Source organism: Deinococcus misasensis DSM 22328 (assembly GCF_000745915.1).
Classification (GTDB): domain Bacteria; phylum Deinococcota; class Deinococci; order Deinococcales; family Deinococcaceae; genus Deinococcus_C; species Deinococcus_C misasensis.
In genome coordinates this window covers 288,279-340,968 of sequence record NZ_JQKG01000001.1, presented here as the reverse complement: position 1 = coordinate 340,968, position 52,690 = coordinate 288,279, and the positions used below count along the sequence as shown (strand labels likewise).

Annotated in this window: 72 protein-coding genes, 1 tRNA gene and 1 pseudogene (1 of these 74 running past the window's edge); 8 read left to right on the top strand and 66 right to left on the bottom strand. The window is 55.4% G+C overall.

Annotated features, from left to right (window positions below):
* From Q371_RS01705 to Q371_RS01520, 39 genes are all read right to left on the bottom strand, one after another.
* Window positions 1-120, bottom strand: partial view of a hypothetical protein gene (locus Q371_RS01705; protein ID WP_157442446.1) — the start only. It extends 153 nt beyond the left edge of the window; the window shows 120 of its 273 coding nt (coding positions 1-120); its start codon is at window positions 118-120; its stop codon lies beyond the left edge, outside the window.
* A 111-nt stretch (window positions 121-231) separates the two neighbouring features.
* Window positions 232-354, bottom strand: a complete 123-nt coding sequence (locus Q371_RS28030) for a hypothetical protein (protein ID WP_281174266.1) — start codon at window positions 352-354, stop codon at window positions 232-234.
* A 64-nt stretch (window positions 355-418) separates the two neighbouring features.
* Window positions 419-715 (bottom strand): hypothetical protein, encoded by a 297-nt coding sequence (locus tag Q371_RS01700; protein ID WP_034335162.1) that lies wholly within the window; start codon window positions 713-715, stop codon window positions 419-421.
* Between the two features lie 8 nt (window positions 716-723).
* Window positions 724-1,446: a hypothetical protein gene (locus tag Q371_RS01695; RefSeq protein ID WP_034335160.1), complete on the bottom strand. Its 723-nt coding sequence runs from the start codon at window positions 1,444-1,446 to the stop codon at window positions 724-726.
* A 9-nt stretch (window positions 1,447-1,455) separates the two neighbouring features.
* The gene (locus Q371_RS01690) at window positions 1,456-2,100 is read right to left on the bottom strand and encodes a hypothetical protein (RefSeq protein WP_034335157.1); all 645 of its coding nucleotides are present in this window, start codon (window positions 2,098-2,100) and stop codon (window positions 1,456-1,458) included.
* Window positions 2,090-2,392, bottom strand: a complete 303-nt coding sequence (locus Q371_RS01685; RefSeq protein ID WP_157442445.1) for a hypothetical protein — start codon at window positions 2,390-2,392, stop codon at window positions 2,090-2,092. Before Q371_RS01685 ends, Q371_RS01690 begins: the two co-directional genes overlap by 11 nt.
* A 56-nt stretch (window positions 2,393-2,448) precedes the next feature.
* The gene (locus tag Q371_RS01680) at window positions 2,449-2,802 is read right to left on the bottom strand and encodes a hypothetical protein (protein WP_034335153.1); all 354 of its coding nucleotides are present in this window, start codon (window positions 2,800-2,802) and stop codon (window positions 2,449-2,451) included.
* 72 nt (window positions 2,803-2,874) lie between these two features.
* The gene (locus Q371_RS01675; protein ID WP_034335151.1) at window positions 2,875-3,495 is read right to left on the bottom strand and encodes a glycoside hydrolase family 19 protein; all 621 of its coding nucleotides are present in this window, start codon (window positions 3,493-3,495) and stop codon (window positions 2,875-2,877) included.
* Window positions 3,473-3,841 (bottom strand): hypothetical protein, encoded by a 369-nt coding sequence (locus tag Q371_RS01670; RefSeq protein WP_034335149.1) that lies wholly within the window; start codon window positions 3,839-3,841, stop codon window positions 3,473-3,475. Before Q371_RS01670 ends, Q371_RS01675 begins: the two co-directional genes overlap by 23 nt.
* Window positions 3,838-4,233 (bottom strand): hypothetical protein, encoded by a 396-nt coding sequence (locus Q371_RS01665; protein WP_034335147.1) that lies wholly within the window; start codon window positions 4,231-4,233, stop codon window positions 3,838-3,840. Before Q371_RS01665 ends, Q371_RS01670 begins: the two co-directional genes overlap by 4 nt.
* Window positions 4,234-4,343: 110 nt before the next feature.
* Entirely contained in the window at window positions 4,344-5,075 is a 732-nt protein-coding gene (locus Q371_RS01660; RefSeq protein ID WP_034335145.1) for a hypothetical protein, read from the bottom strand.
* A gap of 12 nt (window positions 5,076-5,087) precedes the next feature.
* On the bottom strand, window positions 5,088-5,621 hold the full coding sequence (locus Q371_RS01655; protein ID WP_034335143.1) for a hypothetical protein: 534 nt from the start codon (window positions 5,619-5,621) through the stop codon (window positions 5,088-5,090).
* 11 nt (window positions 5,622-5,632) lie between these two features.
* Window positions 5,633-6,307: a hypothetical protein gene (locus Q371_RS01650; RefSeq protein WP_034335140.1), complete on the bottom strand. Its 675-nt coding sequence runs from the start codon at window positions 6,305-6,307 to the stop codon at window positions 5,633-5,635.
* On the bottom strand, window positions 6,307-7,386 hold the full coding sequence (locus tag Q371_RS25075) for a baseplate J/gp47 family protein (RefSeq protein ID WP_051963069.1): 1,080 nt from the start codon (window positions 7,384-7,386) through the stop codon (window positions 6,307-6,309). The genes Q371_RS01650 and Q371_RS25075 overlap by 1 nt, the downstream gene beginning before the upstream one ends.
* Window positions 7,383-7,760 (bottom strand): hypothetical protein, encoded by a 378-nt coding sequence (locus tag Q371_RS01640; RefSeq protein ID WP_034335137.1) that lies wholly within the window; start codon window positions 7,758-7,760, stop codon window positions 7,383-7,385. The genes Q371_RS25075 and Q371_RS01640 overlap by 4 nt, the downstream gene beginning before the upstream one ends.
* On the bottom strand, window positions 7,757-8,191 hold the full coding sequence (locus Q371_RS01635) for a phage baseplate assembly protein V (protein ID WP_157442444.1): 435 nt from the start codon (window positions 8,189-8,191) through the stop codon (window positions 7,757-7,759). Before Q371_RS01635 ends, Q371_RS01640 begins: the two co-directional genes overlap by 4 nt.
* Before the next feature lie 202 nt (window positions 8,192-8,393).
* On the bottom strand, window positions 8,394-9,113 hold the full coding sequence (locus Q371_RS01630) for a hypothetical protein (RefSeq protein ID WP_034335132.1): 720 nt from the start codon (window positions 9,111-9,113) through the stop codon (window positions 8,394-8,396).
* Window positions 9,114-9,169: 56 nt separating this feature from the next.
* On the bottom strand, window positions 9,170-9,697 hold the full coding sequence (locus Q371_RS01625) for a PH domain-containing protein (RefSeq protein WP_034335130.1): 528 nt from the start codon (window positions 9,695-9,697) through the stop codon (window positions 9,170-9,172).
* 118 nt (window positions 9,698-9,815) lie between these two features.
* Entirely contained in the window at window positions 9,816-10,181 is a 366-nt protein-coding gene (locus Q371_RS01620; protein ID WP_157442443.1) for a hypothetical protein, read from the bottom strand.
* Window positions 10,182-10,205: 24 nt separating this feature from the next.
* Window positions 10,206-10,910 carry a hypothetical protein gene (locus Q371_RS01615; protein WP_034335125.1) on the bottom strand — a complete coding sequence of 235 codons (705 nt, stop codon included), beginning with the start codon at window positions 10,908-10,910 and terminating at the stop codon, window positions 10,206-10,208.
* 4 nt (window positions 10,911-10,914) lie between these two features.
* The gene (locus tag Q371_RS01610; RefSeq protein ID WP_157442442.1) at window positions 10,915-13,476 is read right to left on the bottom strand and encodes a phage tail tape measure protein; all 2,562 of its coding nucleotides are present in this window, start codon (window positions 13,474-13,476) and stop codon (window positions 10,915-10,917) included.
* 199 nt (window positions 13,477-13,675) lie between these two features.
* Window positions 13,676-13,966, bottom strand: coding sequence for a DUF6848 family protein (locus tag Q371_RS01605; protein ID WP_034335120.1), 291 nt, complete (start codon window positions 13,964-13,966; stop codon window positions 13,676-13,678).
* A 68-nt stretch (window positions 13,967-14,034) separates the two neighbouring features.
* Entirely contained in the window at window positions 14,035-14,469 is a 435-nt protein-coding gene (locus Q371_RS01600; protein ID WP_034335118.1) for a hypothetical protein, read from the bottom strand.
* The gene (locus tag Q371_RS01595) at window positions 14,469-15,899 is read right to left on the bottom strand and encodes a DUF2586 family protein (RefSeq protein ID WP_157442441.1); all 1,431 of its coding nucleotides are present in this window, start codon (window positions 15,897-15,899) and stop codon (window positions 14,469-14,471) included. Before Q371_RS01595 ends, Q371_RS01600 begins: the two co-directional genes overlap by 1 nt.
* Window positions 15,896-16,207: a hypothetical protein gene (locus Q371_RS01590; RefSeq protein ID WP_034335113.1), complete on the bottom strand. Its 312-nt coding sequence runs from the start codon at window positions 16,205-16,207 to the stop codon at window positions 15,896-15,898. Before Q371_RS01590 ends, Q371_RS01595 begins: the two co-directional genes overlap by 4 nt.
* A gap of 3 nt (window positions 16,208-16,210) precedes the next feature.
* Window positions 16,211-16,783, bottom strand: a complete 573-nt coding sequence (locus Q371_RS01585) for a hypothetical protein (RefSeq protein WP_034335111.1) — start codon at window positions 16,781-16,783, stop codon at window positions 16,211-16,213.
* A gap of 2 nt (window positions 16,784-16,785) precedes the next feature.
* Window positions 16,786-17,256 carry a hypothetical protein gene (locus tag Q371_RS01580; RefSeq protein WP_034335108.1) on the bottom strand — a complete coding sequence of 157 codons (471 nt, stop codon included), beginning with the start codon at window positions 17,254-17,256 and terminating at the stop codon, window positions 16,786-16,788.
* A gap of 2 nt (window positions 17,257-17,258) precedes the next feature.
* Window positions 17,259-17,699: a hypothetical protein gene (locus Q371_RS01575; RefSeq protein WP_034335106.1), complete on the bottom strand. Its 441-nt coding sequence runs from the start codon at window positions 17,697-17,699 to the stop codon at window positions 17,259-17,261.
* A gap of 2 nt (window positions 17,700-17,701) precedes the next feature.
* Window positions 17,702-18,112: a hypothetical protein gene (locus Q371_RS01570; protein WP_034335103.1), complete on the bottom strand. Its 411-nt coding sequence runs from the start codon at window positions 18,110-18,112 to the stop codon at window positions 17,702-17,704.
* A 35-nt stretch (window positions 18,113-18,147) separates the two neighbouring features.
* On the bottom strand, window positions 18,148-19,266 hold the full coding sequence (locus Q371_RS01565; protein ID WP_034335101.1) for a major capsid protein: 1,119 nt from the start codon (window positions 19,264-19,266) through the stop codon (window positions 18,148-18,150).
* Window positions 19,267-19,650: a hypothetical protein gene (locus tag Q371_RS01560; RefSeq protein ID WP_034335098.1), complete on the bottom strand. Its 384-nt coding sequence runs from the start codon at window positions 19,648-19,650 to the stop codon at window positions 19,267-19,269.
* A 12-nt stretch (window positions 19,651-19,662) separates the two neighbouring features.
* Window positions 19,663-20,469, bottom strand: coding sequence for a hypothetical protein (locus tag Q371_RS27660; protein WP_034335097.1), 807 nt, complete (start codon window positions 20,467-20,469; stop codon window positions 19,663-19,665).
* Window positions 20,470-20,658: 189 nt separating this feature from the next.
* Window positions 20,659-21,087, bottom strand: coding sequence for a hypothetical protein (locus tag Q371_RS01550; RefSeq protein ID WP_034335095.1), 429 nt, complete (start codon window positions 21,085-21,087; stop codon window positions 20,659-20,661).
* A gap of 9 nt (window positions 21,088-21,096) precedes the next feature.
* On the bottom strand, window positions 21,097-21,225 hold the full coding sequence (locus tag Q371_RS28025) for a hypothetical protein (protein WP_281174265.1): 129 nt from the start codon (window positions 21,223-21,225) through the stop codon (window positions 21,097-21,099).
* Window positions 21,222-21,482: a hypothetical protein gene (locus tag Q371_RS01545; protein ID WP_034335093.1), complete on the bottom strand. Its 261-nt coding sequence runs from the start codon at window positions 21,480-21,482 to the stop codon at window positions 21,222-21,224. The genes Q371_RS28025 and Q371_RS01545 overlap by 4 nt, the downstream gene beginning before the upstream one ends.
* A gap of 260 nt (window positions 21,483-21,742) precedes the next feature.
* Window positions 21,743-22,978 carry a minor capsid protein gene (locus Q371_RS25070; protein ID WP_051963068.1) on the bottom strand — a complete coding sequence of 412 codons (1,236 nt, stop codon included), beginning with the start codon at window positions 22,976-22,978 and terminating at the stop codon, window positions 21,743-21,745.
* Between the two features lie 2 nt (window positions 22,979-22,980).
* Window positions 22,981-24,540, bottom strand: a complete 1,560-nt coding sequence (locus Q371_RS01530) for a hypothetical protein (RefSeq protein ID WP_034335089.1) — start codon at window positions 24,538-24,540, stop codon at window positions 22,981-22,983.
* Window positions 24,541-24,556: 16 nt separating this feature from the next.
* Entirely contained in the window at window positions 24,557-26,176 is a 1,620-nt protein-coding gene (gene terL / locus Q371_RS01525; RefSeq protein ID WP_034335087.1) for a phage terminase large subunit, read from the bottom strand.
* A 43-nt stretch (window positions 26,177-26,219) separates the two neighbouring features.
* Entirely contained in the window at window positions 26,220-26,567 is a 348-nt protein-coding gene (locus Q371_RS01520) for a hypothetical protein (protein WP_034335084.1), read from the bottom strand.
* A 282-nt stretch (window positions 26,568-26,849) separates the two neighbouring features.
* Between Q371_RS01520 and Q371_RS25065 the strand changes: the two genes are divergently transcribed.
* Window positions 26,850-27,377: a DUF2441 domain-containing protein gene (locus Q371_RS25065; protein ID WP_051963067.1), complete on the top strand. Its 528-nt coding sequence runs from the start codon at window positions 26,850-26,852 to the stop codon at window positions 27,375-27,377.
* 6 nt (window positions 27,378-27,383) lie between these two features.
* Here Q371_RS25065 and Q371_RS26745 read toward each other — a convergent pair whose 3' ends face one another.
* The 23 genes from Q371_RS26745 to Q371_RS01390 all read right to left on the bottom strand — a co-directional run bounded on the left by Q371_RS26745 (window position 27,384) and on the right by Q371_RS01390 (window position 44,196).
* Window positions 27,384-28,037 carry a methyltransferase domain-containing protein gene (locus Q371_RS26745; protein ID WP_034335082.1) on the bottom strand — a complete coding sequence of 218 codons (654 nt, stop codon included), beginning with the start codon at window positions 28,035-28,037 and terminating at the stop codon, window positions 27,384-27,386.
* A complete protein-coding gene (locus Q371_RS26365) occupies window positions 28,025-29,104 on the bottom strand; it encodes a DNA cytosine methyltransferase (protein ID WP_084571157.1) in 1,080 nt (359 codons plus the stop codon). The genes Q371_RS26745 and Q371_RS26365 overlap by 13 nt, the downstream gene beginning before the upstream one ends.
* Window positions 29,101-29,673 carry a ParB N-terminal domain-containing protein gene (locus Q371_RS01500; RefSeq protein ID WP_051963066.1) on the bottom strand — a complete coding sequence of 191 codons (573 nt, stop codon included), beginning with the start codon at window positions 29,671-29,673 and terminating at the stop codon, window positions 29,101-29,103. The genes Q371_RS26365 and Q371_RS01500 overlap by 4 nt, the downstream gene beginning before the upstream one ends.
* A gap of 112 nt (window positions 29,674-29,785) precedes the next feature.
* Entirely contained in the window at window positions 29,786-30,568 is a 783-nt protein-coding gene (locus tag Q371_RS01495) for a hypothetical protein (protein WP_157442439.1), read from the bottom strand.
* Between the two features lie 125 nt (window positions 30,569-30,693).
* A complete protein-coding gene (locus Q371_RS01490) occupies window positions 30,694-30,951 on the bottom strand; it encodes a hypothetical protein (protein WP_034335079.1) in 258 nt (85 codons plus the stop codon).
* Complete coding sequence (locus Q371_RS01485; protein WP_034335077.1) at window positions 30,948-31,211, bottom strand: hypothetical protein; 264 nt, start codon at window positions 31,209-31,211, stop codon at window positions 30,948-30,950. The genes Q371_RS01490 and Q371_RS01485 overlap by 4 nt, the downstream gene beginning before the upstream one ends.
* On the bottom strand, window positions 31,208-31,969 hold the full coding sequence (locus Q371_RS01480) for a hypothetical protein (protein ID WP_034335074.1): 762 nt from the start codon (window positions 31,967-31,969) through the stop codon (window positions 31,208-31,210). Before Q371_RS01480 ends, Q371_RS01485 begins: the two co-directional genes overlap by 4 nt.
* A gap of 9 nt (window positions 31,970-31,978) precedes the next feature.
* Window positions 31,979-32,611 carry a hypothetical protein gene (locus tag Q371_RS01475; RefSeq protein ID WP_034335071.1) on the bottom strand — a complete coding sequence of 211 codons (633 nt, stop codon included), beginning with the start codon at window positions 32,609-32,611 and terminating at the stop codon, window positions 31,979-31,981.
* A gap of 139 nt (window positions 32,612-32,750) precedes the next feature.
* Window positions 32,751-33,647, bottom strand: coding sequence for a hypothetical protein (locus tag Q371_RS01470; RefSeq protein WP_034335070.1), 897 nt, complete (start codon window positions 33,645-33,647; stop codon window positions 32,751-32,753).
* A 16-nt stretch (window positions 33,648-33,663) separates the two neighbouring features.
* Window positions 33,664-34,254: a hypothetical protein gene (locus tag Q371_RS01465; protein ID WP_034335066.1), complete on the bottom strand. Its 591-nt coding sequence runs from the start codon at window positions 34,252-34,254 to the stop codon at window positions 33,664-33,666.
* Window positions 34,254-34,826 (bottom strand): 3'-5' exonuclease, encoded by a 573-nt coding sequence (locus Q371_RS01460; RefSeq protein WP_034335065.1) that lies wholly within the window; start codon window positions 34,824-34,826, stop codon window positions 34,254-34,256. The genes Q371_RS01465 and Q371_RS01460 overlap by 1 nt, the downstream gene beginning before the upstream one ends.
* A 159-nt stretch (window positions 34,827-34,985) precedes the next feature.
* On the bottom strand, window positions 34,986-36,839 hold the full coding sequence (locus Q371_RS25060; protein ID WP_051963065.1) for a ParB/RepB/Spo0J family partition protein: 1,854 nt from the start codon (window positions 36,837-36,839) through the stop codon (window positions 34,986-34,988).
* Window positions 36,836-37,099: a hypothetical protein gene (locus tag Q371_RS26740; RefSeq protein ID WP_034335064.1), complete on the bottom strand. Its 264-nt coding sequence runs from the start codon at window positions 37,097-37,099 to the stop codon at window positions 36,836-36,838. The genes Q371_RS25060 and Q371_RS26740 overlap by 4 nt, the downstream gene beginning before the upstream one ends.
* A 1-nt stretch (window position 37,100) precedes the next feature.
* Window positions 37,101-37,748, bottom strand: a complete 648-nt coding sequence (locus tag Q371_RS01445) for an AAA family ATPase (RefSeq protein ID WP_169743765.1) — start codon at window positions 37,746-37,748, stop codon at window positions 37,101-37,103.
* A 260-nt stretch (window positions 37,749-38,008) separates the two neighbouring features.
* Window positions 38,009-38,959 (bottom strand): hypothetical protein, encoded by a 951-nt coding sequence (locus Q371_RS26735; RefSeq protein WP_157442438.1) that lies wholly within the window; start codon window positions 38,957-38,959, stop codon window positions 38,009-38,011.
* Window positions 38,956-39,540, bottom strand: coding sequence for a hypothetical protein (locus Q371_RS01430; protein ID WP_034335056.1), 585 nt, complete (start codon window positions 39,538-39,540; stop codon window positions 38,956-38,958). Before Q371_RS01430 ends, Q371_RS26735 begins: the two co-directional genes overlap by 4 nt.
* The gene (locus tag Q371_RS25055) at window positions 39,540-40,073 is read right to left on the bottom strand and encodes an HNH endonuclease (protein WP_051963064.1); all 534 of its coding nucleotides are present in this window, start codon (window positions 40,071-40,073) and stop codon (window positions 39,540-39,542) included. The genes Q371_RS01430 and Q371_RS25055 overlap by 1 nt, the downstream gene beginning before the upstream one ends.
* A gap of 11 nt (window positions 40,074-40,084) precedes the next feature.
* Window positions 40,085-41,680, bottom strand: coding sequence for a UvrD-helicase domain-containing protein (locus Q371_RS01420; protein ID WP_034335054.1), 1,596 nt, complete (start codon window positions 41,678-41,680; stop codon window positions 40,085-40,087).
* Between the two features lie 8 nt (window positions 41,681-41,688).
* Entirely contained in the window at window positions 41,689-42,723 is a 1,035-nt protein-coding gene (locus Q371_RS01415; protein ID WP_034335053.1) for a recombinase family protein, read from the bottom strand.
* A 163-nt stretch (window positions 42,724-42,886) separates the two neighbouring features.
* Entirely contained in the window at window positions 42,887-43,102 is a 216-nt protein-coding gene (locus Q371_RS01410) for a hypothetical protein (RefSeq protein ID WP_034335051.1), read from the bottom strand.
* 256 nt (window positions 43,103-43,358) lie between these two features.
* The gene (locus tag Q371_RS01400; RefSeq protein WP_157442437.1) at window positions 43,359-43,559 is read right to left on the bottom strand and encodes a hypothetical protein; all 201 of its coding nucleotides are present in this window, start codon (window positions 43,557-43,559) and stop codon (window positions 43,359-43,361) included.
* Between the two features lie 53 nt (window positions 43,560-43,612).
* Window positions 43,613-43,954, bottom strand: coding sequence for a helix-turn-helix domain-containing protein (locus tag Q371_RS01395; RefSeq protein ID WP_034335043.1), 342 nt, complete (start codon window positions 43,952-43,954; stop codon window positions 43,613-43,615).
* Window positions 43,942-44,196: a helix-turn-helix domain-containing protein gene (locus Q371_RS01390; protein WP_034335042.1), complete on the bottom strand. Its 255-nt coding sequence runs from the start codon at window positions 44,194-44,196 to the stop codon at window positions 43,942-43,944. The genes Q371_RS01395 and Q371_RS01390 overlap by 13 nt, the downstream gene beginning before the upstream one ends.
* 267 nt (window positions 44,197-44,463) lie before the next feature.
* Here Q371_RS01390 and Q371_RS28190 point away from each other — a divergent pair.
* The 4 genes and pseudogenes from Q371_RS28190 to Q371_RS28185 all read left to right on the top strand — a co-directional run.
* A pseudogene (locus Q371_RS28190) lies at window positions 44,464-44,730 on the top strand (helix-turn-helix domain-containing protein); the annotation flags it as partial.
* A 12-nt stretch (window positions 44,731-44,742) separates the two neighbouring features.
* Window positions 44,743-45,243, top strand: coding sequence for a S24 family peptidase (locus Q371_RS27830; protein ID WP_245618179.1), 501 nt, complete (start codon window positions 44,743-44,745; stop codon window positions 45,241-45,243).
* A gap of 12 nt (window positions 45,244-45,255) precedes the next feature.
* The gene (locus Q371_RS25050; RefSeq protein WP_051963063.1) at window positions 45,256-45,732 is read left to right on the top strand and encodes a S24 family peptidase; all 477 of its coding nucleotides are present in this window, start codon (window positions 45,256-45,258) and stop codon (window positions 45,730-45,732) included.
* Between the two features lie 12 nt (window positions 45,733-45,744).
* The gene (locus Q371_RS28185) at window positions 45,745-46,923 is read left to right on the top strand and encodes a tyrosine-type recombinase/integrase (protein ID WP_034335039.1); all 1,179 of its coding nucleotides are present in this window, start codon (window positions 45,745-45,747) and stop codon (window positions 46,921-46,923) included.
* 93 nt (window positions 46,924-47,016) lie between these two features.
* Here the strand turns inward: Q371_RS28185 and Q371_RS01370 are convergent.
* Window positions 47,017-47,106, bottom strand: a tRNA-Ser gene (locus tag Q371_RS01370).
* 137 nt (window positions 47,107-47,243) lie between these two features.
* On the opposite strand from Q371_RS01370, the gene hmpA reads away from it, so the two are divergent.
* From hmpA to Q371_RS01355, 3 genes are all read left to right on the top strand, one after another.
* A complete protein-coding gene (gene hmpA / locus Q371_RS01365; protein WP_034335037.1) occupies window positions 47,244-48,464 on the top strand; it encodes an NO-inducible flavohemoprotein in 1,221 nt (406 codons plus the stop codon).
* A gap of 59 nt (window positions 48,465-48,523) precedes the next feature.
* The gene (locus Q371_RS01360) at window positions 48,524-48,943 is read left to right on the top strand and encodes an RrF2 family transcriptional regulator (protein ID WP_034335035.1); all 420 of its coding nucleotides are present in this window, start codon (window positions 48,524-48,526) and stop codon (window positions 48,941-48,943) included.
* Window positions 48,944-49,144: 201 nt separating this feature from the next.
* Entirely contained in the window at window positions 49,145-50,173 is a 1,029-nt protein-coding gene (locus tag Q371_RS01355; RefSeq protein ID WP_034335033.1) for an aldo/keto reductase, read from the top strand.
* A 7-nt stretch (window positions 50,174-50,180) separates the two neighbouring features.
* Here Q371_RS01355 and Q371_RS01350 read toward each other — a convergent pair whose 3' ends face one another.
* From Q371_RS01350 to Q371_RS01340, 3 genes are all read right to left on the bottom strand, one after another.
* Window positions 50,181-50,693, bottom strand: coding sequence for an HD domain-containing protein (locus tag Q371_RS01350; RefSeq protein ID WP_157442435.1), 513 nt, complete (start codon window positions 50,691-50,693; stop codon window positions 50,181-50,183).
* 74 nt (window positions 50,694-50,767) lie between these two features.
* A complete protein-coding gene (locus Q371_RS01345) occupies window positions 50,768-52,006 on the bottom strand; it encodes a DUF418 domain-containing protein (protein ID WP_034335030.1) in 1,239 nt (412 codons plus the stop codon).
* A gap of 1 nt (window position 52,007) precedes the next feature.
* Window positions 52,008-52,586, bottom strand: coding sequence for a TetR/AcrR family transcriptional regulator (locus Q371_RS01340; RefSeq protein ID WP_034335027.1), 579 nt, complete (start codon window positions 52,584-52,586; stop codon window positions 52,008-52,010).
* Between the last annotated feature and the right edge of the window lie 104 nt (window positions 52,587-52,690).

Here is a 52,690-nt window from a genome sequence, read left to right as displayed (position 1 = left end):
CCTCTGGCTGGTCGCACTTACTGCCCTGCTGACCCTCTTGCTCGGCCCACCCAAAGGCTGCACCAGTTGCACCACCATCACCCTGCCCGCCATCACCTCCGGCCCTTGCTCCAACTGCATGAGCCTCCCAGCAATCGCAGCCCGCCCATGCGCTGGGTGCAGCACCCTACCTGCCAGTACCTCTGGTCCCTGCGGCAACTGCACCCCAATCATGTCTGCATTTGACCCAGGTCACTGCTCGGTTTGCATGATCCGACCAGAGCACACCAGTGATCCTTGCAACTGGTGCATGGTGCTCCCAGCCACAAGCCCCACTCTGGGCAGGGCAGCAGGGCCGAGCAGGCCGTGCGCCATGTGCTGAATCAAACAAAAAAATCCCCTCCCGAGCCGAAGCCCGAGAGGGGATTTCAATTTCAAATCAATCGTCTTCAGGAAAGTAAAAGCCCTCCGGAGGCCCAGCACACACAAACATGCTCTCTGGTTCCGCAAACCCTAGACCTGCAGCCAAATCAAACACAGCCGCCAACGCTTCCCGCGTCAACTCTGGAGCCTCCAAGTACACCCATTCCTTGCCGGTCTGATCCAGACTTTTGGTGGCCTGCAAGTCACTCATCAAACCCAACTGGATGGGGTTCCCATCCCGCCCCAACGGCATCACGGCTTGAAACCCGGCGACACCAGCAGGGTAAACCTGCTGGAGTTCCTGCCACCCCATATACCACCTCACAGCACCACCCCATGCTTCCGGAGGCAATCCAGTTTCAGGAAATCCCTTTCGTCCTGCTCCCCGGCAACCGAAAGCCCGACCGTCCCGAGTCGGAGCGCGGCGCTCGTCATGCCCACCATGCTGCTCGGGGAACTGCCATGCCTGCGCAGGCCAGCAGCTGGCAACTCGCGGTGACTGCTGCCCACGCTGGCCAGAGGCAGCAATACCCCATCCAGCCGGATCCGCCATGCAACGCCATCGAAATTGCACTGGAGCACATGCCATCCTGCGGCAATCTGGATGCCTGCTCCAGTCCATGCCACGCGGCCAGTGCCAGCCCCATCCACCCACGCGAGGGTGATGACCTCGTTGGTCAGGGCTCCGGTGCTGGCTCCCAGACTCAGGTTGGTGGTGCTGGCGTCATTGAGAATTTTGATCTCCGGGGTTGCCGGGGTGATGTTGGTGGGGGTATAAAACACCCACCCAATCGATCTGACGGCCTGCAACGGCAGACCGTGGTAATCGGTCGAATCAAACGTCAGCCCCTGAGGGGTCCAAGCGGGGTCGTTGGTATCGCTGGCCAGAGTGCTGCCGAGTTGCCACGCTCCCAGACTGAGCCCGGAGGCGTCATAAACCAGCTGACTGTTCTGCCCAGGGAGGTAGTCCAAATAACAGGACAGCCCGTCCAGTGGCATGATCAGCTTGCGTTCCGTTCTGCGTCTGCCATGTCGAAATGTCATTTGCGGACCTCAATTCAGCGAAGCGGTGACTTCAAAAAAGAACTGCTGGTTCGCAGCAGGAGCAAACCCGTCAAGGGTTTCCAGCAAGACAAACAACTTCCGGGTGAGTTCTCCAGTGACAAACGTGAATGGAAGGTTCGCCGAGTTCCCCGGACTGGCCAGAGCGGAAGCACTGTCCGATGCTGCATCTTCAGTGGCCATGGGGGGCAGGTCGATGTAGCCGAGACGGTTCTCCCGGTTGGCCCAGAGCAGGGTCATTTTGGCGTTGTCGACGGCCACCGCAGGGTTGCTGATTTTGTAGAACCACACCCGGAAACGTGCAGTGGTGTTTTTGTTGTTGGTGATCAGCCGGACTTTCTCCAGCCACCCACTGCCCCCATTCACCCGAGCGATCTCCAACTCCATGAGGCTGGACGCCACAGTGGAATTGGAGACCACATCACCAGCAACATATGCAGTGGTGTCGCCGGGCCTCTGGAATGTTGCAGAGGCCACAGCCAAACGCCCACCCACTTCACCGATGTGAGACTCCCCGGCCCCGAGGGCACCATCCCATGCTTTCGTTCCGCTGCCATCGGCCTTTTTCACGAAAACAGCAGTGGCCCCAATGGGTTGTTTGTTGACGGCATCAACGCTTCTGTCATCAATGGGCATGGCTGACTTCCTTTGCGGCCCAGTGGTGGGCTCCATCGGGCCGCTCGATGAGGGCCTGCGCGACAATGTTGTGCCCAGCGACAGGCAGGACGTAATTCTTCCGCTCAGGGATTTTCGGCAGGCTGCACTCCAGATGGGTGGCCACCACCCGACAACTGGGTTCGTTCACCCGGAGGTCTGTACCCCACAAGAAGAGGGTGCCTCCCAGCACATCTCTGCTCCCAGAGGACAGCAGCACTTCAGTTTCCCGCACTTGCAGGGTGGCCCCGTAAGGATCTTCACCCCACGACATGAGGGTGCACCCAGAGACAGAAGCGCAAACCAGCAACCCTGCAAAGAAGGCCCGCTTCACTGGGCATCCTCCACTCTGGCAGGCTGCAACTCCGGAGCCCCCACCACCGGGGTGCGGCCCAACTTGTTGATCACGTCGCACAGTTGCTCACAGGCCCAGTCCACAGCTTCTTCTGCCCAACGGCGCACCAGGTGGTCATCGATCTGGGTGGCATTCAGCACTGGGATGTTGACGGTGAGGGCAGCGTAGCCCTGCATGACAGCGCTCACAGCCAGTTGGCGTTTCTCCGCCCCGAGGAGCTTCTGGCCTTCGGTGGCCAGCAGCACTCTGGCTTGGTGTTCGATTTCAGACATGGCTTTGATGGCCAGCAGCCTGAGGTCGGCTTTGATTTGATTCAGGGTCCATTCCATGGTGGTTCCTCCAGAAAGAAAAATCCCGAGCCGGGAGACTCGGGAAACCTGTGGTTGACACGTGTAAGGTACTTACTTCAGGAAGGCTTTCGCTCTGCGCAGCAGCACCCCCCTGTCTTCCAGCCCAGTCAGGCCACCGTTCACCGCTCGGGTCACCGCCTGCAAGTCATCCTGATCGGCCAGCCGGTTGATGTTCCGCTGGGTCCAGTAAGCGACTGCCACCAGAGATCCAATGCCGAACTGCAAAGCCAACTCGGGCTGGGCTTCAAGGTCGAAGCCGATCAGTTTGCCGTAAGTGCGGTAATTGGATCTGCCTGTGATTTGCAGCAGGCCCCTCCCTCTATAGCGGTAGCCGTCGCCGGACGCTTCATTCCCGTTGCCTAACCTTCCGGCGTAAACGCGGTTGGCCAGACCGGCTGGGTTCATGGCATAAGGTTTCGCGCTCTCCAAAGTTGGGAATCTGGAGGGCCACACCTGACAGATCCGAGGGGCGGAATACCAGAGGTTTTCTTCCCTCGGCTGGAAGCCGCTTTCATGCCCGAGCTGGGCCAGCAGGTGTGCGACCCGCAGTCTGGTGGTGATTCCAGCACCTTCGGCAGCATCCTGCAACTTAGGGGCCAGCACTCTGGCGATGGTCAGCGGCAAATCAGGCCGGACGGCTCTCAACAGTTCAGGCGTGATCAGGACGGTCATTGGCGCGCCTCCGGTAGGGGTTGAGTTCCACAGTCAGCCGTCTGGTCTTCAAGTACCAGATCACCGAAAAGACGATGAACAACTGGCTGGCGTAAGCAATGAAATCCATCACCCGCAAGGGTGGGATGCGGTCCGTGAAGATCACGGTGCACTGCAAGTACAGGGCGATGGCGGACCCCAGCAAACCGAGGGTCAGCAGCCACCAGATGGGTGAGCGGCCCAGCACCCGAGCGTAAGCCACGGTTTGCGTGAATGCCCAACCATGGGCTGCGGCGCTGCAACCCAGAATGAACAGCAGCACCCAGACAGAACCGAGGGGGAAGACGGCCAACTCGTAAACGGTCATGATGATCCACCTGCTTTCTTCTCATCGAACAGGGACAAGACCCACGTTCGAAATTTGCTCTGGAAGTCCTTTTTGAACATCCCGACGGCGACTGCCGTGATGATCAAGTAAGGCATGTTGAGTTTGCCCCACAATTGCAAGATGGCCGCGAAAGCCCAGAACAACACCATCGCGACCCCAATGTCACCGACCAGTTTGGTGGGGTGGCCACGCCGGGATCTGGGCTCAGAAAGCCACTTGAGCCAGTGCACGAACCCCACTGCGAGGGTCAGGGTCAGCAGGACCCGTAAGTCCCCAGCGTTCATTTCGAAAACCGTGTGCGGGGTGGGAACACCTCCTTCCACTGCGGTGGCCACAGTCAGAGCTGCCAGAGTAACGATAGGGATTTTCATGCATCTCCTTTGAGCCTCGCCGCACGAGCAAGACAACCTGCGAGCAACCCCCCGTGCGAGATAATGGTTTCATCCCGCACGAGAGGCCCCGAGTCTGATCACTCGGGGTTTTATGTTTCTGAAGCGATTTCCCTGTACCACCCTGGGAGGTTGAGGGCCAGAGGGCCACTGGTGACGGTGACTTTCATGGCCAGTCCCGCAGGGACGGCACTGGGGGCGGTGCTTCCCAAGGAATTCCAGTCATTCAAATCGGCATCCCAGAGGGCATACTCGACGACACCCGCTCCGAAGGTGGCCTCTGGGAGGTTGTTGGTGTCGAATTCCACGTCCCTTGATGGCACGTAAATTTGTTCTCCGGGCGCAGGGAAGTACATGGCCACTTCCATGTACTGGTCGCTGACCTCCCACACGCCTGCGTGCATGCGCAGGATCCTTCCGTTCGCTGCAGAGTTGGGCAGGAGGGTGTTTGGAAGGGATTGCATCAGGGCTGCAATTTGGATGCCTGCTTGCTCTGGGGCGAACAGGCGCAAGTGGTGAACGAATCCCAGCTCTGGCCCACCGTATTCCCGGACCACCAGAGGGACATTGCCACTCTGGATGGCCGGGAAGGGGTCTTCGAGGGCTGGATCCACGCTGGAGCTGGGGTCGATGAGTTCCATGCCAATGGGGTAAGCGAGCTCCCCGCCACCTCCGCCATTTTCGAGCTGGTCGAGGCGGGCTTGCAGGTCCGCGATTTGCTGGCGGATCAGGCTGATTTCGTTGGGGTTGTAGGCAGGGGACATGTTCCCTCCAAGGCCGGAGCCTGAATCGCTGATTCTGACGGTGACGTTCGGGGTTTTCATGACTGCCCCTCCTCAGAACCGCACGATTTGGAAGGTGAAGGCATCCGGGGTGCCAGCTCCATCTCGAACACCCACAGTGAACACGTTGGGTCCGAAGCCAGCCAGGGAGTATGTGCGTGCACTGTCCAGCTCTTGAATGACCACGGCATACGCCATGGAAGCGAAATTGTGGGTGATTTCCACATCCCCACCGACGATCTCAGCGGTCCAACCGGCAGGCAATGAGTGAATGAGGGGTTCAGCCGGGTAATAGAAGCCTGCGAAAGTGGCTCCTGCCCGGCTGTCCACGTAACTTTTTGAGGCTGCATGCTCGGGTTGGGTGGGCTCTGGGATGATGGGGCTGTCTTCGAAGGTTTTGATTCCGTCCACAGTCTGGTTGCCGGAGAGCAGGAGGGTGTTGGCTTTGAGCCAGTTGGTGCGTTTCACCAGAGCGGTCGCGGCCATGTTCAGGTTGATTTCGTCGGCTCCCTGTCCGTTGCCGATGCCTTGAACGGTGTTGACCCATTGGGTGTCGTTGGGGATGTTGATGGGTGTGGGTTCTGCCATGGTGTTCCTCCTTAGAAGATGATGGTGGTGGCACTGGTGGTGCTGGTGACGATGGCGGTGGGGCCAGCGGTGAACGCCCCGCAGATCAGGCCGGTGGTGTAGATGATGTTGCGGATTTTGGCGTGTGCGGGTTTCACGTCGCGGAACAGGGCTCGGACGCGCCTTTTCTCGGGTTCACTGAGGCCCACGCCGACGGTGAGGGTGGGGCCTGCTGCAGATCCATCCCCACACTTCCAAGCGGTGTAGGCGGTGTTGCCGGGCTGCAGGATGATGCTGAATTCTGCCCAGGCGGTCGGCTCTTGGTGGAAGTGCTCGATGATCTGGGGGTTGGAGTAACCCATCTGGAGGGCAGCGAGCTTGATGCCGGGCAGGGTCCCTGCCTTCTGCCAGAATGCTCTGGCCCCGACGACCCGAGCCCTGAAGACCTCCAGATCCTCGAATGGGAACCGCTCAATGCCCCTTAGGGTTCCGATCAAAGGCAAGTGCTCTGCATCAGCTTGCGAAGCCAGCCAGTTGCAGCAGATGTCCAAAGCTCGGGCGGACAGCAATGTCTGCTGGTGGGCCAGCGTCCGCACCATTTCCCAAGCAATGCCCCCCGATCTGGGTTGTCTTTCGGGGGGCAGGTCGTCGATCAAAACTTGGGTGATTTGATCTTTCAGTTGTTCTTGAGATGCGTTGAGGGGCATCAGACCACCGTGACCGCAATGCTGCCTGCAGTGATCAGTGTGTCTGGATCTACCGTGATGTAATCCGTGCTGGTCGGTACAACCCCAAAGAGTTCCCCTGTGGCCATGAGGGCATCGACCACACTACTGCTGTAGAACGCATCCCCAATGCCTTGCTGATCAATCACAGCCTGAATGCGCGCCTGCCACTGGGTGTTTGTTGTGTTGGAAGTGGGCTTCTTGTACAAGGTGAAAGCGAAATTCTGTGGGGCCAAATCTGGGCCTCTCACCAGCACATCAGCGGTCACCGGACGGTTGTCTTGCACGATGCTGTTCACGGCAGCAATTTGCTCAGGTGTGGGCAGGCCTGCAGGAGGTGCAACCACAACATCCACTGTGCCCTGACCTCTGGGGTGATCATCGAGCACTTTGACTTTGATGATCCCTGGGACTTCTCTGGCCCATCGGACATAGGACCGCCATGAACCCCCGGTGCTGATTCCTGTCCAAGCGAGCAGGTACCGCTCTCTCAAGAGGTCATCAGATTCTTCATCTACACCTGCACTGGTCAGCCAATCAGCAGTGTTTGTCACGCCTGTCACCACTGGGTTGACGGTGACCAGACTGGTAATGCGGCCAGCTCCAACATTGTATTTTGCTCCTGCCTGAGATGCCCGGACAGAAACAGTGTTCACACCTACCACCAGAGGGGTGTCCTGTGTCACCACAAACAACAGCCGTTCACCAAAAACATCTGGCTCGGTTTGCAGCAAGTCCCCTGCGGGCAAAGTTGAATTTGCAGCAGAAGTGACTTTCACATTGCCTGCGGCAAATGAAGCTTTGATTCGCTCCTCTGCCACGGACGCCATGTGTTCATCCAGCCAAAAGCCGGTGGCCAGCAGTGGGAACCCTTGAGGGACCAAACTGGCCATGAAGGCCTGAGCGTCCAGCCCCGATTGGGCAGCCAGCAGTGTGAATGTCCTCAGCACCCCGAAGGGCTTCGAGTTGTTCACAGGGAAGTTTGGTGGGAAATAGGTCAGCAGTTCTTGTTCCGCTTCGCTGAGGGTCGGTAAAGTCAGCTCTGGAAGCGCAGGGCTCATGTGTCTCCTTTCACCAGAAAATCCAAATTGAGGTCTTCGAGTGTCGCGTCGGTCAGTTCTGCGCGCAGTGCCACCCGGCATGAACGCAGATCTTCCAGCGTCACAGTGGCCACCAGATCCAGAACCCGGTCGTCTTTCATGGCTTCGATTTCCACCTCCTGACGCATTTCCAGCACGGTGGTTTCATCAAGGCCAGCCAGCAGGTATTCCCCGAGGTCAACCCCCAAGTCTGGGAAAGCCCAGTGTGCCCCTGGAGGGCATTGCAACTGGGCCGAGAGGTCCTGAGCGATCACACGGATGCCCGTGATCACCTGCAAATCTCCAGCTGCATCCAAGACGAAATCGCCATTTTCGAACAGCAGATCAGTGATCATTCCCCCACCCGGACCTTGCTGCTGCCCGAGGCAATCGTTCCAGTGGCGCTGATCGGACCGCCTCTCGAGTCAGTCCCGATGATGGTCACGTCACTGCCCACCATGGCGACAGCGCGGGTGTTCCCAGCAATGGTGGCGGTGAGCACCTCAAATTTTGCGTTTGGGGCCGATATGATCAAGTCGGCGTTCGTGTCAAGCAGCAGGTTTCCACCCGTCTTGTAAATGGATAGGGTTTTACCGCCGATCTGCAAGACCAGCATGTTGGGTGGCACCTCTGGGACGCTGTGGCCGTCCGGCAGGATTCCGTCAACGTAAGGGTGGGCTGCTGAACCCCCATAAAAGCCGACCCGCACCAGAGAGCCAACTGTGGGCAGGCAGAAGACGCCTTGTTGCGCTCCAGAAAACGGAACATCCAGAGGAACATCAACCATGATGGCTTTCCTGTCATCCAACTGGCCATCAGGGGTTAAGGGCTCCAAGTCCACACTGTAAAACCGGGGCCCTCCAGAAACCGCAGGGCTTCCTGCCTCACCATGAACAGCGATCACTCTTGCCTTCATGGGCAAATGGGTTTCATCCCGCATATACGGGAACAACGAAAACAGGAGCTTCTTGAATTGCCGTAAGGCACGATCAACTGACACGAACCACCTCCATTTCTGTGCAGGTGTTTTGACTTGCAGACTGCACCAGTCCTACTACCTTTACAGTGCCGGTGATCAAGGGATGCATGATTTTCAGACGATTCAGCAAACGCAGATCGGGCACCAGATGCGTGATGATCTTCCAGCGATCAGAAGCAACCTGCTCCAAGCGGCGAATGTTCTCCCCATACTCCAACTGCAATGCATGTGTGACTGCCAAGGGACAGGCTGATTCTGGCCCCACATACAGCACCCCACCATCCAGTTCCGTCAGCAGAGAATCATTCCGCCAGTCCTTCAGGGCTTTCATTACCAACTGGTAAGCAGTCCCTTTGGACATGGAATACGTGCGCATCATCTGACCACGGGTGGCCACATGAATTCGTGCGCCTGCTTGATCAGCAATCCATTGCAGCACGGTTTCCAGTCGAACGTCCGTGAAGCCTCTGGGCTTCACCACCTTTCTCCAGCCCGGTAACCCTTTTGCTTGTCCATTGCCTTTGTTCCAGGCATAAGCACCGGGATCTTGCACGTTCCCCATGAACACCTTGGAAGGTGTGCCGGAGGTATCCATTTCGATGGTCACATCGGTAAACTGGCTGTCTCCAGAGAAGCGGGCCAACCGCCATGGATGGGCGAGGGAAGCTGAAACAACAACATCCCGAGCGGATTCACTGTTGACCAGTGCACTCGGGCGGTAAATTTGCATGTGAACCCCCAAAAGAAAATGTCACCCGAAGGTGACAGTCAGTTTACTGAGGAGGTTTACTGAAGCAATTTCATTTTTGCCTGACTAAACTCTTCTTCAGTTAAAAGGCCTTGGGCTTTGAGTTTTCCTAGACGTTCCAACTTATCAAGCAGATCATCTGGTTGAGGGGGTGGCGCTGCGGGCTTGCTTTCTTTCATGGTGCTTTTGGCCGATGCTTCTCTCAAGGTATTGGCGAACCTTCTGGCTTCCTCTTTTGTAATACTTTTGAGCTCAAGTTTATTGCCGGATGTGTGTACAGTAACTGTCGCTAAAACCATGGCACTTTTTTCTTCAACAGAAGAAATCTTAGAGAGGTCAATTTCTTCGACTCTTGTACCATAGAAAATACCTTTGGCAATGAGAATGACTCGTCTATTGGTTAGGGTCAGCAAACCATAGTCAGCACCATCGCCAAAAAAGCCAGATATACCACAAACAGGATTCTCGTCTGGCAAAAGAATTGAGTAAAGATGTTTTACTTGTTGAGGACGCTCTTTGGCACCAATGTTGTTGGCTACAAATTTTTCTAAGGGGACTATGGGCATGTTTCCAGTTTGCCACACTGCCCAGAATATGTGAATTGAAAATAGGGGGCCTGATCCTAAATGCCAGTGATAAGGTCTTCTCAGAAGGTTTTTACACAGATCGCGTTAGTTTTACGCTTTATTGTGCCTGCATGTTGGATTTGGTCTCATCAACAAAATCCAAATTGTGCAGCAAAGCCAACCGTGAAGCTTCATTCTTGGCTTCCTTGTGGGAAAGGTAACGCCCCATTTCTTCCCCTGTGTTGTTCATGCCAAACGTGGAAACCACAAATCGGCCATTCAATTCGGAAACCACGACTTTACCACCCTGCCTTACGTTGACCCCAACAGACTTTTGAGCATTGGTCTTGCTGAGCATCTGCATGCCCCACACCACCAGCATGAACCCACCTGCTGCACCTAGCAGCAATGGCCAGAAGAAGAACCCCCCAACCAAACATGCCATACCACCAATGATTCCAATGACGATCAAGAGTAAACCCATGCCTCAATACTACGACGGGTGAGGTCAGTTGCCCCTCAATTTCGTCACTTCACCCATCGGGTTATACGTTCCACCAGAAAGTCCTGCACTGGCACCATCCACGTATGCTTGCAGGGGATTGGAGATCTGGCCTGAGCCTTGAGCTTTGGGCTTGTTTTTATCACCTCCGTTTCCGTTCGGGTCATTTGGATTCCCATTTGGACCAGCGCCGTTGCCTCCAGCATTTTTTTGTTGTGCTTTGATCTTGGCTTCCAACTTGGCCACATCTGCATCAAATTCATGAAACGACAGGGTGCAGCGCACTGAATCGTCGGTGTCATCCTCATCGGTGGTGAAACCATCGAACAGGACCACTTTGATTCGACGTGCATCCAAGTGGGGATTGACGATGCGAAACGGCACCAGTTTTGCAGCAGCGAAACCAGAGCCCACCACGGTTGGAGTTTTGTTGCTGGTGGTCGGCTTTGCAGCTTTCACCCTGTCCACCTGGAAGACCTTCTGAATCACACCAATGTCCCGATTGATTTCTTCAGGGGTCCCGGTCAACGTGAGGAAAAGCTGCACGGTCTGGGTGGTGTAACCCTTCACCACCACCTGTTTCTTGCTGGTGTCTTCAAGGTTGTCCTCTTGGGTTTCCAGAGAACCATTGACCTTGATGCCCTGTAGGATACCGGGGAGTGTCAAATCTCCGCATTTAACGGTTTCATCCACGCCCGGAGCTCGAATCATGCGGCTAGTCTTCGTCATCGTCAAAGCCCTCCAGCAGTGAATCAAAGTTTCCCAACGCGGCCACAAAACCATTCGCATCGGTAACACCGGGCAGGTGCAGGTTCTCAATGTGAATGGTTGGCCTTCCAGAAGACCGACCCTTCTTGCTCTCACTTCCTTTCTGTGCGTTCGGCACCTCTTTCATCTCTGGAATCAATTGCCCGGTCATGGGGGTCATGAAACTCGGGTTCATTTCCGGAGACTCAAAGCCGATGCTGGGTTGAGCAAATTGAAACTCTGGCAGGTTCAAGCTCTGCACGTCAAAGCCCATCACGTTGAGTGGAGGTGCATCCACCTGAGGGGTGCTGGTGAAAGCCACGTTTTGCATGACGGAGGCAGGGGTTGGAACAGTTGGCAAATCTGGCATTGCTGGAGCAGCAATGGCTGGCAATGAAATTGCTCCAGCAGCGACCACACTGCTCGACAATTGCCGTGCACTGGCCACCGCTCTGGCTGCCTGATCAGAGATCCCCAGAGCCAAACCCTGACTGAGGAACTGGCCGATGCCTTGAAACACACGGCTGGGTGAGCGAACTTCGAAAGTTTCCCGTGAAGCCTCCTTCACCAGTTCCCCTTGCTGCCTGATGGCCAATTCAGGGTGAGGATCACTGAGAATTCCATCTCCTAAACCAGTACTGATGAGCACCCCAGTTTCATTTGCAGCTTCTCGTGGGTTCGGATTTTGAATCAACCCAAAACTGAGGGTTTCAGCGATGCCCCAACCCAGATCCGCAACATCTTTTTTTAGGCTGCTCCATCGGCCAGAGATTCCATCCCACAGGTTTGAAATCCACGTCTGACCGATCTCCAGCCAGTCAGAAGCAGTTCCAGCAAGACTGTCCAGAATGCCTTGCACTCCAGAAGTCATCCATTGCAGTGCAGCGGAACCCCAGCCGATGATGGTACCGAGAATCTTGTACAGCAAGCTGTTCTCCCAGAGACCTTCAATGGCAGTCAGCATCTTCTGCATTCCGGCCTGCATTTTCGTGTGGTTCCCTTCCAGCCAGCCGGTCACGAACATGAACGCCCCAGTCACGAAATCAATCCAGAAGCCGAAGTTCTCCATCACCCACTGAACGAACTGCACACCCCACCGGATCAGCAACCCGGTCAGATACCCGAGGCTGTAAGCCACCACAATGATGGCAGTCTCGAATCCTTGCCGAAACTTGATGAACGCTGGGTTGGTTTGGAAGGCCAGCATCATGGAGTGGAACTGCATTTTCAGTGCTGTGATGTGGCCCTGAAGAGCTTCAAAAGATGCTTTCAGGGGTTCAAGGGCAGCACGTACACTGTCCCTGAATTGCTCACTGGCTTGCCATGCATGACGGAAGGCGAGGGCAAGGCCAGCAATGGCGAGCACAACCAGAGTGATCACCAAAATCACCGGATTGCTGACCACCGCTGCCCTAAGGGTGGCGAACAACGTTTGAACGGGCAGCAGAGCCCCTTGGGCCATCAGCCGCAATCTACCGAACGATGAGGCCATTAGGGTGGCTTGTTGTGCAGTGGGCACACCTCCAGTGACCCTGAAGATCAACGCATTCTGTAACGCGGTTGCAGAAACGCGAGCCATGGTCAGCGCGCCAGAGAGTTGTGTGGCCGCAAAGACAGTCAAACCCATGAACAGAATCAAACTTCCCAAACCAGTGGTCAGAGCAGTTACGGCCACAGCTGTCAGCATAATCACTTTGGAGAGAACCGGGTTTTGATCCACCCAAACTTGCATTCTCTGGACGGTGCGGTTCAACCAAGTGAGAATGGCCAAGCCGACAGGCAACAGGACTTCACCCAAGGTGGTCACCAGATCCAGAGCGTGGGCCCTGAGTGTGCGTGTGGTGTTGGCTGCCCCACTGGCTGTCCTTGCATAATCTCCTTGTGCAACAGCAGTCTGTTTGAACATCAGAGAGTATGCGGCTTGCATCTTGATGGCTGGTGTCAGGTCTACCTTTGTTGTGGCGATCAAACCCTGAGTGAATGCCTCTTGTTTCAGCAGGTCATCTGTCAGGGCCACGCCGTAACGTTTCAGTGGTTCCATTTCTCCAGTCATTCCGGCTCGAATGGCTTCAAGGGCATCGGGGACGTTGGTGTTGTTGAACGATGCCAAATCGGCAGCCAGTTGCCCAAGATTCATGCTGTATTCGGCGGCCACACCCTGATTCAGCCCAAGGGCTGTGAACAGGTTACCGAAATCGGATGCTGCTGCAATGGCCTCATTCCGAGACAAACCCATGGCATCAGCTGAGTTTTCTGCCCATTCTTCAATCTCTGTGGCATAACCCTTGAAAACCTGCTGGTTTTTGGACATTGACTCTGAAAGATCAGAGGCTTGCATGAATGCAAAGACCAGTGGGATGGCCATGGCGAAACCACCTCCCACCATGCCTGCACCCAAGTTCATCATTTCGAGCGAGGCTTGGGTGAGCTGGGCTTGCCTTTCCAACCCGGCCATGTTGCCCATGATATGGCGCGTGGGTCCTGACGCCTGATCAATGACCCTTAAAATCCATTCCAAGGCAGGATCCAAGATTACCCTCCCTCCTTTCCGGCAAGACCGTGATTGACAGCCGCTTTGGTGGTGTTGAAAACATGCTTGTGCAACCACCGGGCTTTCGATGCCTGCATCAAAAAGGCGTCCCAGTCATCGCATGGCTCTGCCTTCAGGTAGTGGACAATCAGGGCTTCCATCCGCTCTATTTCCGAAAGCTTCGGATAAGGCAGATCGGTTACCCCGCCGTAAAACCCCTGGACTCCAGCAGCTTCTTGGTGATCCGGCTGCCCAGACCGAAGTTCTCTTCGAACTCCTGAGCCAGAGCCTTCTTGTCCTCAGGGAGCACGCACTGCAAAGCAAGGTTCTGGTTGGCTTCCACGATTTTGCCGTCCTGGGATTTCTTGAAGAAGGTGTTCAGGTTGTCCTTCTGGGGTTTGCGGAAACGGTATTCGGTGGCACCCGTTTCAGGTTCAGCGTCAGGATCAAGGGTGACCACGATGGTGTACAGGTGTTCATTTTCAGACATGGGGTTCTCCAGTGCAGTTCAACGAAAAGAGGAGAACAGCACCTGTTCTCCTCTGGCTTGTGGGTGGTTTAAGCCCCTTTGAATGGACTCTTGCCGTCGAATTTGATGGGTGAGAGGATCACCATTTTCAGTTTCACTTTGATGTCCTCATCATCGGTTTGGGTTCCGGTGCCGACCTCTTCCAGCAACACGTCAGGCAAGGTGTCCGTGAAGCTCTCGGTGTCGGACTTCTCACCGTAAACCGTGATCGGGAAAACCGTGTTTCCCAGAATTCCATCTGGCAGGCTTTCCTGCATGAGCTGGAATTCTTCACGGCGAACTTCCAGGTCCCCATCGTACTCACCGGCCTTGCGAGAAAAGCCATTGGTGCGGCCCTTGTTGCCCTTCAGGCGGTTCACGCCACGCTTGGCGGTGTAGTTGATGCTGGTGCAGTCCACAGTCTCACCGCTGGGCAGCCGGATGCTGATGGCTTCATTGTTGTAGTAAACGCCGTTCAGTGGCATTATGCTGCTCCTTCCAGCAAGGGATTGAGCATCCCGATGTCCAGATAGATGGTGTTGGGGTACCCCAAAGGGATGATGCCCACCCGCACAGTGATGTTCCGGCTGCTCAGCAGGTTCTGACCTGCGGGGATGGACACCTCGAAGCCCACAATTTGACCTCGGGCCTGACGCCTCCGGAGGGGCGCTTCAGCCACTGCAACCATGTGCTTCAAGGCCAGAGTGAGGTTGGTGGGGTCGATGCCTTCCAGAATGGAATCCAGCAGGGAGTCGCGCACTTCTTCGCAAGCTCTATCCATCAACCTGCGGTTGGTGACCGTGTAAAAGTCAGATGTGCTGGGCACCGCCATCCGGCCACCATTCCAATACCACCCTTTGCGGCGCTTCAAGGTGTAAACGGTGGCGTAACCGGCATTGTCGAGGTTGCTGGCCACAGCGTTGTTCCAGAGGCTCAGCTTGCCTTGGGTACCCTGCGTGAAAGGAGCGATCACCGTCACACTCGACACGGGGCCTTTGCGGACCCAGCCGGGGTTGATGTGAGGTTCGTATTTCGCGAGGCGCGCAGACATCTGGGTTGCGATGTTCCGCAACTGCTGCAGGCCAGACAGGGAATCCACGACTTCCGCAGCGGGGGCCACAACCATGATGCGTTTGCTGACTGAACTGAAACTGGCCATCAGTCCAGACAGACGGGTGTTGAATGCCGCAACCGTCTCGCCATCGTTGGGCAATGGGGCCTCCAAGATCATGAAGCAGTAGCGGTTGCTGTTCTCGGCTTGCAGCATCATGCTGTCCATGGCAGTCCAGAAGCTGTTGTCTGAAGGCTGAGGGATGTGGATCCACTCAAATCCTTCATCACGATCAATGGCCACCTGAACAGCAGCTTGCAGATCTGCAATGCTGCTCTGGGGTGCAGTCACAGCCCAACTGTAGGTGTCGCCAAGCCCGTAGTTGGTGGTGTTTGCGAACGTCAAGGTGTGACTGGTACCAGCAATGGCATAACTGGCAGCCGTGGCGATTTCTGGACTCCAAGTGTCCCCACCGTCCAAAGAATACCGGAAGGTGGCGGTACCTCTGGCACCAGCTTTGAGGATCTCTACGACGAAAGCAAGAAGCTGATTGGGTGTTCCATCCAGAGTGATCTCTGGGTCAGAAGGGTTACTCTCTGCTGGGGTCACTGTGCCTGCAATGCTGGCTGCGGACCGCATGGCATAAGCCAAACCGCCTCCTTCAGACAAATCTTTGGCCAGAGCGTCAGGGAGCAGCCCATAACCAAACTGGCTGCGGACCTGCAAGTGGTCGGTGATCGGCACGAACTCATTGATGGTCCCAGCAGAAGCTGGACCGATCACCACGCGGATGCCGTCACTTGAGGGCGGTGCACTGCCGAGCTGGCCGTCGCGAATGATGGTTTGAACGCCTGGCAACATCATGCCTCCTTGGTTTCAGATTGAGAGGGCTCTGCCTTTTCAGGCTCTGCGTTCTTCAGGGGAGTGCCGTGCAGCCATGCATCCAGCGCAGCTTCGAAGGTGCTTCGCCGCATCCTCTGGCCGATGGGCCAACCGTTGCGGGCCTTGACCCCCTTCAGTTGCCATTCCTCCACTTGCAGCTGCAAGGCATGCTGCTCGATGCTCAGGACGAGATCTTTGGTTTCTGTGCCTTCACCCGGATTGGTGTTGGCAGGGGTGATGCCTTCAGGAGTGGGTGTCTCCTGAGGGGCTTGTGCATTCTTGGATGCCATGTTTTACTCCTCGGGGTTTCCCCCTGCGATCTGGTAATCCACGATGAGGGTCATGGGGACGATGGGCGTCTGGTAGTACACCGACGCATCACAGGTCATGTGCAAGGTGACCACCTCAAACCCGGACAGGCTGTGAGAAAACCAGTCGATGTCGATCTGCCCATCACTGGGAATCTTCAATTTCACTGGAGGGTTGACGCTCATGTCAGCAGGCTCAGCGAACGCCAGATACTTGAAGAAGCGGTTGAGGATCATTTCCAACTGGGTGTAATCTTTCGCCACCAAGATGCTGTCATACATCATTTCCCCGGTGAACACAGACTTCTGGATGCCCTTGATGGCATCTTCAAAATCTTGCAGTTCAGGGACTGGGGCAGCAGTGCGGATGGCGGGTTTCCCCTTACGGTCCACTTTGCCTTGACCGTCCGCAGGAAAGACCAGCACCATCGGAGGAGGCACTTTGGACCCTGCCACGACGTGCAGGGCCTCAAAGTTCTTCAGGTGGATGTTCTTCTCTGGGATGCCTACTTCCTTCCAAGCTGCTCTCAAAAAGTTAAGGGTGGCCACCAGGTGCATGCCTACCTGCTTTCTTTTTCCATCAACAACCGGAACAACGCGTCGATCTCAGGTCGGACTTTGCGAGCTGCGACTTTCATGAAGTTCCGGGCTTTCATTCTGGGGGTGCCTTTGATCAGGAACTTGTAGTAAGGAACGGCACTCCAGATTTTGGCTTCGGTTTTGGTGATGGTGAGACGCATCCCGCTGATCAACCCTCCAGAGTTCCGGGCTGGGATAGGCTGCCACGGGGCAGAAGCGCGGTACTTCTCCACTCTGCCCATGGAGCCTTTCTTCCTGCTGCGCTTCACGCCACCAGAGCGGTTCCGTCTGGGGTAAAGCTTACCTCGACCCCGGTCGGCCCCGTCACTGAGGACGCGTTTTGCCGTATTGAAGGTCAGGATGCCTCCACCCCGGATGGATTTCTCTTTGAAGCTGCTGAATCTGCGTAGGGTGTCACGCTCCAACTGCTCAACGTTCCTGAAGCGCGCCATGCTCACCACCCCGACGTGACGTCCACATTCCCTGACCTCTGGGGTTTGCGGGGCTCTTCCACCGGAGGGGTCACCAGTCGGTCAAAGTTGGCTTTCGCCTCGTTCTTGCGGCTGGTGAGTTCCTCCAGTCGGTTGTTCAAGTTGGTGCGAGCCGTCTGGGTCTGTCCGGCCTGCTCCTGATCGAAGGCCTGAATCAGTTGGATGATCATGTCGTCATAGGCCAGAAACAGGGTGTACTGGTAGATAGCGTTGGTGATCAGCAGGGGGTCCGTCAGACGGGTGAAGGTGGCCACCACGGCTGTGGCATCGGCAATGTAGGCAGTCAGGCGGGCAGTGAAAGGATCTGACGTGGGAGGTGCATCGCTGTCCATGCCGTCTGCGGTGACCACATCACCGAACGCCTGCGGTTTGAATTTCAACTTCAGGCGTTCCAGCAAATCCATGATCAGCCTTCCGTGCTGGAGGGGCTTTCAGTGGAGGGGTTTGCTGGCTCACCCTTCTGGTCTTTGTCAGATGGTACAGGGGCGCTGGGCCCTGCAGCCTTCTGGGTTTTTTCCAGTTCCTTCACCTGCTTTTTGAGGGCCTTGTTTTCGGTGGTGAGGATGGACACCTTTGATTTCAACTGGTCGCGTTCTGCTCCCAGTTCGGTGATGGTCTTGCTGGAGCTGGTCTTCAACTGGGTCAGTTCTTTCTGCAGGGCATCAAACTGACTCTGGTCAGGGCTGGAAGGCTGAGAGGCGGTTTGACCCGCCTCCTTTTCAGCAGCTTTGATCTGGTCAAGTTCATCCCAAGTGACGAACTTCCCCTTGTGAAGGGTGCCAGTGCTGCCGTGACGGTCTGTTTTGACTTCAGACATGTTGTGTTCCTCCGATGGGATTCAGGGGAGTGGGTTTAGGCGGTGCGGTTGGGGACGGTGAGCACAGCGATGGCTTCAGGCTCTTGCACCACAGGGAGGGTGGTGGCCCAGCCTTCGCCTTCGATTCTGGGGGGCTTGTTCTCGAAATGCTCCATGCGAATCACGATGCCCGGAGTGGCTTGGCCGGCAGCACGCCCCACGGCGGTATAGCCGAGGGTGTTTTGCAGCAGCATCGCCTCATCTCCCAGATCGATGGTCTGATCGCGGCCAGTGGCAGAGGCAATGATCACTTTGGTTTCATCCAAGAAGCGGATGGTTCCGTTTTCGGTTCGAGCCATCAGGTCATAGGTCTGGATGGGGGGAAGCCCCTCAGCCACCAAAAAGGCACTCAGGCTGGTGATGCTGGCGAAAGCCCCTTGGCTCTGGAGGTTACCGGTGTTGTCGATGGTGAAGCGTCCCATGGCTGCGCGGGTTTTGGGGTGCCGTGCAGCAAGCATGGCTCTGGACCTGCTGGTGATGATGCGGTCAGCCGTGAAGCCCTTGCTTGAAAGCAAGGACACCTGGGCATCAATGTCCTCAAGGGGGTTGTGGTCTGGATCGTACCACCCCTCAGGGCTCGCCATGCTGCCAGAGTCGATGGTCACTCGGTGGCCTGCAGGGTTGGAGTAGGTCACCAGTTCTTCGTAGCCGTTGGCTCCCTTGCGAAGCACCTGGGCATCCGCGAGAGCCTCCCAGCGGTGTTTCTCCATCAGTTCACGCAAGGCAAGGTTGATTTGGTTGTCGAGCCATCCGGTCACAGAAGCCAAAGCTTCCATTTCTTCATTTCGGCCAAGGATTTTCTGCAGGGCATCATAAACTTCAGCGGTGAACTCTGAAGCCACATCGATGTTGCCCAGTTCGACCTTCATGTCCCCGACCATCGCACTGCCCTTTTTCACAGCAGGGCTGTACCGGGTGCCGGCATTGGCAAGCATGGTCCGGTAACTGATGTCGGTTTCGGTGTACATGTTCTCTGGAACCAGGCGCTCGGGCAGCAGAGTGGCACCGAGGTACTGGCGTCCCTGTACACCGAACTGAGCCCTTGCATTGTTGGCGATTTCGCCCAGAAAGCCTCTGGCGATCATGGTTGCGACGAGAGCAGCAATTCCGTTCATTTAATAACCTCCACCAGTGGTGCAATCGTAGGTGGCTTTCAGCTTGGTCAGGACCGCAGCTGACGGGGTGACAGGAAGCTTGTCGGTGTAAACCAGACCACCAGGGCGGTACAGGTCACCATCGGCATTCGCGTCGATGTCGGGGCTGTCAAAGGCGAGCAGACGCACCTGATCGTCATCATCAGCTGCAGGTCCCCACGTGGTTTCATTGTTTTTCTTGCCGACTGGGGTTCCGGCAACTGCGCGCTTCTTTCCGTCTGGTCCAGCCACAAAGGAAGTGGCGTCAAGGCGAACACCTCCGGGAAGCACATGCTCTCTGGAGAGGAAATCTCCAGCCCATACGGGTTTTGTTTTGGTGATGGTTTTGTTGCTGACTCCAGCCATGGTGTTTCTCCTTTACTTGTCTTTCTTGCCGTACTTCTTGCTGAGGAAATCTGATGCAGAGCCAGTACCGCCACCTTTGCCAGATCCACTGGATCCAGCTCCACCAGTGACGATGGTTTTCTGGGCCCCACCGAAGGCCTCCACCAGAGCACCCCAGCGCTTGGAGTATTCCCCGAGTGGAGTCTCAACATCCTTGTCGTTGTCTTTGTGCTTCACAAAAACGACTTTTTTCGACTTGTCTTTGTCATCTTCCCTAATGACAAAATCGAGATTTTTGCCTTCGAGGAAGGTTTCAAACTCTGCAGGTTTCCAGCCCTGAATTTCAGCCACTTGTCCAATCGTTCGTGTCCGCTGGAACGTGGTGTTTTCAGACCGGAGGGTGTCACGTTCGGTCAGGCCTGCGCGGATCTCATCGGGGGCCCCGAGGGATTGGTATGCCTGCCAGAGGGCTGCCTGCTCAGGTGTCAGTGCAGTCCCACCTTGTGGGGGAACCTGACCTCTGAGCGTCCGGATTTCTTCACGCTGCTGGTAGTTCTCGGAGTACAGGCGATCAGCAAGACGTGTGGCGTCACCGTTCATGCGGTCCAGAGCGGCACGGAATCCCTGATCCCGGTCCCCTGCACCACCGTTGTTGTTGCCTCCGGCACCACCTTGGCCTCCGGAGTTGCTGCCACCAGTGTTGTTCCCTCCACCGTTGTTGCCTCCCTCTGCGGGCTGGCCTCCATTCCAGAGGATGCGGGGCAGGCGGTTTAAGGGCCCGTGTTGGGTGTTGAACTGGATGAGGTTGTCGATGGCGAGCTGTTCAAGTTTCTTGTGCATGTTCGCTCCCTGAGCAAAACGAAAACGACCCGAGCACCTTGCTCCGGTCTGGGCTTGATGTTGAATTGCAACTGGGACTTACACCAGCCCTGCTGGATGCCTCAAACGACCCGGGCACCTTGCCCTGATCTGGCTTCAGGTTGATGGACCAATGTGCTGGACTTACCTGACCCTGTCAGTGCCACACCTTCACGACTCCGGAGGGGTTTCCTCTGGCTCTCCGGGGTAAGGGTTCATGCGTTTCCACTGGGCTTCGAGACGGCTCACAGTGCGCTCAACCCCAAACCTGAACATCCTGTCCAGTGGGCTGTACCTTCCGTGCTTTTCGTCCTGTTCGATGTGGGCTCGCACTGGTTCCAGTTCGGCCAGCAGGAGGTGGGCGACTTCATGCCCTGCATCCCCCCACACCTGTTCTGGATCTTCATAGAAGGGGTGAAAGGTCACGTAGGCATTCAGGTAATCTGAGTGCATCTGCACGGCAGCCCTGCAACCCTCTGGGACTTCACCCACGTTCGCAAAAATTCGCCATTCACTGGCCAGCCCGAAGTGCTCTCGGGCTGCATTGATTGCCCGGATGCCAACCTCCAGGATCTTGCTGGCATCCAGAATGTCAGCCATGATTGCACCTCACAGGATGTCCAGCCAAGTACACAACACGAAGAGGCCCAGCATGATGAGGATGAACCAAAACAGGGGCCAGCCCCTGAGTTGAGTGCCAATGGATTTCATCAACTCTTCGAGCAAGTCGCCCATCATGCCTCCGTGGGTTCTTCCAACTGGTCTGCAGGCAGGAAGCCAACAGTGAGCAGGTCAGGGGGAACAGAGACGGTCACCTGACCAACAATGACTTGCATGAAAACCGAATTGGTTTGCGTTTCAGCATCCATACTCAGCTTCAAAGACTTCACCCAGGGCAGTTCTACGCCGCCCAGAAAAATGGTTCCTCCGCCGCTTTCATCCACTTTGATTTCAAGATGAGGTGGCCGGTTCACTCCAGTGGTTTTCACAGACATAAAAACCTCCAAGAAAAAGCCCACCTGTACGGTGAGCGGTTCGGGTTATTTTCCTGCTTCCGGGGGTGGCCAAGCGTCCAGCACCCACCCAGGAGCATTCTCCAAAGGCTCAAACAGCACCCCTCCATCCCCAGCAAAAGGATAGAAGTGATTGTGCTCTCCAAAGATGATTTCATCAGGAATGATCTTGAAGGCTTTGCAGTCCCGGTCAGCCCCTCTGGGATTCTTGTGCTTGCACCAAATGCACGGGGGGCGGTGGATCATGGTTCAACCCCTCCAAATGCTCGATAAGCAGCCATGATTTCCCTGCTGTACTTTTTGCCTGTTCGAAGGCCTACGTAGACCTCTGCAACGAATTCCTGCATGTTCACAGCAGCATACCTGCTGACCTCCCGGCGAATGGTTTCTTGAAGCTTCAAGCCCGGTTTCTGCTTGGCGCTGTTCTTGAAGCGATTGGGGGAATTCTGGCGGTGCAGGTGGTGACCAATTTCATGAAAGATCAGGTGGTCTGGGTGATCGGTACTGCTCCATCCGACCCGGCTCATTTGACCCATTTCAGCTTGAGGATCCATCCAGAAGGGAGATGCTGGGTTTAGCAACACCGTGCCATCTTGGTATCCAGCCACGGCATCCCGACCGTACAGCTGCATCAGTGGTTTCTCTTTGATGCCGACTTTGTACCCATACCCTTCAATACGCTTCTTGTAGTCTTGCAGATTCTCAAGGGATGGGTTACCGGGATCGCGGTAACCTTCAAGGTAAGGAATGGCGTGGCATCTGCACTGAATGTCACCACCGGGGTCCTTGTCGGTGTTGCCCCACTCGTAGACTTTGCCTTCTCGCTTTTTGTGATCAGGCCTGACATCTCCGTCCCGCTGGGTTCTCCAGACGTATCGGGTGATGCCCAAATCCTTTTGCCGCTGCTCATTGGCGTAAGCTTTGGCTTTCAGGAGTTGGTCCCGGGCAATCAGGACCGCTCTGGCCCTGCTGGCCCCAGTGCGCCGTTCAATCTCGGTGGCCAGCCGTTCCGGAGTCCACTTCAGACGGGTGGCGTTCTGCAGTGCGCCTTTGATGCTTCTTCTAAACTTGCTGGATTCTTTGGTCCAGTATTTCTCGAAGCGCTGAAGGGAATCCGCTGCAAACTTCCGTTCCCTGCCCGGCGTGGAGTTGAACCGGAACTTGGGGTCGAGGGCTTTGAGGATCTGGTCGGTGTACAGAATTTGGTCCCCGACAGCCATGCGGATGATGTCTTGAACGGCTTGCGGGGGCCTCTTGAGGTGCTGGGTGGCCTGATCAAAAGCGGTCAGCACCTGGTCGAGCTTCTGGGTTCGCTGTGCAGGGGGAGCTTCCAGAGCGGCTTTGAGGAGACGGGCAAGGCTCTTGCGGTCGAAGTCGGCATACAGTTTGATGACGGCTGCTCGGGCTTTGTCCAACTGCTTTTGATCTTGGCCTTCCAGGTCATCAAGAATCTTCTGGAGCTTCTGGTTGAGGGCCATGATCAGCCTTGAATTTGCAGGTTGGCGGTTTCCAGTTCACGTTGCTGTTGGATGATCTCTGGGGTGACTGCGGTGACTCCAGCATTTGCCAAGATCTGCAGGCCCACGGAGACTGGAGCTCCAGCGGTGATCAGGTTGATGGCCAGTTGGGTGTTCCGGTTGGCATCCTCCTGCAGGCGGGTGCGCTCTGCCTCAGCATCAGTCACTGCGGGGTTCGCTTCGATCAGGGTGGCCATGCTGACCAGTCCCTTCACGCAGGGTTCTACGAGTGCCTGAAAGATCTGCAGGTTCCCTCTGGAGATGTCGAGGTACAGGCGGGGCTTTATCCTCAGACCCTCTGGCAGCTTCCGACCTGAGATGTTGGAGGCGAAGCGCAGGACGGTTTCCAGCATCCACTTGATGGCCATTCCGACCATGCCACCATCGATCATCACGAACTGCTCGAAGGCCTTGCGACTCTCCTGCTTGCTGTCCCCAGAGACAGCCATGTAGGAAGCAGTCACCCAGGTCTGGTTGAAGTCGGATTCCAGAGCGGCTCGGGCCTGCTGGATTTTCGGCAGGAAGAAAACGCTGGGGTCCACGGGGTTGAGCACACCAACTTGCGGGTCGGTGTAACTGTCCCTTCCATCTCTGGAGGTCTGGGAGATGCCTTTGATGGACATGACGGTGTTCGGCCTGAAATCCCATGGGATGGCTTTCCCGGTCTGGTCCACTGGATCGTCAGCGTTGATGGTGTAGACCGTCCTGAACCCGGCGAGCTGGCTGTCTTTCCGCATGTAGGTCCACTCTTCGTTCAGCAGGTTCTGTTTGTCGATCACCGACTGGGTGAGGAGGGGGTCACCGTCACGGCTGAAGGTCCGCATCAAAAAATCGTTGTGCTCCAGCAGAGGGTTGGGGGCCTCAGGGGTGATGACTGCACCGAGCTTGCCTTGCTTCACCTGATAGGTGGTGACCTTCTCGGGTTCATGCACTTCAACCCTGGCGTCTTTCTCGCCGGGTGGTGTGTAGAGGTAGTAGTAACCCATTGGGTCATCGAACTCATCAAGCACCGGGCCCCCATCAATCGGGGTCACGACCTGCACCCGGATGACCCGGAGGGCATCGGGGATGGTCTTCGGCCTGCTGGCCTGCAATTGCTCTCCGAACTTGCTGGGGATGTAGATGCGCAGGCTTGCCTTGCCGACAGCGCAGACGTAAGTGGCCAGTTGCTTCAGTTTGCGGTGCGCCTGAAAGTCATCCCACCAACTGGAGAGGGCATCCACTTCCTCACCCTCGTAAACCTCGCCTTGGAGGTCCAGCAGGTCCCACTCTGGGTCTTTGCCGAGCATGGCAGCAACATGCCGGGCCATGCAGGGACCGATCTGGTTGTCTGCAACGAACAGTTTCTCGATTTCCTGTTTAACTTCGGTTTTCTCACTGGTCCGACCCATCCAGTAAGCGCCGTTCTGCCCGTACTGTTCTCCTTTGAGGTAATCAAGGGCCTTGGTGGTGGTCAGGGTGCGAGGGCCAGAGCTGGCCGCTGCGGGCTTCAGTGCAGCGGTGAGTGCGGTCATGAAATCCACGGGGTGAACCTCCTTTCTAGTTGTGGTGAATGACGGTCCGTTTCTTCTGGTGGCCTGTCTTCTGGGCATTCAAGTTGAGTTGCTGAACCGCTTGGGATGCCGTGTCGATGCGGTCCTTGAAGCCGTTCGGGAAGCGGGTGAATTCGTTGATCCAGTCCTGCACCCAGTGGTAAAGGGCGGGGTGGGGGAGGTACCACTCTCCGGCTTCTTGTGATGGCTGAACGGCCCACGCTCTCGACACCTTGTCGCCATATGGCAGCACGTCGAGCAGGCCCGAGATGGTGCCCCTGAGGAGGTCCATCACGGCAGGGCCGTTGGCTTTGTCTTCGACCAGTTTGGCAGCCGCATGAGGGTACTTGTCGGACAGTTCAATGAACTGTTTGAGCACCACATTGATGTTCCATCGTCCGCGCACTTCATCCAGCAGGAACTTGTCGATTCCAATCCGTCCCCAGACTTGACCGACTGTGAAAGCAGACGTCTGCTTGTCCTTGAAGGTCATGTCCCAGCTTTCAAGCATCTCGTCGAAGATGCCGGACTGCTCGCAGATCTCCTTTAGGGTGTAAGGGAGGATCTTGATGGGCAGTTGGATCATCTCGCCAGTCTCGCTGCGGTAACTGGTCATGTCGGTGCGGGTGGCCAGTTGCGCGAAGTCAATCGGCAACCAGAAACGCCAGTTGGCTCGCTTGAAGATCGCGCCGTCTGTGGGTGCTGGGGTCTGCTGGCATTGACCTGCGTAGTCCACGCTGCCGAGGGCAACTTTCATTTGATCGACCACGCTGCGGGGGAAACGAACGGGGTCCATCAGCTGCCCGAATTCCGTTCGGGGGTCAGACCAGTACGGCGTGTTGCAATGCCGGTCCGGGTCATACTCCATTGGGATCATGAGGTGCGTGAAGCTGGTGTACTTCTGCAAGATGTGACCAGAGAGGTCCTCGTCATGCAACCGTTGCATGATGACCACTTTGGTGCCGCTCTGCATGTCCGAGAGGCGGTTGAAGATGGTGGTGTCCCACCAGTCTCGCACGTTGTGCCGGACCACTTCGCTGTGCCTGTCCACGGCCTTGATGGGATCGTCAACGAAAATGCTGTCTGCACGGTGGCCTGTGCCGGAACCGCCAACGCTGGTGGACATCCTGAACCCACCCCGGTCGTTTGCAAAGTTCCCTTTGACGTCCTGGTCCCCTTTGAACTTCCACTCAGGCTGGAAGTTCTCTTGGTACCACGTGGACTTCATGAGGTCGCGGCACTTCACAGAGTCACGCAGGGAAAGACTGATGTCTCCGGAAGCGAAGATGGCCCTCCATTCTGGGAGCCACGTCCACACCCATGCTGGAAAGAAGACGTTCACCAGCAGGGACTTGGAGCTGCCCGGAGGCACGTTGATCAGGAGGTCTTTCAGGCCCTCTGGCTGCCCGAAGCTTTGCGCCATGACTTGGAGGTGCAAGCAGATCGCTTCGATGTGCCAGTTGTCCACCATGGGGCGCATGGGTTCCATGACGTGCCACGCTGCGCGGACGAAGGCGTGAAAGTTTGACTTCAGGTGTTGAACCGCTCGGGCTTTTTCTTGCTCGACGGTGAGGTCCTGAGGGGCTTCATCTTCGGGTGGTTTCTGGGCTGCCTCTCGAAGTTCCACTTGACGGATGGCGCGCTCTGCGGCCAGCTCGATGCTGGAGAGGCTATACCCCCCTCTCTTTAAGGAAGAGGACAAACCGTCTGATAGCGTCTTTCGCTTCTTCCGCAGTGAAACCCACCCCCTCTGACGTCAGGAATTTCATGAATTCATCCCGCATGCGGTCGAAATACTCACCTTCAGTGAACTCTGGGCGGTCAAGGCCGAGGGCTTGGCGGTGCCCGGTGAGCCCCACCTGGATGAGTCTCGCTGCGTCCCTGAAGTTCCCTTTTTCTGCGGGGTTGTGCCTGAGGATCTGTGTGCCTTTTTGGAGGGCTGCTTTGCTGATTTGTGCGTGCAGCAGTCGGGCTTCTGCGACTTCATCAACTGCCCGAGCTGCAATTCGTTTTTCCACCTCTTTTCTAAAGTTTTCCCTTTCGGCAGTCCAGCCGTCTTCTGCGGCTTTCTTTCCGATGGCTGATGCACTGGGCGCCCCTTCGAGCTTGGCGATGTCTTGGAAGGTGATGGGGGATTCAGCGTAGACGTACAGGGCCCTCCAGCGGTGCCAGTCTACGTTTTTCGCGCCGACTTTTTTGCGTGGGGGGGCTCGGGTGGTGTCTTTTTTGCCCCGAGGTTTTGCGGGGTCCTTCTTTCTCGGGGACGTAGGAAGTCACCTCTTTCTGTGGGAGACTGGAGCATGACAGGTGAAATTTTTTTGCATGCCTCAGGTGTGCAGTTGGTGCCCGGAGCAGTGATTCTCCCAGGGAATTTTGGAAGGGTGATTTTGGGTACAGGTGTGACCCACAAGCTTTACAAGCGTGAGATCCTGCTGGAAGAAACACGACGCAAGCATTTTCCCGAAAAGCCCAGCAGATTACGGAGCTGTTTTGTCTGCCCCACATTTGAAGACATGGACTGGTTTTTTCGGAACCATTTCTATGGGTGTGCATGCTATGAAGTACAGCTCTTGCAGTCAACAGCTCCACGCCATTTGGCATTTGTATCCTGCCTGCCAAGTGATAAATCGAAACCCTTTTACCCAGATGAGGAAATGGCTTATTTTTATTGGGCTGGGGTGTGGCCCGAAAAACTGGGGGAACTCCCCCGGGCACAAGAACTCATCGTTAGTTCGCCATTGAAAATTCTCGACAGGTACCCTTCGGAATTTGACATTGCCAGCAACAATGCTTGGGCCAACCTTCAAGCACGACTGGATCAGGAATGAGCAGTGTCACTTCTCGAAGAGGTATCCGGCGAAGTCCCCAAAGCGGAACCATGGAACCCAGTCCTGAAAATCCGAGTGCTTCAGGGGCCTCTGCACACCGCCGAGGCTGAGCTCCTTTTTGATGATGGCTTCAGGGGTGGCGCCAGCGGCGAGCTTCCCGGCCAGAGTCAGGCGGTACAGAGCAGTTGCTGCGTAGCCTGCTGGGGGCTCAAATTTGTCGACAAGGATGATGGCCCCTCCGGGTTGCAGCTTCGCTTTCAGTTCTTCGAGGAGTGGGCCTCGATTCTGGGGCTGGATGAACTGGAGGGTCAAGTTCAGGATGGCCACGCTGAAGGGTTGGTAGGTCACTTCTTCGGCGGGTTTGACGATCAGTTGGGCCTGTGCGTGGAATTGTTCGCGCATGGCGTGGCTGGGTTCAATCGCGATGAGGGTGGCTTTCCGTTCCTGCACGGTGGGGGTGAGGGCCCTGCTGATGTTTCCGGTGCTGGCCCCGATGTCGTAAATGACGCTGTGCTCCGTGGCGTAGTGCCGGGCAAGGTGAGTGATGCCGGAGGTCACGAGATCGTACCAGGGGAGTTGTTCCCTGACGTGGTCATCGAAGGCTCTGGCCACGTCGTGGTTCTCGAAGGTCCAGCGTTCTGGGACGTTCAGGTTTTGCATTTGTCGAGCACCTCCTTTCTGAGGGTGTCTGCGATCGCTCGCATGAAGAGGGGGGGTACGGCTCGCCCGATGCGTTCCCATTGGCGGGCGAAGCTACCTGTCAGGACGTAGTCATCTGGGAAGCTGGAGACGCGTTTCAGTTCTGGGATGGTGAGCGTTCTGGGGTGCAGGGGGTGGTAGAGGGACTGGCTGCCTTGAACCACGGTGTTCACGGGGCGGTCGTAGGTGCATCGGTAGTGTTGCATCATGGTGGATCGCCCGAGGACGGCTTGTGCGGCTTTCTCGAATTCCCGCTGGTTGCGGTTTTTCAGCCAGCTCCAGAGGCGGTACGTTTGTGTGTTCCGGCTGAAGGACTTGAATTCCCCTGGGATTTCATCTGCGCCCCCAAAGGCTTCTCGGAGGGTGTATTGGTAGGGCAGGGGAGTGGGGATGGGTGGCTCCAACTCCAGGTCTTCTCGGACTCCGATGAAGATGAGTCGCTCACGGGCTGTCGGGGCACCGAGCCATGCGGCGTTCAGCAGTGGGGCTTTCACGCGGTAACCGCAGGCTTTGAGGGCCTGAAGGATCAGCTTGAAGTACCCTTTTGCGGTGCCTTTCACCAGTCCGCTGACGTTCTCTGCAATGAAGGTCTTGGGTTGCAGGTCCTTCAGGAGTCTGGTGTATTCGAAGAACAGGTCATCGACCACCTGAGAGGTGTCGCTGTATTCCTTCACTTGCCCCCATGCCTTTTCGCGCTTCCCGGCTGTGCTGAACGCTGCGCAGGGGGGTGAGCCATCAAACAGGTCCAGCTCTCCAGCGTTCAGTCCGGTGGCTTGCATGATGTCGGCTGCGGTGACCGTGCGGATGTCCCTTGCATCCAGGATGGTGGTGGGGTGGTTGGCCTGATAAGTGTCCCTCGCGGCTTCAACGAACTCATTTGCCCAGAGCACCCGGAAGCCTGCCATGCGGTAACCGGTGCTGTTCCCTCCGGCTCCACTGAAGGTGCTGACCACGTTGTAACCATTCCAGGGCAGTTGGGTGATTTCGGCCATGCTGGGAATCTGGTAAGGGGGTTTTTCGGCGGTCATTTCTTCTTGCCGCTCCACTGGTACCCGCACTTGGGGCACTGGTGATCGGTGGGGATGTCTTCATCGAATTCCGGGAAGGCGTCTGGAGCGGTGGGGTTGGGTGCTGAGGGCTCCTCGAGCAGTTTGGCAACTTCTGCTGCAGTAAATCCGGTGCCGTCCAAGGGGATGTCTTCGGTGGCCATTTGCTTCAGCCAAGCGTCGAGGGCTTCTTGATCCCAGTTGCCCAGTTCGGTGAGTCGGTTGTCGGCCAGCACGTAAGCTCGGGCCTCTCCGCCGTCTGAGGGGAATCCCACACCCCTGAGGATGGGTACCATCCATTCGCCGTCCTGCTCGTAAATGCGATCCGGTGGGGGTTGGCCTGCTTCTTTGCGTTGCTGGAGCGATTCAAGACGCCCGTGGCCAGCGAGGATGCATCCGGTGGTTTCGTCTTGCATGACTGGGCTGGTGAACCCGAAGCGTTCCATGCTGACCAGCAGGTCGGTGATGGCGTGACTCTTGGGGTTCCCGGGGAATTTGGCGGTGAGGAGTTTGGAGAGTGGGCCGTATTCAATCCAGATGCGTTGTTGCACGTTTTGACCTCGGAATGCAGCAAAAACCCGAGAGCATATGACTCTCGGGTGGGTAGACTTTGGGGGATTTTAGTGTTTTGAGTATAGCACTTCCGGAAATTACAGAAGGCCCTCAGTTGGTCTGAGGCTCTGTGGTGTCTTCTGGGGTCGGCTCAGGCTTTGGCTTTTGGCGTTGGGTGGTGTGGATTTCGAGGGTGCAGGCCCAAAGCACTTTGTACAGGAGTTGCCTCCAAGCGAGCAACTGAGGGGCGTACTTGTGGTCAAGCAGGTCTGGGGGCTCCACGAAGAATGGGGTGTCCATCCAGTTCTTCTGGTCTCCGAGCATGTTGCGGTTGGCCCTGCTCTGGTTGGTGAGTTTGGTCGGGTGGTGCATTTCGACCGTGATTTTGCCGATCAGTGCATCCCGCTCTTGCTTGGTCATGGGGGGCAGCCCAGCAGCAGCGCGTTTGGCGTTGGTGGCTTCTGCCTGCTCGGGGTCCAGAATCCATTTCAGCCAGCGTTCCTCGGCATACGTTTTGCTGGGTTTGACGGCCCTTGGCTTGCGGTCCAAGTACGTCTGGATGGCAACTTGGAAGTCAGGGGAGAGCTTCAAGAATTCCCCCCTGAGGTACTGGGCGTCAAGCCCTCTGATTTCCAGACTGGTTTCAACCACCAGCAGCATGTTTTCTGGGTCATCTGGGTGGTCGCTGATGTATTCCCATGCGCTTTTGTATTGGATCTGCCAGTGGCCACGCTCGTTTTTCAGGTCACTGGTCATCCAGAAGGTGCAGTAAGCGAGGGTTTTCACCAGGGCGTTGAAGTTGTAATGGTCGGCCTTGGTGAGGCTGATGGGGTCTTTGGTTTTGATGGTGTGGGGCTTGCGGGTTTTGCGTTGGGGTTCGGCATTCATGGTCATGGCAACTCCAGAGGGAATCATCGTGTGCTTCAGGAATATTATTACTGAATAATATTTCTTGATCTGAATGCTACCAAAAGTACGAGTCTAACCCGTGGGTGAGATCCAATTCTCTTTTCTTGACATCATGCCACCTGTTGAATTTCACATCCTGGAAGCGTCCAACCCATTGCATCCAGCGTAGCCACTTCAGGGACAAAAAACCAAATTCGGTGACCATTGGCCTGAGATTCTAACCATGTACCTTTGAGGTTGGTTGTGTCTGGTGCTCCTGCCTGCTTACACCACCATGCCAGTGCTTTGGAGCAGGCATCATCAAATTCCGTGGCGGTGCACAGCAGAACGCGACGGTTCAGGCATTTGACCATCACTTTGAAACTCATGATCGCCACCAGTATTTGCGGATTCGAATGGGCTGCCTGAGAATCTGGATCACGATGGGCAATCCTTTGAGGGGCTTGTGCTGGAGCTGCAACACTTCATGGAAATTGGGAATGGAGCGCACCCGTTTGTAGGCGTATGCCCCTCCAGTCAATTGGGTGTTGCACAACATGTCTTCCAGCCAGCGCAGAGGGCAAGAGTAACGGTAAGGGAGGGGGTACCAGTCTTGCCAGCACTTTGAGTGGCCGTATCCGCTTCTCATGGCATCACCTTCTTGAAGACGATCACTGTGACCCACGGGTTGGATGCCCATGGCGCTTTGGGGTTGATGCTGTCCCAGTATTTCTCAAAGCGCTCCAGAGGAGATGGGCCGAGAGGCATGATCGGGAAGGGTGGTTTTCCTGGGAGCCAGTCTCCATGCAGGGCGATGTATTGCTGCCGGGCTTTCTCTGCTTCCCTGTAAGCTTCTGCGTAATCTGGGAACAATTCAAAGATCAGTTTCTTGGAGAGGCTCAGCATGCCCTCATTGATTGAGCCGCCCTGGCAGATTCCGTGCAGGCGTTCAATTCGAATGCTGTTGATCTGCAACAGAAGTCTGGACGCTGCGCGCGGCATGAACCGAGAGGACTTCCATTTGATGTCCTGCAACCAGACGGCCTCAGGGTCGTCGGTTTCCCCGTACAGTTCACAGCCATCTGCCCTGTAAATCCACTGGTGCTGGTGGGCCCCGATCACACCGTTCTCAGAGCGCTGGTCTGCCAGATCTGCATAGGTTTCTTTGCCCCAGATGCAATCCCCCGGTTGCCAGTTGCGCTGTTGGACTCCGATCACTCCTTCATCTGGATAATCCGGGTAGTAGAGTTCCCGACCATCCTCAGTGACAGCCAGATTCTTGTCTGCATGCACAGCGGGGGGCATTTTTACCACGCGTCGGGTTTCGGTTTTCTGTCCACTGAGGATGGCTTGAACCATCTCTGTTCTGAACAGCAGGGGGTGGGCTTTCACTTCAGTTGCTGTCATGTTTCCCTTTCAGTAGAGGGTGACCTCTACGTCAACCCTTGGGTTTTCAGGGTCGTATTCAGGCCAAGGGATGGAACCCTTGACCCACTTGTCGAAGTTGGAAGTGCGTTTCTTGCCAGTAGACTCCTGAGAGAAAATCGTGTCCACAATGCCCTTCCTCAAGTTCTCTACGTCGCAGTGATGCTGGGATTCAAACCAGACATGCAGGATGGTGCAGTCTGCCCGGCTGTCTCGGGTGTTGGCATACACCCCTTGGGCCAGAACTTCAGGCAGGTGGGCCCGAACATGTTCTTTCCACGCGTCATACTGCTTTGCCCGTGGGTTTGCACTGAAGGCTTTCCCTTTGGTGTAGTAACCGACCAACACCCGGCTGGTCACAGGTTTGAATCCACCACCGGGCAACTGGTGCAGGGTCTGCCAAGGCATCGCAGGAATGGTGAACCGGATCTGCCGTGGTTCTCTGATGGCCACTGGCGGTGTGGTTTTTTGAGGTTCGGGTTTCTGGGTCTTTTGGAGATCCTGAAGGATTCTGGAGGCTTTCCGGTCACCTGCTTCAGAGAACCGTTGCAGGGTCAGCACTGCCCTTTGGTCTCCGGCGTGAGCCAGAGCTTCATAGCGTTCGTAATTCAACTCGAAGCCCATTCAGATGCACCCGTCATCTCCGGGGATCACCCGACCGCAAGCCGTGCAGAGATTGATCCGGTCTGTTGGAAAGGTGAGACCCTCACATGTGGGACATGGAGGGTCAGCAGGAATTCTGGGTTGGTATCCGTCAGGGGGTTTAAGGACCCGCCGTTTCTTCATGATGGGAGGCCTCTTGGATCGAAGCTTCTCCCGGTGCAGCCTGTTTCTCTTTGACATGTCCCCCCATTTCTCGAACCAAATTCATGACGGCTGCTTTCATCCAGCCGATGGGATCACCTGCGTACAATTCCTCTCCGGTGTCCCTGTGGGTCATGGTGGCCACACACCGGGCACCGCCATTTCCATCTGATTCGATGGTCAGGGTGAACCGGTGGTGGGTGTGCGTTTTGACTTCTTCGACTGGCCACTCATACCAAGCGACATCTCCAGCGACTTGCTTGCTGCGCTTGCTTTCTTCGATGTGCCCCTGTTGGCGTTGCAGGCTGTGGTATGCCTCTTGGGTGATGGCAGCTTGGAAAGTCTGTCCCCGCACTTCTGGAGGGATCTCGGTCCATGGTGTTGGCTCTCCGGTTTCAGGGTGAGGCAGGTACCCAGTGTCATGCACCTGTCTGATCACCTCAGCGAAGGCCTTCACTTGAGCCGTTGAGGGCTTGGAACCACAGGTTTCCCGAAGGGTTCGCACGATGGCCACCTGATCTTCGTCCGGAAGGTCCAGCAGGGGGGTGAGGGGGCGGAGCCTGCGCTCCGCCTCCACCACCACTCCGGCATTCAAAAGAATCGTGTCCAAAGCTGCTGCTGCAACCTGCCTGTGGCCGTGGGTGGCTGAGATGTTCCACCGTTTTTGCAGGTATTCTTCCCACGTTCCGTACAGCCTGTACAGCCCCTTGTCGTGGATTTCCTTCAAGGCATGCCACCCGGCTTTGACTTGCTCAACTGCCTGCTGAATGGTGCTCTCAAGTTGGTCCAGTTGGCTTTGCTCCTCAGAGGTCAACACATCGATGATGGGTTTCTCTTCAGGGGATAGGTTGGTCATTGCTCTGAATCTTCCTTCATGGTGATCCTTTCAGGGACTGGCGTCCCAATCTGAATTGCTCACGGGCCTGCAGGCGCAAATCATCAGGCACCTGCCAGAGCTTCGGAGCGCCTTTGACCTCAATGGCTTCTGGAAACACCACCTTGCGGCCCAAAAGCCATTGGAATTTGCTCCTGCCGTTTGACCAGTAACTCTCGTACCCCTTCCGGTATCCGAGGTATTCCACAGCACCAATCAGACCCGGAAGGTGAAAGTGGGCGTAATCAAGCTCATACCCATCTTCAAGGGGGGTTGAGATGCTTTTCAGGTATTCCTTGTTGATGTGCTCTTGGGGCATCTTGCCTGAGTTGAAGTCGATGGACAGCAGGCGTATGGCCACTCTGAATTCATGACCGTAATCGGTTTCTTGGATGTCCCCTCTCTTTGCTGTGAACGGAGAGCGGCCGCCATGAATCAAGAACCAATCACCGGGACGCAAGAATGGCTCACCTTGGCGCATCCCGTGACGTTCTGGGAACCAATCGCGGTTTTCCACGTTCTTTCCCAGATGGAGGATTGCAAACCCCCACGGTGGTGAAACCGTGAGGGCCAGCAGGTCCCGTTGCATCAGCCCTCCCAGCGGGCCGCAACTGCGTGAATCACATCCACCACCCTCTGGCAGTCCCCAATGCTGGAGTGCGCAGCGCCGTACAGAGAAGGATCGAGTTTTTCCAACTGGCAGGCTTTGAGGAGCTTGAAGAATTTGGCTTCCTTCTGACCGGGGAGGGTCATGAGCTTGGCATATTCCTTCATGGCACAGTGACTGGTGGCCCCCATGCCCTTGATGCCGGGCCAGACCACACCGTTCTGGTGGCTGCTCTGGAACATCATTCGGGTATCGAATTCTTCATTCCAGAAGACCACTTTTCGACCTGCCAGCACTTCTGAAATTTGCGGGAGAAGGTCCTTCCAGGTGGGGCAGCCTGCCACGTCTGTGTCCGTGATGCCGTGAATCTGCGTGGCTTCTGCAGGGATGGGGTGTAAGGGGTTGATTCGCTGGTTGAACAGAACGGTTTTGCTGCCTTCCATGATGGTGATTTCGATGATGCCGCTCTGGATGGTCAACCCGCTGGTTTCTGTGTCTACCACCACCATGCTGGGGCTGCTGGACCAGAGTTTGAAGAGGTCATGTGGGTTCATTCGTTACCGTCCTTTTCTTTCTGCAGGTCTCGTGTTTCGGTCACCAAGACCACTTGCACGATGCCGTAGAGGGCCAAGAGCAAAATGACGACCAGAATCAGGTGGGCCATGTCACTTCTCCAAAAGGGCAGAGGGCAGTTTTATGCCCTCTGGAGTGAGTTATTTTGCTTGTTCGCCTTCAAGGTCATTCAAGGGCTTAAATGGTTCTGGGGTGTCATCGAACAGCACCAGTTGCGGCACCCATTCCTTCTCGCGGAGCTGCTGGGCATACTCCATGAATTTCGTGATCATGTCTTTTCGGGTGGAAAGGTTGCTGATCACTTCGTAGATGCCCGGGCAGTGGAACTCTGCTTCTTTGGCGAGATCGACCACCATGTCTTTTGGGTGGCCTTTCAAGAATTCCTCGGTGAGCTCCCAGTGCTTTCGCATTTCGGTTTCCACCCCGAGCTGACTGGCGATCAGATTTGCCAGTGGGCTGGGACGATTCTTCGGATTGTGGGTTGGCACATCCCCGAATTGACTGGCCACCAACATTGAGAGGACCTGGAGGAGGGTGGTTTCAGAGAGTTGAAGCAGAAGCTGGTAAAGCTCATGGGGCCTCAGTTCTTTGCCTGAGAGCAAAAGCATGTGGTCAGTGTGTTCTTTGGAATAGTATTCCCGGAAGTGGGGTTGGAAGATGGGGGTTTCCTGCACTGTGGTGAGCTGGATCATGGCAGCTTCGAAGGCTTTTTTCTCTGGGTCTGGGACGGAATTGATGTAATCACGGTGGATGTGAATCTCATGCTCTCCGGCAAGCCCCATGATGGTCAGCACCAAACCAATTCTCAGATCGTTTTTGATGGCCCTCCGGAGGTGCAGCAGCCTGAAGCGGTGGGTGTCCAGCAGAACCCCTTGGGTGATCCCGCGTTCAGTGGAGTTGGCGCTCTCGGGCTCGGGGTACTTTGCGACCCTCTGGGCTTTTTCTTTGGCTTTCACTTCCTTGCGTCTGGCCACCCTGTTCAACTCTCGGACCTGCCCGGTCGATGGCATCAACTGAAGCACAAACCCGCAGAGTTCTTTGTGCTCTTCGCCGACGGTCATGTATTCTTCCCGGTCATCCCAGTTGGAAGGCCAGTGGCTGTTGTCGTTTTGAATCACCTCTACCCAAGGAAATTGACCTTCTTGCCTGAGACGCAGACCCTGTTCTCTCAGGGCCTCAATTTGCAGTTCCAGAGCTTTCTGTTTGTTGGTGAAGTATTCCGGCACATCTCCGAACAGATCCTTGTGGGTTTGCAGTTTGCTGGCTGCCACATCGAACCGTGCGTACTCCACCAAGAACTGGCCTTTCTGCAGGAAATTGATGATGTGCTTGGGGTCCCAGTGGTAATTTTTCAGGATCTCTATTTGAAGGGCTGCAGAGTGGGCCAGTGAAATGGCTTCTGCCTGTCCGAGGGTGATTTTTCTTTCCTCAAGGTGTTGTTTGACTTCTGCGCAGAGGTGTTTCGAGATCCTCACCCGGCTGGCCACCAGTTTGGGTTTGTACCCAAACTTCCGGGCGATTTCATCCACGGTGTCGCCCAGATCCACCATCTGCGCAAAAGCGTTGGCCTCTTCAAGAGGGGTCATGTTCCTGCGCTGGACGTTCTCGGCAGTGGCAATTTCAAGGGCTTCCAGATCGGTCAGGGGTTTCACCAGAACCGGCACCGGGAAATCTACAGGGATCCGGCCAGAGGCAACCAAGGTATTCACTGCCCTCCAGCGTCGCCCTCCAGCAATGATCTCGATCTGCTCGCCAACAGGGCGACCCACAAGGTTCTGTTGCACTCCGTGGGCTGCAATGCTCTCTGCGAGCTCCTGAATGGAGCTTTCCTCGAAGTGCTTTCGAGGGTTGAGGGGAGAAGGAAAGGTGGTGTTGAAGGGGACCTTCTGGTATTCCCCTTCGCTGGGTGCTGTTGGAACTGGAGCGTGTTCAATGGGTGGGGCAGCTTCAGCCTTGGTGCGTTTCTTGCTGGGTTTCTCTGTGGTTCCTGTCATGCGGTGGTGCTCCTTTCGATGGGGTTGAGTTCTTGTACGGGTACCCATGTGCCTCTGACTTTCCCTCTGGGCCATTCACACCACCAGAACATCCCGGCCTCACCGCGCTCTTTGACGGTCAGGATGTTGTGTTCCCACTTCCACCAGACCTGCATGCCCAAGTGGATTTCGGGCAGCGGTCTGGTGGGCTCGGGTTCGACTGGTGTTTCGAAGAGGGGCAGTAGGGCAGGCTGGTTGTTCAGCTTGCCGGACTTGGCCATTTCAGTGGTTCGCCCGGTTGTCTCTGCCGGTGATCTCGAATTTCAGGCCTGCGCTCATCCGACTGGCCAGAGCTCCAGCCTGCAACAGCCGTTCTTGCTCCACCTCTTTGAGGAGGGCAGGGTTGCCATTGGCGGCTTTCAGTTTTTCGTGATCGACTGGAGTGAGGCGCAAGGCTGTCGCCCCGGGCCTTTGTTGGCTGGTGAAGATGCTTCCCCTTCTGTTGTTCAGTCGGGTTTCCAGGGCATCAAAGAACCATTCGTAGGTGTATGCCGTCGGATTGATTTTCTCCAGATCATCGAACAGGATCAGGTCTGGAGTCACCAAGTCTGGCCACTCTGCGTTTCCCAGAGCGGCTTGCTGCATCTGGCTTTTCAGGGCTTTCGCACTGAAGTACCTGCAAACGTGGGTTTCGCAGATTTCTTGCGCTATGGCGACACCCAGATGGGTTTTCCCTGTTCCCGGTGTCCCATAGAGGTATAAGGATCCGCTGCCTTTTTGCCCGAGGGGCTGGTAACAGGTGATCCCGTTTGGCCGGATGGATTGCAGGGCTGCCCTGTTTGCCTCTGTGACTTGCAGGCTGGCCCAGGTGTACTGCCTGTACTCCACGGGCAGGCTGGAGAGGAAATCAGACTTTGCGGTCTTCAGCAAATCCCTTTTTCGGAGGTCCTGTTTCCGGCTTGGCCACAAAACAGTTCTGAGTTGGTGGTCATACTGGCTTTCATTGCTCAGGCAGCACAGGCAGTTATGAGCGATGTTGTCCCAACGGGTGTAATCGTAACCTGCTTGCGCTGGCGCACCGCAGATGGGGCAAGGGGGGAGGGAAGGGTCTTGGGATTGAACGGGCGTGGACTGTCCACCTCCAAATGTCCAACCAGCTCCAAGAAGTTCACGACTCAATTTCTGGGTCATCAGTAGTCATACCACCCTTCTGATTTGGTGTTGGACTGGGGTGCTGACTGGATGCCTTGTTTGACTTCTGCATCCAGCAGGTCGCACAGGCGGTATTTCGGATCTTTGGATCCGGCACTTTCCCAATCGGTCTTGGCTTGTTCTCGCAGTTCGATCACCCGGTCGATGGGCAGGTCAAGCCACTTTTGGCGTGGCACTTTGGCAACCATGCCTTGGTACTTGTTGAACAGCGCCCACCCGAAGGCAGTTCCGAGGATGCCTTTGACTTGGCTGCGGTTTTTTTCCAGCGGATCCGGAATCGGTTTTGGCGGGCGGCCGCCCCCGGAACTTTTTGAACTGCGTTGGTCGTTTCCCTTCACTGACTTGGAAGTCCTCTTTTTTCCAGAACGGGGTTTGAAGGGGTTTCCGGTGTTCTGACCCACGGGTGAGATTTCAGGATTCAGTACGTATTTATTTATTTCTTTAGAAGTTTCTTTAAATACTTTCTTTAGGCCTGAAAAAACACAGTTCTGGAAGGTGTTTAAGGTCTGTGAGGGGTCTAAATTTTTGACTGCTGAGGGTCTAAATTTTAGACCCCACCCGTCTAAATTTTTGACCCCCTTGCGTTTTTTGCTGACCGTCAAAAATTTAGACCCCTCTGGATCGAAGTAGTTGACGTTCGGCGTGTAACTGTAAGGGCCTTTCCCATCCGGGTTCTCACTGGCTTGAATCAGGGTGCCCCTCTGGACTCCAGCACTGCACCCATTCAGCACCGATTGCTTTGACAACCCAGTGAGTTTCATCAACTCCGGCACGGTGAGCTTCACAGCTTCCCGGTGCCACCCGAAGGTTTCCCGGATGACCGCTAAAGTGATCTTCAGCTCTGCTTCTTTCATGAACGGGACCAGCTCGAAGAACTTGTTTGGAGTCTGGGTGTAGTTGGGAGGCTCAAACCCTTTAAAAGCTGTCACGAGCCACCTCCAAGCAAGGGAGGCTGCTTCTCCTCTGATTGCTTCTTGCGCTTCGATTTAGGCCCAGTAGAGCCTTCAGCGGGGAGGCCGGGGAGCGCTTCCCACATCTGCTCACTCTGGGGACTGGGAAGGGTTTTGACGTTGAACACATGTTCCTTTTCCAGTTCGGCATCAGAGAGCTTTTTCAAGCCACTCTGGTAGTTGTCCCACCCCACTGAACCTTTGGCCCAGTGCTCATCACGAAAAGCCTTGGCTTCCAGAATTTCCCTGATCCACTTTTCCCTGTGGGGGTTGGGTGTTTCAGAAATCAGAATCCAATGCATGCCTTTCATTGCGCTGTAGCCAGCGTCCTGTGTGTACCACCGGATGCCTGCATGCTCAGCACAGATCTGCACTTCTTTCGGGCTGGGACCCTTCTTCGATTCATCTGCTGGGGCTTTACGGCCCAGCAGCAGTTTCCTCATCCCGTGATCGAAGGTTGCACGGAGGTAAAGTCCCCGTGCAACCGTGACATCTTGGGATTTTTCTTCTGTCTTGGCCTGCGTGAACAACTGCTCCAGCACTTCTTTGAGGGTGCCCATCAATCTGCTGCCTCTGTGCTGGCCAAGTCCTGAATCACAACCTCGATGTAGTTCTCAGGGATGGGATTCAGGTAAGCAAACTCTTTGTAGAGGGCCAGAGCCGCAGCGTTGTAGGCAATGGCTGCAAGCAGAGGGTGAGGGTACGTCCCTACCCGGATTTGTTTGTCCCCCTCATGAATTTTGGCTTCAAACTCCTTGGGGCCACGCATCGTGACACCCTTGAAGCCTGACTTGTTGCAAGTGAAAGGTTTGCGGTTCCGGTTGTTTTCTGCCTTGGTTGCAGAACGCAAATTCTGCACCCTGTTGTCCAACTTGTTGCCATTGATGTGATCAATGAACAACCCGCCATCTTCATCTCTGATCAGGTGGTGAAGGGTGATCCATCTGGAGAACACCCCATCTTGAATCTTGGTGCAGGCATACCCGCTTTTGCTCAGGTACCACTTGTGGACTTGCAGGCGATCAAGCCACTCAGAATCCACAAGTGTGACCTTGCCAGCACCTCGTTTGCCATGCAAGGGAAGCTCTGGCATGCATTCACTCCTTAAGCCCAAAGGCTGGGTTGACCAGTGCTGCGCAACTCTCCATTCACCAGTTCAACCACTGGCATTGGAATGGGAAGGCGGTTGCTGACGCCCACGAAGACCAATGTGTGCTTTGACCGGGTGAGTGCAACAAACTCGATGCACTGTTCTGCCTGCATTGCCGTGGTGGTTTTGGCTTTCGGATGAGGCATCAGGCCGGGTTTCAAGATGAACACCCGATTCGCCTCCAAGCCTTTCGCTTTGTGGACGGTGCTGAGCACCACTCCAGCTCTGGAATCCGAAAACAGGCTCTCAATGTACCGGGTGTAGTCCTGCAGACTGAGGTGCTCCCTCTGGCTGGCGATGATCTTCAGCACATCGATCTTGTCTGACAGTTCTTCAATCAACTCGTCTTTTTCGTCCTCAGGGATTCGCCTCCGGTCAATCAACTGGATTTGTGAATCTTCGTAATTGTTGAGGGCCTGATAGAACTGGCTGATGGACCAATAGGGGTTTCTGGCTTTTTCCCATGCCCGTTCAGCCATGCTGACCAGCCCTTTACCGATGTCGGCCCCCCGGATGCGTGCCGGAATCCCTGCCCGGATCAGCTCGAAGATGTTCTCCACCAGTGGAGCAGTCATCCTGCAGAGCACCAGGTCTTCATCTCTGACCATCCTGCTGAGGGGCATGTTTTCTGGGACAGCCCCGAGGATTCCAGTGGCTGCATTGGGGGAAGGTTCAATGGTGGGGTCAAGCTGCTTTGCCAACTGGATGTGTGACGTTGGGCACCTGTAGCAGATTGAGAGGGGCATCTCTGTGGCTTGCAGGCGTTCTTTCAGGTTGTCCATGCTGCGGTGGTCTGCACCAGCAAACCCGTAGATGGCCTGCATCCGGTCACCGACCACCAGCATCCGACCACCTGGGGCAAGTGCTCCCAATGCCACCTCTACTTGTGCTTTATTGAGGTCTTGGGCCTCATCCACAAAGATCCACCTGTACTGCTGTCTGGGGCGCAATTGGTGTTTTGCTGGCAGCCAGACCATGTCGTCAAAGCTGTACACCCCTTGCTCATCCACGTAACGCTCTCCGAAGCGCATCACCTGCCGAGCAAGGTCCCGCAGGGTTTCAGCAAACTGCGGGGGGTACTCCACCTGATAGGAGCGGGTGAGGTGCTTGAATTCCTCTGGGCTTCCCAGCTCGCAGAGGGTGAGCATCGCGAATCGAACGATGCTCTGCAGGGGGTCAAAGAGCTCATCTGCACCTTCCACGCTGGGGTTCTGCTGCTGAAATCGATCCACCAGCGACTTGCAGATGTCCTTGTACTTGCTTTTCTGCGGTTGCTTCCTGCCGATTTCTGGGTAAGCCAGTTTCAGGGCTTCAAGGCCCAGAGAGTGAATGGTTCGGGCTTCCATGCGATTCCCGAGCCGGGTTTTCAGTTCGCTGGCAATGTGTGCGTTGAAGGCCAGAAAGATGGAGTCAGGGGTTTGGAGAAGCTTGGAGGCCTCCACCAGCGTGGTGGTCTTGCCGCTTCCGGCAGTGGCGGACACGATGCCGTGTCCGCTGCCGTTTTTGATCCATTCGAAGATGGCTGCTTGGTATTTGCTTGGAATGATCATTCAACACCTCAGATGGGGAGATCCGAAAGCCAGTCTTGGTACTGGGCTTTCAGCGCTTCGGGGTCTTTCTCTTTGCTGAGTCGGTCCAGAATGGTTTGAAGTTCCGATTCACTGAACCCCTTGGAGGTGGTGACCCCTTTGGCGCTGTCCCGGTTGGCGAGGAAGGCCATGAAGCTGAGTCGCTTTGAGCGGTCCTCTTCGGTTTCCTGCTGGGGAAACTTGAACCGGCTGTGCAGGTGGCCCATGATCTTGCCGACCAGAGGCGAGGTCTTCTCTGGAGAAGGCGTTGTGGCTGTGGGTTGCTGGTGCTGAATGGGGTTGGCTTTCGCGTGGTTGTACACCTGCGTCCCTTCAGAGATGGTCAGTTCACCGAGGGCTTTGATTTCTCGCCCGACCAGGTCACTGGCCAGTTTCAGTGGCCAGATGTAGCCAAACTTTTCAAGGTTGTCTCCCAGTCGCCCAGCTGCCTCGGCACTGAGGGTTTTTTCTTTGGGGGTAGAGGGAGGCACAATTTCCATGCCCCCCTCTTCGTCAATCACAACGTCCGCGCCCATTTCCTCGGGGGTGTAGAGGCCATCGATGATGTCAGGGAAAGTCACTCTGGCGCAGGCGGCCACCGCGCGCCATTTGTACATCACAGTCGGCTGGCGCTTGTAGTTGTCTTTGTTGGCCAACCCCATGTTTTGTGCTTCTTTGGTCCCAAAACGCTCAGTGTGTGGGCTGCGGTCAGAGCGTTTCATGGTGCAGGCCACAAAATCCGGGCCGATTTCAAACTTGATGTCTTCCAGTTTTCCGCTGCGGTTGATCAATGAGAGCATCAACTGGGGGCTGACTGTCGGCTTGCCCTGAATCACGTTGATTCCAGAGAGGGCTTGCAAGGGCTGCAAGCCAAGCTCCAGCCCTTTGCAGATGATCACGATGACTTGCTCAGGGCTCTGAAAGGCAGGGGGAAGCATTCGGCTGCGGATGAAGGTCTCTGCCATGTTGGCAAGGTTCTTGAAGTGCTCTGGGTTGAACACATCAATGGTGTTGCGGTGAATCACTGGGGGTCCTCCTTGGTGTGGACCTGTACGGAAGGCAGGTCCGGGAATTGCTGGCTGATTTCCCAGCACCGCCGTTTAAAGGCTTCTTGGGGTGAAATCTTCAAGAATTCAGCCATGCGGATGCACTGGTAAAGGAAGGTTTCTGTTCGCCGGTCACTGGGGGTCATGAAGGAAGGCCCTTCCGGGCTCTGGCCCTCATGACGGTTGCGAGGTGATGGCGGTAAATGCGTACTGTGGGGTCCGTGTAGCTGTAGATCGGTTCCTCTGGGGCCATGGCCCACCACTGTTCCTCTTGAAGGGCTCTGAGGCGCAGGGTTTTGGCGTGAAGAACAATGGCCACCAGCAGTCCAGCCAGAATGAGGAGAGCAATCCAGATCATCGGTTCCTCCGTGTTTCAATGTCCCGAAGAAGCAACTGGGCTTGAAGGTGTTCCCACTCCACTTGGGCGATGTCCAAATCCCTTTTGGCGAGGCGAACTGCTTCTGCTGCTTTTTCGTAAGGCCTCAAGTTTTTTTCCACGTCGCTGATTGCCCTCAGCTCTTGCCAGATTTTCTTTTCTGCCTCGATGGCATTGGCATGGGCTAGAATGGCGTTTCTCAGAACCATGTGAGCGGCATTCAAGTGCTGCGCGAGGATCATGATGCAGTCCTCAATTTCTCGATGCGCTTCAAGGTTTGAGGGCTCAACGTCCGTTCGCTGATGGGGTAGCCCAGAAGTTGCTTCAGGTAAATGTGCAAAGCGATTTGCTTGGCATCCAAACCGGCGTATCGTCTGAGTTCCTCGAAGGTGTCCAGCATCTGTTGGGCGATCTCCGGTGTGAGCGGAGGGTGTTGCACGGTTGGAGGCTCCGTGCTAGCCTTTTGGTGAGTCTCAACAGCTTTCTTCACAACTACAGTCCTTTCTTAACCCCCGTAGCAGCGGGGGTTTTGTCTTTCTCTTGGAAGTTGCGTAGTTCATCGACAGTGATTTGCCTGCCCACCAGGGCACTGAAGCGGACCCAGTCGGAAAGATCTCTGGGATCGAACTTCCAGCCGTTGCCCACCTTGATGCCGGGCAGGAGTCGTGCCCCTGCCAGCCGGTAGACTTCCTGTGTGCCGATGTCGAGGAATTCAGCAGCTTCTCGCACCCCAAGGGGTTTGATGGGTTGGGATTTCTCTAAAGCGGCTTTCAGTTGTGGAAGGGCGTCGATCAAGGTGGCCAGTCCAGGGATTTCTATGCTCAGACCGGACATGTGTTTTGCTCCGGGGCAGGGGAGAGGGGAGCGTCTGCGCAAATCTCATAAAAGACTTCGTGCACAGGGCGTTCCAATCTGCTGGCCAGAGCGGTGGCCAGTCGCAACATGAGCTGTACAGAGTCCTGTACGGTGGGTCGGCGTTCCAGCACATAAATGTGGTTGGTGCCGACATTGGCGGCTTTGGACAGTTGGTCTGCGGTGAGGTTCGCAGCCATTCTCAAATGGTTCAGTTGCTGCATATTTCCTCCTGATAATGGACATTCGAAAAATATTATTCCGTTGTAATAATTTGAAGTCTTAAAAAACGGGAAGTATCACCCTTCCCGTTCATTCCGCGTCACGCTTGCTCAACCACACAGATTTTTCTGGAATCTTCCTTGTGTCGTGCCATACTCATTTCTATTCGGCTGTCAAACAACTCCGCCGTTGTTGCTCCCGTTGGGAACTCCTCAGGCCTGATCATCGTATCATTACAACGGAATAATTTCAAGTATGATTATTCCGTCATGATAGTGTGTAGATACGCGCGCAGTCCGCATCACATCGAGGTAACTATGGCGACACAAAAAATTTCTTTCGGTGAACAGTTTTCAGACTGGCGCCTCCGCCCCCCAACAGGGGAGGGGAAAATCAGCCAATCTGAAGTTGCCAAAAGAACCGGTTTGTCCCAGGGCTACATCTCAAAACTTGAAAATGGCTACACAGACCCCGCAAGCATCGAAATAGACGACGTTCTTAAAATCCTTAAAGTTTTTGGGATCACCCTGAAGGACTTTGTAGAGGCCATGTCGGAGGAATCACGCGCGCGCTTCGAGTCGAAACGTCTCGTGATCGAATCCTTGACCAGCCCCAAAGAAAACCCCACCAGAGGAAACGCAATTCCAGCCAGTGATGTCAGCCTTCACCATGTCTATCCCTTGAAGGTGGCTGACCAGCCCAAAGAAGGACTTGAATTGCCTTACCCCATCATCCTGACACCTGCCCAGCACCGCCCCCGAATGCTGGTCTTGCAGATGGCTGGAGATGAAATGCGATCACTGGCGGACAACAGCATCCGCAATGATGACATTTTTCTGGTGGACCTCGACGAGCAGACCCCAACACCTGACAGCATTTTTGTCCTGAAATCGGGAAAGAATGTGTATGTAAGGCGTTGCGTGAAAACCGCAACAGGCGACTTCTGGATGGTGGCAGACAACAATTCCCCTGAACACCTGCCCATTCCAATCAAAGACGCCAGAGTGATTGGTCGTGCTTACCTTCTGCTCCCCAACAAACCCCTTTAAGGAGGCCGCAACGTGCACAGATTTGGATTCAGTGGTTTTATTCCCAAAGGATACGCTAAAACAGTAATCGAGCTGGACTATTCTGGTGTTGCCAATGCCAGCGAGCCATACTACCCTGACGAGACCCCGCCACCCACCAAAAGCCTCAAGGTGATGCATGCAGCCGTCAGACCGGGAACACAATTGTTCTTCGTGTATGGGCACAGCATGGAGATGCCTTCCCCTGCTGCCATTACTCATGGAAGCACTGTTTTTGTGGACCCAAATGATGATGAGCCAAGGCATGGCAGGGTGTATGCATTTGAGTTACCTGATGGCAGTATTTGCGTGAAACGAGTCTGGGTGGATGAAACCTGTGACCGCCCCTACCTTTACAGCGACAACCCTGACCAAAAAGCATATGCCCCTTTTTCACTGCCTGAAGACTCCAAAACTCTGGGCAGGGTGTATGCCGTTCAGACCCGGAGTGGATTCCGACTGATTCCATAACGCAGGTGCATCATGCCAAAAAAAGAAGCTGGTCCACCAGAGCGTCGTGCCCTGGGGAGTGTTTACTATTCCGCTGCGCATGACTCATGGTGTGCAGAAATCAACCTCGGTCTTGATTCCAGAGGCAAACGGAAAACAATCAAACGGTATTTTAAGGGTTCCGAGAAAGACCGGAAAGTCCAAAAGAAAGCAGAAGCCAAACTGGCTGAGTTGATCGCCGACAGTGGTCGGGGCGCCCTGGTGAACCCACAATCCATTACCGTGGCGGAATGGCTGGACCAACACCTGAAAAGGTGGAATTCCAAGCTGGCCAACACCAGTAAAAAAGAGAATGACCGGCTGGCCAGAATCATCACAGAGAAGATTGGGCGGATCCAACTTCAGGCAATCCAGCCTTATCACATACAGCAGGTGATTGATGACAGTGAGAAATTTGCTCACAGATCACGCATGAAAATCCTGCAACTGCTGCGCCGAGCGTTCGCAGAGGCAGTCAGCTTGGAGGTGATCAGCAAGAACCCTGCTGCAAACATCCGTGCTCCCAGAGCACCCAGAGCTGAGGGCAAAACCGGGATCGCTTGGACCCGTGAAGAAGTACAAAAGTTTCTTGAGGTGGCACGTGAATACCGTTTGTACCCCCTGTATTGTTTGGCCTTCAGCATCGGTGCCCGCATTGGGGAAATACAAGCTCTGAAGATCGATGATCTGAACCTGCAAGATGGAACCCTGAACATTCAGCGCAGCGTATCCGGACGGGATGACAAGACGTATCCCTTGCAGATTTCTGGTGGTAAGACCGAAGCTGCAAGGCGGAAAGTCAGGTTGCCAGAGGATGTAAAGCCCATTCTGGCGGCATGGCTGTTTAGACTGGAAGAGGACCGCAAGGCTGCCGGCCCGCAGTGGAATGAAGAGGGTTGGCTGTTTCCATCAATGAACGGCAAGCTTCTCAGGTACATTCCTTTCTGGCAGAACTTTCAGATTGTCCTGAAACGCTCTGGAATCAGGACGGGCACAATACACGACATGCGCCGCACGTTCATCACTCTGGCCATCCGTTCAGGGGTGCTGCCGGAAGTTGTGGCGAAAATCGTGGGACACTCCAGTGTTCGAATCACCTTGGAGGAATACAGGCGGGTTCAAGATGACGAACTGGAAAATGCAGCCGTGACCTTGACTGGTCTTTTGGGGTAGTCCCGTTTATGCATGTTTGAATCTCAAATCGCAAGTTAGTCACTACACTGTCACTACAAAGCAAAAACCCCATCTTTCGATGGGGCGTTTTTTTGGCGGAGAGAGCGGGATTCGAACCCGCGATAGGTGTTACCCTATACACGCTTTCCAGGCGTGCTCCTTCAACCACTCGGACACCTCTCCCTGGGAATGTTGCCTGAGCTGAACTCAGGAACGGAATAGATTGTATCACTTTTTTTGGAAAATGCTAGAGGGTATCTCCCGGGACATTTCGCCCGTTTTTAATATATATTTTTAATGCATATTCAAGGAGGCACCACATGCTGACCACTTCCCAACTGCAAATCATCAAAGCCACCGTTCCAGTGCTGAAACTGCACGGTGCAACCATCACCAGCCACTTCTACAAAAGGATGTTTGCACAGCATCCAGAGCTGCAAAACGTCTTCAACCTGACCCACCAGAAGACCGGAGCCCAATCCCGCAGCCTTGCCGCTTCTGTGCTGGCTTACGCCGAATACCTGGACCAGCCCGAGTTCCTCTCTGGCATGGTGACCCGCATTGCCCACAAGCATGCCAGTCTGGATGTTCTGGCAGAACACTACCCCATCGTCGGAGAGAACCTGCTGGCGGCCATTCAGGAGGTCCTTGGCGACGCTGCCACCCCCGAGATCATCGAGGCGTGGGGCGTGGCTTACGGCATCCTTGCCAACATCATGATCGGCGTCGAGAACAACCTGTACCAGACCGCTTCATGGGAAGGATTCAAAGCTTTCAAAGTGGTTCAAAAGGTTCAGGAAAGCGCACAGATTGTGTCGCTGTACCTGCAACCCGCAGATGGTGCACCTCTGGCCCCCTTCAAGCCCGGCCAGTACGTCAGTGTCCGCATGAAGACCCCAGAGATGCCCTACACCCAGATTCGACAGTACAGCCTCTCTGACCGTCCCAACAGCCAGACCCTCAGGATCAGCGTCAAGCGGGAATTGGCTCCACAGGCAGATCCCACCCTGGAGGCAGGTTTGCTGTCCAACCTCCTGCATGACCACATCCAGACTGGCGATGTGCTGGAGGTCCATGCTCCCATGGGAGACTTTGTGCTGCAAGAAAGGGGCCGTCCGGTGGTGTTGCTGGCCGGAGGGGTGGGCATCACCCCCTTGCTCAGCATGGCGAAAGCTGCCCGAGAAGTTCCCGTTGCTTTGCTGCAATTCGTTCAGAAGAAAGCAGACCATGCTTTCCGTCAGGAATTGCAGGACCTGCAACAGCAGAACAGCAACGTCAAAGTGGTCACCTTCTACACCGAAACCACTTCAGAAGATGTGCGAGGCTTGGATTTTGACGAACAGGGCCTGATCACCCGTGAAAAACTGCTGAAACATGTCTCTCAGGATGCTGACTTCTACTATTGTGGTCCCTCTGGTTTCATGCAGGCTGTTGAGAATTTGCTGGACGATTTGCAAGTTGCGCCACAAAACCGCTTCTTTGAAGCCTTTGGACCGACACAAGATTTCAAAGTGGATGCCCAGAGGGCTGTTCATCCCTGAGACAACCCACTTTAAATTTGATACTGTGAAGCATCACCTGGAAGGGGTGGTGCTTCTCTATGCAAGTGACCCGATTTACCGACCTGAGTTTGCGCCTGCTGATGCACCTGATGCAAAGCCCCGAACAGAGCAGAACCACCGTGCAGGAAGTGGCTGTTCGCTTCAATGTGCCTTACAACCACCTCAACAAAGTCGCCCACGGCCTGTCCAAAATGGGCATCATTCGGGGCAGCAAAGGCAAAAACGGTGGCATCCGTCTGGCCCGAGACCCCGCTGAAATCCGCCTCGGGGATCTGGTGCGCCAGACCGAACCGCAATCGGACATCATCGATTGCAGTGTGGGTCCCTGCCCCTTGATGGGCAACTGCAAATTGAAATGTGTCTTGCTGGAAGCCAGAGACGCCTTTTACGCCAAGCTCAACGAGTACACGCTGGCAGATGTGGCTGCCCAGCCGTTCATGCAGCTTGAAGTCGGCTGATGGATTTGCAGGATAGGGCAAAGTCAAGTTGCTGATCTTGGTAGTGTTGATGTCAAAAGCTATCAGCCGTCAGCTCTGGTGGGCTTTTCACTGAACGCTGATGGCTGATTGCTGAACGCTTTTACACCACTGAACAGTTTTCAGGGTCTTTCATGGGTATGCTTGAAGGACATCCCGCTGCACATGTTCAGGAGGTTCTTCATGGCATCTTCTTTTTCCCCCAACTTCACCGAAACGGTTTCCATCGGTCGTGGAGCCACCGTCACCCGCCTCGGACTGGGTGCTTCCGTTCAGGGAGGGCTTTTCCGGCCTGTCTCAGCAGAAGAGGCCAGAGCGGTGTTTCAGGCTGCTCTGGATGCAGGCATCCGTTTTTTTGACACGGCCCCCTGGTACGGGTTTGGCGAATCGGAATTCCGACTGGGTGAATTTCTGCAAGGAAAGCCAGAGTTCACGGTGTCCAGCAAAGTGGGTCGCCTGTTGCGCGAAGGCATCCCTCCCCATCCCACCCAGCTCGGGGCAGATGGAGAACGGGTGTTCAAAACCAGCCTGTCCCTGAACGTGGTCTACGATTTCACTTATGACGGTGTGATGCGGTCTTTTGAGGAAACCCTAGACCGCATGCAACTGGACCACCTGGACATGGTTTTCATCCATGATCCAGATGCTGTGGGTGTCACCGCTCCAGAGCTTCTGAAAGGGGCCTATCCTGCCCTTGCCGAATTACGTGAACAGGGAAGGGTCAAGGCCATTGGTGCAGGCATGAACCAGTGGGAAATGCCTCTGGAACTCCTGCAGAATGCAGATTTTGATGTGTTCCTGCTGGCCGGACGCTACACCTTGCTGGAACAACACAGCATGCCCTTGCTGCAAAAATGTCTGGAAACCGGAGCCAAAATTGTGGTGGGAGGGGTCTTCAACAGTGGACTGCTGGCCAACCCCAAACCGGATGCCAAATACAACTACAGTCAGGCCCCAGAGTTGATGTTGCAGCGTGCCCTTGCCATCAAGGACGTGTGCGACGAATACGACATTTCCATCAAGGCGGCGGCCATGCAGTTTCCTCTGGCCCATCCTGCGGTGGCCTCGGTGCTGCTTGGGGTCAGGAATCTCGAGCAACTGCACAGCAACCTGCAAGATTACCAGACCCACATCCCTACAGATTTCTGGACCGACCTGCAAAAGCACGGTTTGCTGCCAGAGGATTTTGCCCACCTGCCTTCACAGGACTGAAGCCCAGTCAGGAATCCAGCAGGTTCAGATCCGGGTCCATTTCTTCCAGAGACTGCTGAATGGCCCACAGAATGGTGGTTTCTTCTCTGGAGTGCTCCAGACTGAGGTAGGCAGGATCAGGCCGGATGCCCACCCGCATCAGGTCCAGACGGTCGCTGTCCCAGCAGGCCCCGATGGTGATGTGATCGGTGGGTTTTCCGGTGGTGTGGTGCTGCACGGCATACTGCAACTGCTCAAATTGCAGGTCTGTGCAATCGAAATACACGCCCCGCAGTTTCACCATGAAACGGGCGGCTTCTGGTCCATGCTCCAGATCCCAATCGTCGTTTTTGCGTCTGGAGTCGTGAAACAGACTGAACAATTCCAGCACCACAGGATCGGCGGTGCTGTGACGGGCAAGCCTCTTGCCAATCCTGCCCACCCTCGCCCAGTGTGAGGGGCCATGCAGGGAGTCCAGAGGCAATTCAAACTGTTCCAGAATAAAACGGTGAAGCTCAGGGAAGTGGAGGGAAAGCTGCATGTTCTCAGGGTACATAGGCCTTCCGTGCAGTGCAAATCTGTTTCGGGAGGCTGGGAATTTCGCCTCCTTCAGTGTCACCCTTCTGTTGCTCTGGTGTTGCTGGACCTGACCAGTGGAGCCCTTTTGCGGTAGGTCAGGGTTCGCCAGAGCCATTCCAGCGGTCCATGTTGAAACCTTTGCATCCAGAAACCCGAGAACTGAATTTGAAACACCCAGATCAGGAGCACCATCCCGAGTTGTTGCAGCCTGTTCACCTGACCAAACAGGTCAAGACCGTAAAAGATCAGGTTGGCAAGTACACTTTGCCCAATGTAATTGCTGAGTGCCATCTGCCCTACAAGGGCCAGCCTGTTCTGAAGCCTGCTCCACAGACCGGATTGAATCCACAACATCACCACCCCCAGGTATCCGCAGGCCATCAGGGGGGTGTACACCTGACTGATGGTTTTCGCTGTGAATAGGCTGTAGGTCACCTCCCAGTCATTGAGGTGCTGCAAGAACAAGGCCACCAGAGAAAGGGGAAGTCCGATTCCCAGTCCCCAGCCTGCCATGTTCAGGTACACCCTCCTGGACGCTTTGCCTGTGATGATGCCCCAGTTGTACAGGGCCATGCCGACCAGCATCATGCCAAAGGCTCTGGCGAACCCATCGGTGAGCACCAGCAGTCCAAAGAGGTCTTCTGCTCTGGAGGGAGAGGAGGAGGCATCCAGAGTGAGCCTTCGGGAAAGCTGCTGACCATAGGTGCCCTGAAAAGCACGGATGTCTTGCTGGATTTTGGAGGCCGGAGGGTTCCAGAGCTGTTCCAGCTTTTGCATTTCTGTGGGTGTGAAGGTCTGGAGGGTTTGCTGACTTTGCAGGTTCAAAACGACAGGGGAGAAGAACACCAGCAATCCGGCGACCAGTTGCCCCCGGGCAGGCATTCTGCGGAAGAAAAACAACACGAAGGAACACAGCGCATAAACCAGCAGGATGTCACCCTCCCACAAAAAAACCATGTGCAGGATGCCAAACAGCAACAACCAGCCATTTCGGGTGTAATGCACTCTGGCCGGAGGCTGGCCTTTCTGTTCGAGTTTCTGAATCAGCAAGAGCATGCTGGCTCCAAACAACATGGAAAACAGGGCCATGAATTTCTGATCGGCCAGCACGTACATCAATCCGAACACCATCTGGTTCCAGAGGTTCTGCCCTCCGTAAACGTTTGGGTTGTAATAGGCTTCGATGGGCATGGAAAAACTGGTGATGTTCATCAGGAGGATGCCCAGCAGGGCAAATCCCCTCAGGGTGTCAATGGCAGTGATGCGGTTTTGCATGTCATCTCCGGGTGGGGTGGGAAATCCATGCCTGCACCATTTCAGGCAGGCGGTCACGTCTGGTGCTGGGTAAACCCAATCCCACCAGCACATCACCGCCGTAGGACAGAGCCAGCACTGCAAAAGCGATCTGGTTTGCCTGTTCAGGTGAAAGCTCTGGATGCTGGGTGTGCAGTTCCTCTGAAATCAACTGGCTGTACAGTGTGTTGATGTCCAGCAAAAAAGCCTGCAGATCGGGTGATTTTTCGCTGCTTTTGACCAGTTCGGTCAGGATCCGGTTGGTGGGGTCGGTGTCTGCTGGGAAAAACGCTTGCAGCAGGGCAGGCCAGCGTTGCTCTGGAGGCAGTGCATTTTGCAATTCTGCCACCCCCGCTCTGGCCCTCTGCATCAGGCGTTCGGTCAGTAGGCGCAGCATGGCGTCTTTTTTTCCAATGTAATGGTGGATGGTGCCCAGATTGACCTTTGCCACCTCCGCAGTGCGTTGCAGGGTGGCTTTTTCCAGTCCTTGCTCCAGAATGCAACGTTCAAAAGCGTCCAGAATTTCCTCTTTGCGAATGTGGCTCAGGTCTTTGCGTCCCATGGCACCCCCTAAATAGTTTATAAGCCTTATTAAACTATCTGGCCCACATCCTGTCAATAGATAGGTTGAGTTTATAATCTATTTTTGTGGTCGGAAATCGATCG

Bases quoted from the DNA above. Each gene is read 5' to 3' on its own strand.
- Q371_RS01615 (WP_034335125.1), bottom strand. From the start codon at position 10,910: ATGATTCGAGCTCCGGGCGTGGATGAAACCGTTAAATGCGGAGATTTG.
- Q371_RS01675 (WP_034335151.1), bottom strand. From the start codon at position 3,495: ATGACCGTCCTGATCACGCCTGAACTGTTGAGAGCCGTCCGGCCTGAT.
- Q371_RS01700 (WP_034335162.1), bottom strand. From the start codon at position 715: ATGGGGTGGCAGGAACTCCAGCAGGTTTACCCTGCTGGTGTCGCCGGG.
- Q371_RS01545 (WP_034335093.1), bottom strand. From the start codon at position 21,482: ATGTCTGTGAAAACCACTGGAGTGAACCGGCCACCTCATCTTGAAATC.
- Q371_RS01560 (WP_034335098.1), bottom strand. From the start codon at position 19,650: ATGGCTGGAGTCAGCAACAAAACCATCACCAAAACAAAACCCGTATGG.
- Q371_RS01695 (WP_034335160.1), bottom strand. From the start codon at position 1,446: ATGACATTTCGACATGGCAGACGCAGAACGGAACGCAAGCTGATCATG.
- Q371_RS01620 (WP_157442443.1), bottom strand. From the start codon at position 10,181: ATGGGTTTACTCTTGATCGTCATTGGAATCATTGGTGGTATGGCATGT.
- Q371_RS01600 (WP_034335118.1), bottom strand. From the start codon at position 14,469: ATGCCACTGAACGGCGTTTACTACAACAATGAAGCCATCAGCATCCGG.
- Q371_RS01670 (WP_034335149.1), bottom strand. From the start codon at position 3,841: ATGACCGTTTACGAGTTGGCCGTCTTCCCCCTCGGTTCTGTCTGGGTG.
- Q371_RS01495 (WP_157442439.1), bottom strand. From the start codon at position 30,568: ATGACCATGAATGCCGAACCCCAACGCAAAACCCGCAAGCCCCACACC.
- Q371_RS01580 (WP_034335108.1), bottom strand. From the start codon at position 17,256: ATGGCGCGCTTCAGGAACGTTGAGCAGTTGGAGCGTGACACCCTACGC.
- Q371_RS01590 (WP_034335113.1), bottom strand. From the start codon at position 16,207: ATGGCATCCAAGAATGCACAAGCCCCTCAGGAGACACCCACTCCTGAA.
- Q371_RS01360 (WP_034335035.1), top strand. From the start codon at position 48,524: ATGCAAGTGACCCGATTTACCGACCTGAGTTTGCGCCTGCTGATGCAC.
- Q371_RS01550 (WP_034335095.1), bottom strand. From the start codon at position 21,087: ATGGCTGACATTCTGGATGCCAGCAAGATCCTGGAGGTTGGCATCCGG.
- Q371_RS25070 (WP_051963068.1), bottom strand. From the start codon at position 22,978: ATGGCCCTCAACCAGAAGCTCCAGAAGATTCTTGATGACCTGGAAGGC.
- Q371_RS27660 (WP_034335097.1), bottom strand. From the start codon at position 20,469: ATGCACAAGAAACTTGAACAGCTCGCCATCGACAACCTCATCCAGTTC.
- Q371_RS01640 (WP_034335137.1), bottom strand. From the start codon at position 7,760: ATGATCACTGATCTGCTGTTCGAAAATGGCGATTTCGTCTTGGATGCA.
- Q371_RS01460 (WP_034335065.1), bottom strand. From the start codon at position 34,826: ATGAACCCACATGACCTCTTCAAACTCTGGTCCAGCAGCCCCAGCATG.
- Q371_RS01410 (WP_034335051.1), bottom strand. From the start codon at position 43,102: ATGATCTGGATTGCTCTCCTCATTCTGGCTGGACTGCTGGTGGCCATT.
- Q371_RS01355 (WP_034335033.1), top strand. From the start codon at position 49,145: ATGGCATCTTCTTTTTCCCCCAACTTCACCGAAACGGTTTCCATCGGT.
- Q371_RS01605 (WP_034335120.1), bottom strand. From the start codon at position 13,966: ATGTCTGAAAATGAACACCTGTACACCATCGTGGTCACCCTTGATCCT.
- Q371_RS01575 (WP_034335106.1), bottom strand. From the start codon at position 17,699: ATGGATTTGCTGGAACGCCTGAAGTTGAAATTCAAACCGCAGGCGTTC.
- Q371_RS01660 (WP_034335145.1), bottom strand. From the start codon at position 5,075: ATGAAAACCCCGAACGTCACCGTCAGAATCAGCGATTCAGGCTCCGGC.
- Q371_RS01685 (WP_157442445.1), bottom strand. From the start codon at position 2,392: ATGTCGTGGGGTGAAGATCCTTACGGGGCCACCCTGCAAGTGCGGGAA.
- Q371_RS01690 (WP_034335157.1), bottom strand. From the start codon at position 2,100: ATGCCCATTGATGACAGAAGCGTTGATGCCGTCAACAAACAACCCATT.
- Q371_RS28030 (WP_281174266.1), bottom strand. From the start codon at position 354: ATGGCGCACGGCCTGCTCGGCCCTGCTGCCCTGCCCAGAGTGGGGCTT.
- Q371_RS01420 (WP_034335054.1), bottom strand. From the start codon at position 41,680: ATGATCATTCCAAGCAAATACCAAGCAGCCATCTTCGAATGGATCAAA.
- Q371_RS01665 (WP_034335147.1), bottom strand. From the start codon at position 4,233: ATGAAAATCCCTATCGTTACTCTGGCAGCTCTGACTGTGGCCACCGCA.
- Q371_RS01585 (WP_034335111.1), bottom strand. From the start codon at position 16,783: ATGCACCTGGTGGCCACCCTTAACTTTTTGAGAGCAGCTTGGAAGGAA.
- Q371_RS26740 (WP_034335064.1), bottom strand. From the start codon at position 37,099: ATGGCCAAGTCCGGCAAGCTGAACAACCAGCCTGCCCTACTGCCCCTC.
- Q371_RS01630 (WP_034335132.1), bottom strand. From the start codon at position 9,113: ATGCAAATTTACCGCCCGAGTGCACTGGTCAACAGTGAATCCGCTCGG.
- Q371_RS01485 (WP_034335077.1), bottom strand. From the start codon at position 31,211: ATGAGAAGCGGATACGGCCACTCAAAGTGCTGGCAAGACTGGTACCCC.
- Q371_RS01625 (WP_034335130.1), bottom strand. From the start codon at position 9,697: ATGCCCATAGTCCCCTTAGAAAAATTTGTAGCCAACAACATTGGTGCC.
- hmpA (WP_034335037.1), top strand. From the start codon at position 47,244: ATGCTGACCACTTCCCAACTGCAAATCATCAAAGCCACCGTTCCAGTG.
- Q371_RS01465 (WP_034335066.1), bottom strand. From the start codon at position 34,254: ATGCAACGGGACCTGCTGGCCCTCACGGTTTCACCACCGTGGGGGTTT.
- Q371_RS01390 (WP_034335042.1), bottom strand. From the start codon at position 44,196: ATGCAGCAACTGAACCATTTGAGAATGGCTGCGAACCTCACCGCAGAC.
- Q371_RS01340 (WP_034335027.1), bottom strand. From the start codon at position 52,586: ATGGGACGCAAAGACCTGAGCCACATTCGCAAAGAGGAAATTCTGGAC.
- Q371_RS01595 (WP_157442441.1), bottom strand. From the start codon at position 15,899: ATGATGTTGCCAGGCGTTCAAACCATCATTCGCGACGGCCAGCTCGGC.
- Q371_RS01635 (WP_157442444.1), bottom strand. From the start codon at position 8,191: ATGGTTGATGTTCCTCTGGATGTTCCGTTTTCTGGAGCGCAACAAGGC.
- Q371_RS01650 (WP_034335140.1), bottom strand. From the start codon at position 6,307: ATGCCCCTCAACGCATCTCAAGAACAACTGAAAGATCAAATCACCCAA.
- Q371_RS01345 (WP_034335030.1), bottom strand. From the start codon at position 52,006: ATGCAAAACCGCATCACTGCCATTGACACCCTGAGGGGATTTGCCCTG.
- Q371_RS25055 (WP_051963064.1), bottom strand. From the start codon at position 40,073: ATGCCAGAGCTTCCCTTGCATGGCAAACGAGGTGCTGGCAAGGTCACA.
- Q371_RS25060 (WP_051963065.1), bottom strand. From the start codon at position 36,839: ATGACAGGAACCACAGAGAAACCCAGCAAGAAACGCACCAAGGCTGAA.
- Q371_RS01475 (WP_034335071.1), bottom strand. From the start codon at position 32,611: ATGGGCTTCGAGTTGAATTACGAACGCTATGAAGCTCTGGCTCACGCC.
- Q371_RS25065 (WP_051963067.1), top strand. From the start codon at position 26,850: ATGACAGGTGAAATTTTTTTGCATGCCTCAGGTGTGCAGTTGGTGCCC.
- Q371_RS01570 (WP_034335103.1), bottom strand. From the start codon at position 18,112: ATGTCTGAAGTCAAAACAGACCGTCACGGCAGCACTGGCACCCTTCAC.
- Q371_RS01350 (WP_157442435.1), bottom strand. From the start codon at position 50,693: ATGCAGCTTTCCCTCCACTTCCCTGAGCTTCACCGTTTTATTCTGGAA.
- Q371_RS01680 (WP_034335153.1), bottom strand. From the start codon at position 2,802: ATGGAATGGACCCTGAATCAAATCAAAGCCGACCTCAGGCTGCTGGCC.
- Q371_RS25075 (WP_051963069.1), bottom strand. From the start codon at position 7,386: ATGAGCCCTGCGCTTCCAGAGCTGACTTTACCGACCCTCAGCGAAGCG.
- Q371_RS01480 (WP_034335074.1), bottom strand. From the start codon at position 31,969: ATGACAGCAACTGAAGTGAAAGCCCACCCCCTGCTGTTCAGAACAGAG.
- Q371_RS01470 (WP_034335070.1), bottom strand. From the start codon at position 33,647: ATGACCAACCTATCCCCTGAAGAGAAACCCATCATCGATGTGTTGACC.
- Q371_RS01430 (WP_034335056.1), bottom strand. From the start codon at position 39,540: ATGGGCACCCTCAAAGAAGTGCTGGAGCAGTTGTTCACGCAGGCCAAG.
- Q371_RS28025 (WP_281174265.1), bottom strand. From the start codon at position 21,225: ATGATGGGCGACTTGCTCGAAGAGTTGATGAAATCCATTGGCACTCAA.
- Q371_RS01655 (WP_034335143.1), bottom strand. From the start codon at position 5,621: ATGGCAGAACCCACACCCATCAACATCCCCAACGACACCCAATGGGTC.
- Q371_RS27830 (WP_245618179.1), top strand. From the start codon at position 44,743: ATGTCGGAGGAATCACGCGCGCGCTTCGAGTCGAAACGTCTCGTGATC.
- Q371_RS26745 (WP_034335082.1), bottom strand. From the start codon at position 28,037: ATGCAAAACCTGAACGTCCCAGAACGCTGGACCTTCGAGAACCACGAC.
- Q371_RS26365 (WP_084571157.1), bottom strand. From the start codon at position 29,104: ATGACCGCCGAAAAACCCCCTTACCAGATTCCCAGCATGGCCGAAATC.
- Q371_RS28185 (WP_034335039.1), top strand. From the start codon at position 45,745: ATGCCAAAAAAAGAAGCTGGTCCACCAGAGCGTCGTGCCCTGGGGAGT.
- Q371_RS01395 (WP_034335043.1), bottom strand. From the start codon at position 43,954: ATGTCCGGTCTGAGCATAGAAATCCCTGGACTGGCCACCTTGATCGAC.
- Q371_RS01565 (WP_034335101.1), bottom strand. From the start codon at position 19,266: ATGAACGGAATTGCTGCTCTCGTCGCAACCATGATCGCCAGAGGCTTT.
- Q371_RS01490 (WP_034335079.1), bottom strand. From the start codon at position 30,951: ATGAGTTTCAAAGTGATGGTCAAATGCCTGAACCGTCGCGTTCTGCTG.